Genomic DNA, 55,195 nt, shown 5'->3' on the forward strand with positions numbered 1-55,195 from the left:
GGTCGGCGAGCTCAGCCCTGGCTTGCGTCACCGGAATCTCGTAGGCCATACCCCCATCATAACGTCATGTACGTCCTGTACATTTCTTACAGATGCCGAAGGAGGGGTACCCATGACCCGACCGTTCGCCCGCCATGTCCTGCCCGAATTCACGGAGCGCACCAGCTCCGGGCACCGGACGACGGACCCGTACTCGAAGCTGCTGGAGGAGCGGATCGTCTTCCTCGGGACGCCGATCGACGACATCTCGGCGAACGATGTGATGGCCCAGTTCATGCACCTGGAGTACCTGGCGCCGGACCGGGACATCTCGCTGTACATCAACTCGCCCGGTGGCTCGTTCACCGCGATGTCGGCGATCTACGACACGCTGCGGTTCGTCACCTGTGACGTGGAGACGATCTGCCTCGGCCAGGCCGGCACCAGCGCGGCGGTGCTGCTGGCGGCGGGCTCGCCGGGCAAGCGGTCGGCGCTGCCGGGCGCGCGGGTGGTACTCCGCCAGCCCTCGCTGCCCGAGCCGGTCCAGGGTCAGGCGAGTGATCTCGCCATCCAGGCCGAGGAGTTGGCGCGCACGCGGTCCCAACTGGAGGCCGTGCTCGCCCTGCACACGGGCCGGACGGTGGAGCGGGTGAGCCAGGACATCGAGCGGGACCGGATCATGGACGCCCAACAGGCCCTGGAATACGGCCTGGTGGACCGGATCGTGTCGACCCGCAAGACCTCGCTCACCGAGTACGGCGGGGAGTGAGCCCACGATGCTGCCGCCGGAGCTGCCGCCGCTGCCCGCACTGACGCGTGCCGAGGGCGAGTTGATCGACCGTTATCTGGATGTGGCCGACCTGCTGGGTCGTATCAACCCGGCGCACCACGGGGACACGTACCGTGGACTGCGGGCCGCCCAGGCACTGGTGGCCAAGGCCACCGAACTGCGGGACGCGCTGGCGCTGATGCACCAGCGGGGCGAGACCGAGCTGCACGCTCCCACGCTCGCGCGGGCGCTGCGCGTGCTGGACGGGGAGCGCCGTACTGCTCGCGTCACGATCCCCGCGCCCTCCGACAGTTGACGGACCCGGAGTCGTGACGGCCGGTGTCGAAACGGGCCGAACGGTGTACCCCCGATCGGTGTAGTCGCCGCTCCGCCCATGCGGCCGTCCGGGTTGCGCAACACGCGTAGCCCGAGGGGCGGGTGAGGTGTTCCGGTGCTGGTCCGGGGGTCACTCGCTCTCGACACGCCTTCGAACACCGACGCGTTCAGCCGAACGGGTGAGTGGTGAGTAACCCCACAAATCCCCGATTCCGTTGGGCTTTTCGGACATTCATAGGTGAAGATCCCTGTCTGACGACAAGACCCCGCCGCAGCGGCGGGGCGATCCGGGCGGACGCCGAGTCCTGCCGCCGCCCGGATGACAGGTCGACAGGATTGCATCGGCAGGAGTGGAGGACCCAGGCACGACGGGTCGCCGGGACGGTCACGCCATGACCGGGTCGAGCAGCCCTTGGGGTGAAGCCGCGAGTGTGCGGCCGGGCAACTTCGCCAGCCCGAATCCGACAGGTCATCCTTCACAGGCGGCTGACGAAGGGTTGCGCATGACTGCGCTCAATCGTGTCCCGTCGCTGATGGTCCGGGCCGGTACGGCTTCGGCCTTCGCCATCGCCGCCGTAGGCGGTTCCGTCGTGATACCGGGCGTCGCATCCGACGCCGCGGCCGCGACACCCGCGACGAAGGCACTCCAGGTCGCGGCGTCCAAGAAGGGCGCCCCGTACAGGTACGGGGCCACCGGACCGGGCCGCTTCGACTGCTCCGGGCTCACGTTGTACTCGTACAAGAAGGCAGGCAAGAAGCTGCCCCGTACGGCGGCCCAGCAGTACAACAAGACCCACCACATCTCGGCCGGCAGCCGCAAGGCCGGGGACCTCGTCTTCTTCCACTCGGGCTCCAGCGTCTACCACGTCGGCATCTACGCCGGCGGGGGAAAGATCTGGCACGCCCCGAAGACCGGGGACGTGGTGCGGTTGCAGAAGATCTGGACCAAGAGCGTCTGGTACGGCCGGGTCAGCTGACCTGCGCTGAATACCCCGAGGGGTGGCGGTCTCCTGACGGACCGCCACCCCTCGGGTGTACCGGAATCGCTCAACACACCGCTCTACGGCTCCTGTTGGCCCGCCGCGGTCACCGGTCGGGCCGGTACCGTCCAGGGCACCTCGATGGAGACCGTCTTGCCGCCCTCCAGGGTGGGCCGGACCCGGAGTTTGCCGCCGCACTCCGCGGTCAGCCAGCGGATGATGACCATGCCCCGGCCGTTGTCCTGCTGGACGGCGGCCGGCAGGCGTTTGGGGAAGCGGGGATGGCTGTCGGTGACTCCGATGCGCAGCTGTTCGTCACGCTCCAGCTCGATGTCCACCGTGAAGGTGGGTGACTGTCCGAAGGTGTGCTGTACGGCGTTGGTGGCGAGTTCGGAGACGATGAGGCGGATGGTGTCGGCGACCTCCGTGTCCGCCGGCAGTCCCCATTCCACGAGGGTCCCGACCACGTAGGAGCGGGCGGTGGAGACCGAGGCGGGATCGCTCGGCAGAGTGACGGATGCTTCCAGATGGTCTGCCATGGCGCGGTCGTCCCTTTCCCGCGGGACCGGTGTCCGACACGGAGCGGATGGTTCGAGTACGGTCCCGGACTGGTGCTTCTTCGCCAGACTGCCATTACCGCGTCGCCAACGGTGCCGATCCACCAAGATATGCATATATCTGTCGCTCAAAGCGGTGAACTCTGCGAACCCAGACTCTATTTGGGCGGCTCGGAAGGAGTAAGGAGAAACCCATGCAGTACGGTCCCGCGGTGCGCCGCCGGAAACTGGGCGCCGAACTCCGCGCGTTGCGTGCGGAGGCGGGGCTCACCAGCGGCGAGGCGGCCCGGCTGGTCGGCTGGCACCAGTCGAAGGTGAGCCGCATCGAGACCGGCGCGAGTGGCGTGAAACCGCCCGACGTCCGGTTACTCCTGGACGCCTACGAGGTCGGCGACGCACAACTCCGGGACATGCTGCTCGTGTTGGCGGGCTCGGACGACGGAGGCGGCCGGCATCACTGGTGGCACGCGTATCGCGGTGTACTGCCGCCCGCCTACCGGGACTTCATCAGCCTGGAGTCACAGGCCAGTACGATCCGCACCCTGGAGACCTCGGTGGTCCCCGGGCTGCTGCAGACACCCGAGTACGCCCGGGCGGTGACCCGGGCCGCCGTGGGAGGCCTCGACAACGACGGGCCGGAGCGGCTCGACGCGCTGGTGCAGGTCAGGCTGGCCCGGCAGGACATCCTGCGGGCGGATCCGCCGCTGGAACTGAGCGTGGTCCTCGACGAGGCGGTGGTACGCCGGGAGGTCGGCGGGCCGGGTGTGATGGCACGGCAGCTGGAGCGGCTCGTCGAGGCGGCGCAGCTGCCCCAAGTCCGGCTTCAGGTCTTGCCGTTCGCCGCAGGAGCACACATCGGTATCACCGGGCCTTTCGTTATCTTCTCCTTTCCGAGCACTTCTGATCTGGACGTGGTTGTTCTAGACCACTTGACGAGTAGCCTCTACCTCGAACGGAAAGAAGACCTAGAGGCCTACAGCGAGGCCTTCAACACCCTTCAGTTCCACGCCCTTTCACCCGAGGACTCGTTGGACTACATCGCCGGGATAGGTGACGGCTCGTAAGGAGGCACCATGTCTGCACTGCCTCGGAACGTACCTTCCAGTACTGATCTGTCCGGAGTGCGGTGGCTGCGCAGCAGCCACAGCACGGGAGCCAACAACTGCGTCGAGGCGGCTCGTCCGCACTCCGGCCCCCGCGCGGGGCTGCTCGCCGTACGCGACTCCAAGGACCCGCAGGGACCCGCTCTGCTCTTCTCCCCCGAGAGCTGGACGGGATTCCTCGGCGCCTTCCACTGATCGGTTCCCCCGTCAGCGACGCACGACCGTGTCACGCCGACTCATGGTCGCGTTTCGCCGATCACACGTACAGCGCGTTCGATCTCGGCCCCGGAGAGGTCCGCTCGGGCGGTCAGCCTGAGCCGTGAGATGCCGTCGGGCACGGAAGGAGGACGGAAGCAGCCCACGGCCAGCCCTGCCGTACGGCAGTCGGCCGCCCATCGCACGGCCGCCTCCGGGGACGGTGCCCGCACCGACACCACCGCGGCGTCCGGACGTACCGCTTCCAGACCCGCGGCGGTGAACCGTGTGTGCAGCTCACTCGCCACGGCGCGCGCCCTGGCCGCCCGCTCGGGCTCGCGCCGCAGCAGGGTGAGCGCCGCCAGCGCCGCGCCCGCCGCCGCAGGCGCCAGCCCGGTGTCGAAGATGAAGGTCCGCGCCGCGTTGACCAGATGGTCGATCACCCGGGCCGGCCCGAGCACGGCCCCGCCCTGACTGCCCAGCGACTTGGACAGGGTGACGGTCACGACCACGTCCTCGGCCCCCGCGAGCCCCGCCGCGTACGGCGCCCCGCGCCCGCCCTCGCCCAGCACCCCGAGCCCGTGCGCGTCGTCGAGCAGCAGCCCCGCCCCGAACTCCCGGCTCGCCTCGGCGAGCGCTCCCACCGGAGCCGCGTCCCCGTCCACGGAGAACACCGAGTCGGACACGACCACAGCCTGCCCGTCGTGCGTCCGCAGCGCCTTCCGCACCCCGTCCGGATCCGCGTGTCCTACGACCTGGGTGGCGCCCCGGGCCAGCCGGCAGCCGTCGATCAGCGAGGCGTGGTTGCCCGCGTCGGAGACGATCAGCGAGCCGTGCGGCGCGAGCGTGGTGACCGCGGCGAGGTTGGCCGCGTAGCCGGAGGAGAAGACGAGGGCGGCCTCGAACCCGGTGAACTCGGCCAGCTCGCGCTCCAGTTGGACGTGCAGTTCGGTCGTACCGGTGACGAGCCGCGACCCGGTGGATCCGCCGCCCCAGGTCCGCGCCGCCGCCGCGGCCCCCTCGACGACCTCGGGATGGTGGGCCAGGCCCAGGTAGTCGTTGCTCGCGAGATCGAGGAGCGGCGAGTCGGCGGGACGCGGGCGCAGGGTCCGTACGAGCCCGGCGCGGCGGCGCAGCTCCGCCTGGTCGTCGATCCAGCCGAACGCCATGGTTCCTCCGGGGGCTTTTGTAGGCAGTGCACAGACACTAATCGGACGACCAGCCGCCCATGGTGTGGTGATACCCACACCGTCGACCCCATGTCTTGTCCAATCTCTCCTTGGCCGAGGGCGGTCCCGTAGGACAGGATCGGGACTCATGGACCTCCTGAACACGCTCGTGGACAAGGGGCTTCGGCGCGAGCTGCCGACCCGCGCCGAGGCACTCGCCGTCCTCGCCACCTCCGACGACGACCTGCTGGACGTCGTGGCCGCGGCCGGAAAGGTGCGCCGGCACTGGTTCGGCCGACGGGTGAAGCTCAACTATCTCGTCAACCTGAAGTCCGGCCTGTGCCCCGAGGACTGCTCGTACTGCTCGCAGCGGCTCGGCTCCAAGGCCGACATCCTGAAGTACACATGGCTGAAACCCGACGACGCCTCGAAGGCCGCGGCGGCCGGTGTGGCGGGTGGCGCCAAGCGGGTCTGCCTGGTGGCCTCCGGCCGGGGCCCGACCGACCGGGACGTGGACCGGGTCGCGGGCACCATCAAGGCGATCAAGGACCAGAACGAGGGCGTCGAGGTGTGCGCCTGCCTCGGCCTGCTCTCCGACGGCCAGGCCGACCGGCTGCGCGAGGCGGGCGCGGACGCCTACAACCACAACCTCAACACGTCCGAGTCGACGTACGGCGACATCACGACAACCCACACCTACGCCGACCGCGTCGACACCGTGCAGAAGGCGCACGCGGCCGGGCTGTCCGCCTGCTCCGGCCTGATCGCCGGCATGGGCGAGAGCGACGAGGACCTGGTGGACGTCGTCTTCTCGCTCCGCGACCTGGACCCGGACTCGGTGCCGGTGAACTTCCTGATCCCGATGGAGGGCACCCCGCTCGCGGCCGAGTGGCACCTCACCCCGCAGCGGTGTCTGCGCATCCTCGCGATGGTGCGGTTCGTCTGCCCGGACGTCGAGGTACGCATCGCGGGCGGCCGTGAGGTCCACCTGCGCACGATGCAGCCCCTCGCCCTGAACCTCGCCAACTCGATCTTCCTCGGCGACTACCTGACGTCCGAGGGCCAGGCCGGCCACGCCGACCTGGAGATGATCGCGGACGCGGGCTTCGAGGTGGAGGGCGCGGGCGAGGTGACGCTGCCGCAGCACCGGGCGACTGCGGGCGGCTGCGGGTCCCATGAGGAAGCCTGCGGGGGCTGCGACTCGCACGAGGGCGCCGGGGTCTGCGGCTCGGCCCCCGCTGCGACGCCCGCGCCGCAGGTCGACGAGGTCCGCCGGGACCTGGTCTCCGTCCGCCGCCGAGGTGCCGGAACGGATCTCGCGCCCAATGCCTGACCCGACCGTCCTGCCCGCTCTGCCCGCTCTGCCCGTCGCCGAGCTGCTGGAACTGGACCGGCGGCACGTCTGGCATCCGTACGGTCCGATGCCCGGCCGGGTCGAACCGCTCGTCGTGGAATCGGCGAGCGGGGTCCGGCTCCGACTGGCGGACGGATCGGGCGAACTGGTCGACGGCATGTCGTCCTGGTGGTCGGCGATCCACGGCTACAACCACCCCGTGCTCAACGAGGCCGCGCGCGAACAGCTCGGCCGGATGAGCCACGTGATGTTCGGCGGGCTCACGCACGAGCCCGCCGTACGCCTGGCGAAGCTCCTTGTCGACATGTCTCCCCAGGGCCTGGAGCACGTCTTTCTCGCCGACTCGGGCTCGGTGTCGGTCGAGGTAGCGGTGAAGATGTGCCTCCAGTACTGGCGCTCGCTGGGACGCCCCGCGAAACAGCGCCTGCTGACCTGGCGCGGCGGCTACCACGGCGACACCTGGCAGCCGATGTCGGTGTGCGACCCCGAGGGCGGGATGCACGAGCTGTGGGCAGGGGTGCTGCCCCGACAGGTCTTCGCGGACGCGCCTCCGACCGAGTACGACGAGTCCTACGCCACGCACCTCCACGAGCTGATCGAGCGGCACGCGCACGAACTGGCCGCGGTGATCGTGGAGCCGGTGGTGCAGGGCGCGGGCGGGATGCGGTTCCACTCCCCCGCGTATCTGCGGGTGCTGCGCGAGGCGTGCGACGCGCACGACGTGCTGCTGGTGTTCGACGAGATCGCGACGGGTTTCGGCCGTACGGGCGCGCTGTTCGCGGCGGAGCACGCGGCGGTGACGCCGGACGTGATGTGCGTGGGCAAGGCGCTGACCGGCGGCTACATGACGATGGCGGCGACGCTGTGCACGTCACGCGTGGCGGACGGCATCTCGCGGGGCGAGGTGCCGGTCCTGGCCCACGGCCCGACCTTCATGGGCAACCCGCTGGCGGCGGCCGTGGCCTGCGCGTCGGTCGAACTCCTCCTGAACCAGGACTGGTTGACGGAGGTCAAGCGCATCGAGGCGGGTCTGCGCGAGGGCCTGGCCCCGGCCTCGCGCATCCCCGGCGTCCGGGACGTCCGCGTCCTCGGCGCCATCGGCGTGGTCCAGCTCGACCACGACGTCGACATGAAGGCCGCCGCGGACGCGGCCGTACGCGAGGGCGTGTGGCTGCGGCCGTTCCGCGACCTCGTCTACACGATGCCGCCGTACGTCACGAACGACACCGACCTGGCACGGATCGCCCGCGCGGTGTGCGCGGCGGCGCGGGAGGGATGAGATGCCGGTACTGGTGATCACGGGCACGGGCACGGAGGTCGGAAAGACGATCACCACAGCCGCGGTGGCCGCCACGGCGCTCGCCGCCGGCCGCACAGTGGCCGTCCTCAAGCCCGCCCAGACGGGTCTACGGCCGGAGGAGCGCGGGGACGCCGACGAGGTCGCGCGGCTCGCGGGCACCGTCACGGCGGCCGAACTCGCCCGCTACCCCGAGCCGTTGGCCCCCGGCACGGCGGCACGCAGGGCCGGTATGACTCCGGTCCACCCGCGGGAAGTGGCCGAAGCCGCCCAGAAGTTGGCCACCGAGCACGATCTGGTGCTGGTCGAGGGCGCGGGCGGGCTGCTCGTCCGGTTCGACGCGGAGGGCGGCACGCTGGCGGACGTGGCACGGCTGCTGGGAGCACCGGTCCTGGTGGTGGCCTCGGCGGGTCTTGGCACCTTGAACACGACGGAACTGACGGCCCGTGAACTCCGTTCCCAGCGGCTCGACTTGCTGGGCGTGGTGATCGGCAGCTGGCCCAACAGCCCTGATCTTGCGTCGCGTTGCAATGTGGCCGATCTGCCGGAGGTTTCCGGGGCTCCGCTGCTGGGCGCGCTGCCGGAGGGGGCGGGGGTTCTCGCACCTGCCGACTTCCGTGCGGCGGCGCCGAGTTGGCTGGCGCCGCGGCTCGACGGGACGTGGGACGCGGCGGAGTTCGGGGTACGCGAGGCACCGTAACCGGACGGCGTTCAGGCCTCCAGCCGGTCCAGCCACGCGTCCTGACCGTCCGCCAAGGGGAAAGCCAGGGGCAGCGGTTCGAAACGGCAGTGGAAGGTCATGCCGTTGTCGCGGCCCGTGCCCGTCACCTGGTGGTCCCACGCGTCCGGGACCTCCGCGTCGCCGTCCACCTCCAGTTGAAAGAAGGTGGTGTGGCGTGGGAAGCGGCGAATCGGGTGCGGGGTGTGCTCCTCGGCGATCGGGCGCAGTACGCGCACGCAGGTCAGCCCGCATTCCTCCGCGACTTCGCGCAACACCGCCTCTTCCAGCGGCTCCTTGGGCGCCACGCCTCCCGCCGGGACGTGCGTGCCGGGCGGCAGATCCGCGTCGTGGTCGAAGACGAGCAGTTCCACCGGCCGTCCCGCGCGCCGGCGCAGCACATAGGCAGCCACCCGGACGCGCAACGTCAACTCCCGCATGCCCGCAGCGTAAGGGAAGTGCCGGGGGCTTCAGGATGCCTCCCCTTCCGCCAGCAGCCGGACCAGCTCGATCCGTGAGCGGATGCCCAACCGGCTGAAGACACCGCGCAGATGGTGGTCGATCGTGCGGGGGCTGAGGGCGAGGCGGACGGCGATCTCGCGGTTGGTGGCGCCGTCGGCGGCCATGCGGGCGACCATCAGTTGCTGGGCGGTCAGGCGGCCGGCAGGTGTGGGGACGGCGGTCGCGCCCACCGGTGTGCCGAGGGCGCGGAGTTCGGCCCGCGCCTGGGCGGCGCAGTGTGGGGCGCCGAAGGACTCGAAGGCCTCCAGCGAGGTGTGCAGCCGGTCGCGGGCCTCGGTACGGCGGCGCAGTCGGCGCAGCGCGCCGCCGAACAGCAGCTCGGTGCGGGCCCGTTCGAAGTCGCGGGTGCCGTGCGCGTGCAGGTCGAGGGCGGTGCGGTAGTGGTCGACGGCTTCGGCGCCGGGGGCGAGCAGGGCCCGGCAACGGGCGCTCAGCGCAAGGTCGTCGGGGCTGAGTACGGCACGTGCCCAGCGGTCGTAGTCGGCGTGCGCGGCACGGGCGATCCGGGTGTCGCCGCTGCGGGCGGCGGCCTCGACGTAGTGCGGGGTGGCGAGGTGCCGTATCGCCCGGTGGCCGTGGCCCGGGCCGAATCCGGCCAGCGCGCGCAGCCGGGCCGCGGCGGCGGCGAACCGTCCGCTGCTGAGGTCGAGGTAGGCGAGCGCCCACTGGGCGAGCGCGGCGGGCAGTCCCAGGCCGCGGCCGAGGGCGTACGAGCGGGCGGCGGCGGCGCGTTCCCGACACAGGTCCGCCTCGCCGGTGAGCGCCGCGAACATGGCGAGGGCCGCTTGCAGATGGCAGGCGCCGTTGTCCTGGCCGGTGGCGTGGGCCTGCCACAGGGCGTCCGCCGTGGCCGTCTCGGCGGCTCGCGGGTGACCGGTCCAGAACTCGGCGTAGGCCCGGAACTCCATCGCCTGCGGCACGATCACCGTCGCACCGTGCGCCCGGGCCGAGGCCGCCGCCCGCACGGTGGCGGTGGTGGCGCGGGTGTGGTCGCCGAGCATCAGGGCGGCGATCCCGGCGTGGACGAGGAGGGTGGGGTCGCCGCCGGGACCGCATCGCCCGGCGGCGGCTTTCAGCAGGTCCCGCGCGTCCTCGTAGCGCCCCTCGAAGGCGGCGGCCAGTCCCCCGAGCGTCCCGTGCGGCACGATCCCGAGCCGGGAGGCGACGGCAGCCGCCTCCCGGCAGCGTCTCAGGTCCCCGGTGTAGACGGCGGCCTCGGTGGCCCGGGCGAGGAGGTGAACCGCGTGGTCGGCGGCGGGAGTTCGGGGTGCGGCGGTGACGTGGGGGGTGTCGGTGCGGCGGAGTGCCGTCGCCGCCGGCGACTCGGCCGTTCGGGGTGCTGCCGTTCCGGGCGCGTCCACTCGGGAAGCCGCCGCTCCAGGCACACCCGCCCGGGAAGCCGCCGCTCCAGACGCCTCCACCCGGGGAGTCGCCCTTCCGAGCGCACCGGCCCGGAGAGCGCCCGTTTCAGGCACACCCGCCCCGGGAGTCGTCATTCCAGACGCACCCACTCCGGGAGTCGCGCTTCCGGGCGCACCCGCCCGGGGAGCCGCCGATCCAGACACACCCACTCCGGGAGCCGCCGTTCCAATCGCACCCGCCCGGGCAGTCGCCGCTCCAGACGCCTCCACCCTGGGAGTCGCCGTTCCAGGCGCACCCGCCCGGGGAGTCCCCGTTTCAGGCACACCCACTCCGGGAGCCGCCACTCCAGACACACCCACTCCGGGAATCGCCGTTCCAATCGCACCCGCCCGGGCAGTCGCCGCTCCAGACGCCTCCACCCTGGGAGTCGCCGTTCCAGGCGCACCCGCCCGGGGAGTCCCCGTTTCAGGCGCACCCACTCCGGGAGCCGCCGATCCAGACGCACCCACTCCGGGAATCGCCGTTCCAATCGCACCCGCCCGGGCAGTCGCCGCCGTCCAAGACGCTTCCGCTCGCGGCATCGTCGTTCCCGGCGCCTCACTCAAGTGGCCTCCGGCCAAAGGCTCCTCGGCCTCCCGTCGGGCCAAAGGCGCCTCGGCCCCTGGTCGCGCCGCAGGCTCCTCGGCGGCTCGCCGCACCACCGGCCCCTCGCCCGCTCGGCGCACCACCGCCCCGTCACCTCCTCGCCGCACCACAGACGACTCGCCCCCTGGCCCCGCCACCGATCCTTCATCCCCCCGTCGCGCCACCGCGATCAGCAGCGCGTCGAACGCCTCCGCCGCGTTGCCGGCCCGCAGCGCGAAGACCCCGTTCAACGCGTCGCTGTCCGTCGCGGCGGCGAGTCTTCGGGCGCGGTCGCCCTCGCCGGACTGCCAGGCGTCGCCGGCGGCGCGGTTGAGGAGGCGGGACTGTTCGCGGGGGTCGCGGGAGAGGGCGGCGGCGCGTTCCACCAGGGCGCAGGCGAGGGCGTGTTCGCCCGCCGCCCGTGCCTTGCCCGCCGCCGTGCGGAGTTCCGCCGTGAGCCGCACGCTGGGGCCGAGCGCGCCCGCCCCCCGGTGCCAGGAGCGTCGGGGTGTCTCGTCCTCCGCGCGCAACACCCGCGCCAGCAGCCGGTGGACGTCCCGTCGGTCCGCCGGGGACCCGGTCTCGTACGCGGCGATCCTCGTCCACGCGTCGCGGAACACGACCCCGCCCGCCGTCGCCTGCGCGACCCCTGCCGTCTCGGCGGCTTCGAGGGGCCGGGTGTCGAGCCGGCCCGCCGCGACGGCGCGCAGGAAGGCGTGAGTGGGGACCGGGTACTGGTCGGCGGCGGCGAGCAGGAGGAGCAGGCGGGTGTCGTCGGGCAGGGTACGGATCTCCCGGCGGTGCCGGCTGAGCAACTCCGGTGCCAGGGATGCCGGTTCGGTGGGGAGGGGGTCGAGGCCGGCGGCCTGGCGTGGGGTCAGGCGCGAGCGGAGTTCGGTGGCGGCGCGGGGGTCGCCGTAGGCCGCGCGGAGCAGTCGGATGCGGACACCCTCGGGGAGCGCGGGATCGGGGGTTCGCCACCCGTCGGTGCGCGACGGTGGCCAAGTGCGGTCCAGAGGTGGGGGGTTCACTGGTGTCACCACACAACTGACGTTACTGGCGAGTTAATTCACACGTAAAGACCGGCGATTTCGCCGATGCGGCGCGCGTAGACCCCGCTGACACTCCTGACAACCCCACCCGTATCAGGAGGCATCATGCAGCGCCACAAGCGTCGCATCGCCACGGCCCTGTCGGCCGTGACCACCTCGCTCCTTCTGTCACTCTCCCTGGCCTCGACGCCCGCTCACGCGGCGAGCCACGATCCCATCATCTTTGTGCACGGCCTGAGCGGTTCGGCGAGCGGCTGGGACGACTGGGTCGCGGACTTCGAGGCCGACGGCTACTCCTCGTCCGAGCTGTTCGCGTGGTCGTACGACTGGACGCAGTCGAACGTCACGACCGCCTCGCAGCTGGCCACCGAGGTCAAGAGCGTGCTCGCGCAGACCGGGGCGTCGAAGGTCGACATCGTCGGTCACTCCATGGGGACGCTCAGCGCCCGCTACTTCCTGAAGAACCTGAGCGGCACGTCGTACGTGGACCACTTCGTGTCCGTCGCCGGCGTGAACCACGGCACCTCCATCGCCTCGCTGTGCGGCTGGCTGTACACGTCCTGCAAGGAGATGCAGACCGGGAGTTCCTTCCTCACCGCGCTCAACTCCGGTGACGAGACGCCCGGCAGCGTGTCGTACGCGGCCTACTGGTCGGACTGCGACGAGGCGATCAACCCGGACACCTCGGCCGAACTGAGCGGCGCGACCAATGTCGACGTCGGGTGCATCTCGCACACGAACATGAACAACGACCACGGCGTCTACGAACAGGTGCACGACTTCATCTCCTGACCCGCCCCCGGGCGACAGCGGGGGTGGGCGCGGCCGACAAGGGGGGACAATCCCCGTAGGGACCGGTTTCGGTCCGGTCCGGGAGGTCGCCATGCCGCTACGGTCCGCAGGCTCCGGCACTGTGCCGAAGGACGCCGTCCACCACCCGCTGTTCGCCCGTTACTACGCCCGCTTCAGCGTGCGCGCCGAGTCACGGTTCGGCCTGGCCGGAATGCGGGAGAGGCTGCTCGCCGGGCTCTCCGGGCGGGTGATCGAGATCGGCGCGGGGAACGGCCTGAACTTCGCGCACTATCCGAGCGCGGTCTCGGAGATCGTCGCGATCGAGCCCGAGCGGACTCTGCGGCAGCTGGCCGTGGAGTCCGCGCTCCGCTCCGACGTGCCCGTCGACGTGGTGCCGGGCGCGGCGGAGAAGCTGCCCGTCAAGAGCGAGGCCTTCGACGCGGTCGTGCTCTCGCTGGTGCTGTGCAGTGTGCGCGATGTGCCGCGGGCGCTCGCGGAGGCACGGCGGGTACTGCGACCCGGCGGGGTCGTGCGGTTCTTCGAGCACGGCCGGGGCGGCGGACCGGCGATGGCGTTCACCCAGCGCGCCCTGGACCGCACCCTGTGGCCACCGCTGAACGGCGGCTGCCATCTGGCCCGCGACCCGGTCGCCGAGCTGCGTGACGCGGGGTTCGAACTCGGGCCGTACCGGCGGGTGTTGATCCCGGAGAAGGGGCCCGCGCTGCCGATGTCGTACTGCGTCCTGGGTACGGCCTGGCGCCCGGTCACGGACGGGTGATCACACGTCACAGGCTCCACTGGCGCAGCTCGTGCGCGATGTCGTCGACCGACGCCTCGCCGCTCTTCACCAACCGGGCCAGATCCCGGACCTGTTCGGGCGAGGTGATGACCTTCAGGCCGCTGGCGACGAGGTACGCGTAGGCGACGGCCGAGGCGAAGAGGGCGTTGGAGCGCTCCAACGCGGGGACGTGGATGAGGAGTTGGAGTAAGGCGGCGGCGCGCGCGTGCGGGCTGTCGTAGACGGGGACGTCGAATATGTCGGCCTGGTGACGGGCGACGGCGGCGACGAGCGCGCCCCAGTCGGTGACCTGGGGGTCTCCGGGTGTGTTGTGTTCGGCGAGCATCAGCAGCCAGGCGAGGTCGATCCTGAGGTTGTTCAAGGGATCAGCGGCGACCTTCGCGGGTGCTCGCCCCGTCGGCGCCGAACTCGTCGGCGAAGACGGACTCGTACTGCTTCATGAAGTCGGCCGCGGCCTCGACGAAGGTGTGGCCGACCTCCCCGGTGTCCTGTCTGACCAGCTCTTCTATGTAGCGGTTGACGCTCATGCCACGGGCCAGGGCACGTTCCCGGGCCGCGCGGGCGGTGCCCTCGTCCACGCGTACGTTCAGCTGGGTCTTCGCCATACCTCAAAGCTAGCGCCGAACTGCTAGCAGGGGCAAGGGCTCGTCCCGTGGGTGGAGAGTGCCCCTTACACCGGTATCGGGGGCCCGACCTGGGGCGGAGACCGCCTCGGTCGCACGGGGGATATCGGCTGTGCGGCGCGTCACACTAGGCTCGGCCGCGAGTACGGAGTCGGGAACGTCCACGAGCGAGGGAACTCCAGGAGGCCGTCTTGTCCACACCTGCAGCGGAGCACGCCCCGGGTCAGGCCCCGGCCGGCCGGATCGCGGCCCGTGCCCGCGGTCTGACCAAGGCGTACGGCTCGGGCGAGACGACCGTGCTCGCCCTGGACGCGGTGGACGTGGACATCGCGCGCGGCCGTTTCACCGCCGTCATGGGGCCTTCTGGCTCCGGGAAGTCCACGCTGATGCACTGCCTGGCGGGGCTCGACACCGTCTCGGCCGGGCAGGTGTGGCTCGGCGACACGGAGATAACGGGCCTGAAGGACCGCGAGCTGACCCGGCTGCGCCGGGACCGGATCGGGTTCATGTTCCAGTCGTTCAACCTCATCCCGACCCTCAACGCGGCCGAGAACATCACGCTGCCCATGGACATCGCAGGCCAGAAGCCGGACCAGAAGTGGCTGGACCAGGTCATCGACACGCTCGGGCTGCGGGACCGGCTCAAGCACCGGCCGTCGCAACTGTCCGGCGGCCAGCAGCAGCGGGTGGCCTGCGCCCGGGCGCTCGCCTCCCGGCCCGAGCTGATCTTCGCGGACGAGCCGACCGGCAACCTCGACTCACGGGCCGGCCTTGAGGTGCTCGGCTTCCTGCGTGACGCGGTCGACGGCCTGGGGCAGAGCGTGGTCATGGTCACCCACGACCCGGGCGCCGCCGCCCACTCCGACCTGGTGCTCTTCCTCGCGGACGGGCGGATCGTGGACGAGATGGAACGGCCGACGGCGGAGGGTGTGCTGGAACGCATGAAGAGGTTTGACCTGGCCAGGGGGCAGCTCGACGGGCCGCCGGCAGCCACTGGGGACACCGAGGACAAGGACTGAACCCGTGCTGAAGGCGACCCTCCGGAGCTTCCTCGCGCACAAGGGAAGGCTGCTGCTCTCGGCGCTGGCCGTAGTGCTGTCCGTCGCGTTCGTCGCGGGCAGCCTGATCTTCTCCGACACCGTGACCCGCACCTTCGACCGCCTCTTCGCGTCCACGTCCGCCGATGTGACCGTGGAGCCGAAGCAGGACCTCAAGTCCTCGGTGCCCACCGGCGCGACCGAGACCGTGCCCGCCGCGCTGGCCGGGCAGGTGGCGAAGGTGGCCGGGGTCGCCGCGACGCACGCCGACGTGTCCGTGCAGAACATCGTGGTCGTCGACAGCAAGGACAAGTCGGTCGGGCCGACCACGGGCGCGCCCACCATCGCCACCGACTGGTACCTCACCGACCGCAGCCCGGTGAAACTCACGTCCGGGCACGCCCCGCAGGGCGCCGGCCAGGCCCTCCTGGACGCGGACACCGCCGACAACAAGCACGTGAAGATCGGCGACACGCTCACCGTGCAGGCGCAGCCCGGCAGCTTCAAGGTCGAGATCGTCGGCATCGCCACCTTCACCACCACCAACCCCGGTGCCGCGCTGGTCTTCCTCGACCCCGCCACCGCGAAGTCGCAACTCCTCGGCGCGTCCGACCGTGCCACGAGCATCTCGGTGGACGCGGCCAAGGGCGTGTCCGACGCCGTGCTCAAGCAGCGGGTGGCCGCCGCGATCGGTTCGTCCGGCTCCTACGACATCAAGACCGCCGACGAGCAAGCGAAGTCGGCCGCGGCCGACCTGGGCGGTTTCCTCGACGTCATCAAGTACGTGATGCTGGGCTTCGCGGGCATCGCGGTCCTGGTCGGTGTCTTCCTGATCGTCAACACGTTCTCGATGCTGATCGCCCAACGTACCCGCGAACTGGGCCTGTTGCGTGCCCTCGGCGCCGACCGCAAGCAGGTGAGGCGCTCGGTGCTCGCCGAGGCGCTGCTGCTCGGTCTTGTCGGTTCAACTCTGGGGCTGACGGCGGGGATCGGGCTCGCGGCCGGGCTGATCAAGCTCATGACCGCGTTCGGCATGAACCTCAAGACCACCGAGATGGTGGTGAGTTGGCCGACTCCCGTGGCGTCGTACGTCGTTGGGGTCGGCGTCACCTTCGTCGCCGCGTATCTCCCGGCCCGGCGGGCCGCGACGGTCTCGCCGATGGCGGCCCTCGCGGACGCCGAAGTCGCAGGTGTGGGGCGGCCGTTGAGGGTGCGGGCGGTAGTGGGTTCGATCGTCGGCGCGATCGGCGTGGCCGCGCTCGCGGGCTGCGCCGCCGCGACGAAGACCGCCTCGGCCTCCTCCCTCCTTGGCCTCGGGATCGTACTGACCCTGATCGCGACCGTGATCGCGGGCCCGCTCCTGGTCCGCCCGATGATCCAGGTGCTGGGCGGCGCCTTCCCCGCCCTGTTCGGCTCGGTCGGCCGGATGAGCCAGCGCAACGCCCTGCGCAACCCGCGCCGTACGGGAGCCACCGCGGCGGCGCTGATGGTGGGGCTGGCCCTGGTCGGCGGGATGTCGGTGGCGAGCGCCTCCATGTCCAAGTCCTTCGACCAGCAGATCGACAAGACCCTGGGCGCCGACTTCGTGATCCAGAACGGCAGTTTCGTGCCGTTCTCGAAGGAGGTCACGGACCATGTGCGCGCCACCGGGGGCGTCGGCCTCGTCGTACGCGCCCGCTTCGCGCCCCTCGCGGTCCGGCTGCCGGACGGCAAGCGGGTGGAGACGACGGCCGCCGGCTACGACTCCCCGCTCGACAAGGTCGCCCACATCAAGTACGCGCAGGGGAACACGACTTCGGCACTCGCGGCCGGACACCTCGCCATGGACGTCGACTTCGCGAAGGACCACAAGGTACGGCTGGGCAGCGTGCTCCCCGTCGAGTTCCCGGGCGGCCGCACCACACAGCTGACGGTGGGCGCCCTCAGCGACCAGGGCACGGCCGGCGGATTCGGGACACAGGGCGGGCTGTTCTTCGGGATCGCCACGGTCGAGAAGTACGTCCCGAACGGCCAGGACTCCACGCTGTACGTGAACGCCGCCTCCGGCACCGGCGCCGACCAGCTCCGCAAGGCACTGGACACGACACTGAAGCCCTATCCGCAGGTGCAGGTCCGCGACGAGGCCGACTACAAGAAGCTGATCCACGACCAGATCGCCGTACTGCTGTATCTCGTCTACGCGTTGCTCGGGCTGGCCATCGTCATCGCGGTGCTCGGCGTGGTCAACACCCTTGCCCTGTCGGTCGTCGAGCGCACCCGGGAGATCGGCCTGCTGCGCGCGATCGGACTCGGACGGCGTCAACTGCGTCGGATGATCCGGCTGGAGTCGGTGGTGATCGCGGTGTTCGGCGCGGTGCTGGGGCTCGGTCTCGGCCTGGTGTGGGGCGTCTGCGCGCAGCAGGTCCTGGCGCTCCAGGGCATGAAGGCGCTCGCGGTTCCGTGGACCACGATCGTCGCGGTGGTGATCGGTTCGGCGGTGGTCGGCATCGTGGCGGCCCTGCTGCCCGCGTTGCGCGCCTCCCGCATGAACGTGCTGGCGGCGATCGCGCACGAGTGATGGAATCATGACGGTCGTTCTGAAGTCCCCCGCGACTCAGGAGAGTTCATGCCGCGCCCGTTCCGCTTCGGGGCCAGTCTGCTCACGTCCGCGCCCGCCGACGAGTGGCGCGCGAGATGCCGACGCGTCGAGGAACTCGGCTACGACGTGATCCTGGTCCCCGACCATCTGGGCATGGTCGCGCCGTTCCCGGCACTGGTCGCGGCGGCGGACGCGACCGAGCGGCCACAGGTGGGCACGTTCGTGCTCAACGCGGGTTTCTGGAACCCGACTCTGCTGGCCCGCGAGGTCGCGACGACCCACGACCTGACCGGCGGCCGTCTCGAACTCGGCCTGGGCACCGGCTACATCCAGGCGGAGCACGACACGGCGGGGCTGCCCTTCGGTTCGCCGGGTGAACGGGTGGACCATCTCCGGCGCACCGTCGAGGAGTTGGCGCGGCTGCTGGAGAGCTCGGAGACCCGGGTGCCACTGCTCCTGGGCGGCAACGGCGACCGCATGCTGCGCCTGACCGCCGAGCACGCGGACATCGCGGCGTTCGTGGGTGCGCGTCTCACACCGGGCGACACGGAGGGCAGGCTGACGCCGGTCGACGCTGCGGAGTTCGGCGAACGGGTCGCCCGGTACCGGGAGTTCGCGGCCGGCCGTGCGGAACCCGCCGAACTCAATCTGCTGATCCAGCTGGTGACGGTGACGGACGACCCCGCGGGCGCGCTCCGGCCACTGCTGGACCGCCGACCGGACCTCACCCTGGAGCAGGTGCTGGACCTCCCCGTGATGCTGGTCGGCACCCTGGAGGAGATCACCGCGAAGCTGCGCGCGCTGCGTGACCGGTACGGGTTCTCCTATCTCACCGTGCTGGAGCCGTACCTGGAGGCGTTCGCGCCGGTAGTCGAGGAACTGCGCCGAAATCCGCTCGCCGCACCCGCCGGCCCTCTGCTTGGCTCGTCCCATGAGTGATCTTCAGATCCGCAGCGCGGCCCTCTCCGACATCGACGGCGTGCTGGCGTTCTGGCGCGAGGCCGCCGAAGGGACCAGCATCAGCGACGACCGCGACGGCGTGGCCCGGCTCATCGACCGGGACCCGGACGCGCTGATCCTCGCGGAGCGCGACGGGCGGCTCGTCGGGTCCGTGATCGCCGGCTTCGACGGCTGGCGCTGTCACCTCTACCGGCTGGCCGTGCACCCGGAGCAGCGCCGCCGGGGCATCGGCTCGGCGCTCCTCACGGCGGCCGAGGAGCGGTTCGTGGCACTGGGCGGGCGCCGCGGCGACGCGATGGTGCTGGAACGCAACGAGACCGGGCAGCGTGCGTGGCGCGCGGCGGGGTACGTACGCGAGGACCACTGGCGGCGGTGGGTGAAGCACCTCACCACCTGATCGCTTTGCCCATCCTTTACCATTGGTGGACGACCCGGAACTTCTGCATCTCCTCGAAAGGTGTGAGCGTCCGCCCATGGGCGAGCCTCCCAGTACGCGACATCGCGCGAACCTCCCTGCCCTGTCCGATCATGGGACGGAGGTGACCCGATGACCGAAGTGCTTCTGCTGCTGGTGGCGATCCTGCTCTCGCTCCTCTGCGGCGCCTTCGTCGCGGCCGAGTTCTCGCTGACCACCGTGGAGCGCGGCGAGCTGGAGCGCGCGGTCGAGCGCGGCGAGCGGGGCGCCTCCGGTGCCCTGAAGGCCGTACGGAATCTGACCTTCCAGCTCTCCGGCGCCCAGCTCGGCATCACGGTCACCAACCTGGTCGTCGGCATGCTCTCCGAGCCGTCGATCGCCGCGCTCATCGCGGGCCCCTTGGAGTCGCTGGGCATCTCGCACTCCGCGTCGAAGTCCGTCGCGCTGGTGCTGGGCACGGCACTGTCGACGGTGTTCCTGATGGTCGTCGGCGAGCTGGTGCCGAAGAACTGGGCGATCTCCTCGCCGCTGGCCGTGGCCAAACGGGTGGGCAACGCGCAGCGCTGGTTCAGTGCCGCGTTCCGTCCCTTCATCAGCCATCTGAACAACACCGCCAACCACGTGGTGCGCGCCTTCGGCCTGGAACCGGCCGAGGAGCTGGCCTCCGCGCGCGGGCCGCAGGAGCTGGCCGCGCTGGCCCGGCACTCCGCCAAGCAGGGCGCCCTGGAGCCGGACACCGCCGAGCTGTTCGTACGGACCCTGAACCTCGCCGACCTCACCGCGGAGAACGTGATGACGCCCCGCGTCCAGGTCATCGCCCTCGACACCCAGGCGACCTGCGAGGACGTGGCCAACGCGACCCGCGCGACCGGGCTGTCCCGCTTCCCGGTCTACCGCGGCAGCCTCGACGATGTCGTCGGCACCGTGCACATCAAGGACGTCCTGGCGGTACCCGCGGACCGGCGGGCCCGCTTCCCCCTCTCCGACGTACTGCGCGAACCCCTCCTCGTCCCCGAGTCCCTGACCGTGGACCGCCTCTTGGACCGCCTGTCCGGCAAGCGCACGATGGCCGTCGTCATCGACGAGTACGGCGGTACGGCGGGGGTCGCGACCCTGGAGGACATCGTCGAGGAGGTCGTGGGCGAGGTGCGGGACGAACACGACCCGCACGAGACACCCGACCTGGCATCGGCGGGCACGGACGAAGAGGGCCGGACTCTGTACTCGGCGGACGGCGCCGCCCGCATGGACCAGCTCGCGCGCGTCGGACTGCGGGCGCCGGAGGGGCCGTACGAGACGCTGGCCGGTCTGGTCGCCACCGAGCTGGGGCGGATTCCGGAGGTCGGGGACACCGTCGCGGTCGCCCGGTGGCGGATCGACGTCGTGGACGCGTCGGGGCGGCGGGCCGCGCGGCTGCTGCTGCACGCGCCGGTCGACGGCTCCGACGCCCGTACCGACTCCGTGGAGGGGGAGCTGTGACCGCCGTACAACTGCTGATCGGGTTGGCGACGCTGGTCGTCAACGCCTTCTTCGTGGGCGCCGAGTTCGCGCTGATCTCGGTGCGCCGCAGCCAGATCGAGCCGCACGCCGAGCAGGGCGACCGGCGCGCGAAGAGCGTGCTGTGGGGTCTTGAGCACGTGTCCGTGCTGCTGGCCGCGGCCCAGCTGGGCATCACGCTGTGCACGCTGGTGCTCGGTATCGTCGCCGAGCCGGCGATCGCGCATCTGCTGGAGCCGGTGTTCCACGCGGTCGGCGTCCCGGAGAGCGCGGGCCACGCGGTGTCCTTCGTGATCGCGCTGGCCGCGGCGACCTATCTGCACATGCTGCTCGGCGAGATGGTGCCGAAGAACATCGCGCTCGCCGAACCGGTGCGCAGCGCGCTGCTCCTCGGACCGCCGCTGGTGACGCTGTCCCGGGCGCTGCGCCCGGTGATCTTCACGATCAACGCGTTCGCCAACACCCTGCTCAAGCTGCTGCGCGTCGAGGTCAAGGACGAGGTGACGGCGACCTTCTCGGACGCCGAACTCGCCCGGATCGTCCGGGACTCCGGCGAGGCGGGTCTCATCGACGAGCGCGCCCGGGAGCGGTTGAACGACGCGCTGGAACTCGGCAGCAGGCCGGTACGGGACGTCGTACTCCCCCTCGAACGCGTCGACTACGTGGTGGCGGGCATCACCCCGGCCGAGCTGGAGGTGCTGTCGGCCGAGTCCGGCTTCTCCCGCTTCCCGGTGGTGGACGCCGAGCGCCGGATCATCGGCTACCTCCACGTGAAGGACGCGCTGGACGCGTCGCCGCGCGACGAGCCGTTCAAGGTGGAAGACATGCGCTCCATCGCGAACATCCGGGAGAGCACGCCCATGGACGACGTCCTCACCGCGATGCGCAGGGGTCGTACGCACCTCGCGGCGGTCCTCGACGAGGAGGGCCGGCTGACCGGTCTGGTGACCATGGAGGACGTGCTGCGGGAGCTGTTCGGGCAGCGGGCGTAGGACCGGGCCCTGATCGGGGAGGGGGACCGACCGGCGGGTATGGACGCGGGATATCATCTTCGTCGCCATGCAGACGAATCCCACGCACACCAGCCTGGTCGCGATCGGCGACTCCTTCACCGAGGGCATGTCGGACCTGCTCCCGGACGGCACGTACCGGGGCTGGGCCGACCTCCTCGCCGGCCGGATGGCCGCCCGGACGCCCGGCTTCCGGTACGCCAACCTCGCCGTACGCGGCAAGCTCATCGCGCAGATCGTCGACGAGCAGGTCGGCCCGGCGGCGGCCATGCAGCCCGATGTGATCACGCTGGTGGGCGGCCTGAACGACACCCTTCGCCCCAAGTGCGACATGGGCCGGGTGCGCGCTCTGCTGGAGGAGGCCGTCGAGCGCCTCACGCCCGCCTGCAAGCACCTGGTGCTGATGCGCAGCCCTGGCCGCGAGGGCCCGGTCCAGCAGCGCTTCCGGCCGCGCATGGAGGAACTCTTCTCCTACGTCGACGACCTCGCCGACCGGCACGGCGCCCTGGTCGTCGACCTCTACAGCGCGCCCTCACTCGCCGACCAGCGCGCGTGGGACGTCGACCGGCTGCACCTCACGGACGATGGCCACCACCGCGTCGCCGAGGCCGTCTGGCAGACCCTCGGCTACGAGGCCGAGGACCCGGAGTGGCGCACCCCGATGCCGCCGACCCCGGCCCCGAACTGGACCGCCCGCCGCATCGAGGACGTCCGCTTCACCCGCCAGTACCTGCTCCCCTGGATAGGCCGCCGCCTCACCGGCCGCTCTTCGGGGGACGGCCGGACAGGCGCCCACTTTAGCGCTGAGCTGGGGAAAGCCTTTTGGGTCACCCCTGTGGACCACACAAACCCTGGCCCTGTGACGGACTGGCAACAGGTGGGGCCCTGACCCGGAGCCTCGCCCGGATGCCATGCACCGATCGAACGCGGAGCCGCACCCGCACCACACCTGCAGCCGACAGACCGACGTCACACCGCGAGCCGTACAGCATCCTGAGCGAGGACCTGCGTCCCGTCGACCTCAACGACCGGCCGCCTGCAGGCGAACTCATGCGGACCGAACTCGCCAAGGTCCCGGGCCTCACACTCAGCACCCCTGAGGGCGCGTTCTACCAGTTCCCCCGCTACGACCTGGATCTCCCGTCGGCCGAGGTCGTGGCGGTACTGCGCTGCGCGTACGGCGTCGCGGTCCGGCCGGGCAGCGAGTTCGGTGCCCGGGGCGAGGCCCACCTGCGGCTGTCGTACGCTGCCGACGCGGAGTCCATCACCGAGGGCGTCCGTCGTCTGGCCCACGGCCTCTCGGCCCTCCGGTGAACACCGCCGCCACGCAGACGGTGAGTCGCCCCCTGCGCAGTGACACCCAGCGCAACCGCAGGCAACTCATCAAGGCAGCAGCCGAGTTGTTCGAGAACTCGCCGACGCCGGTCAGCCTGACCGAGATCGCCAGGCGCGCCGAGGTGTCCACCGCGACCGCCTACCGGCACTTCTCCTCCGTCGAGGACGTCCTGCACGCCCTCCGCGCCCAAGTCGGGTCCGAACTGCGGGACTTCAGCGCACAGCAGACCACCCGAGGCATGCAACGCCTCGAAGCGGTCTCCCGCCACTGGGTGTCACTCGTCCTCGAACACGGCGGCGCGATGGCCCAGATGCGCTCGCACCGCGGCTACCTGGAACGGCTGCGCGAGAACACCGGCTACCTCACTCCCCAGGCCGATGCACTCACCGAACCCCTCCGGCAGACCACCGAGGACGAGGCGGCGTCCCGCCTCGTGGCCGCCCTGCGCGGCGCCCTCATCGGCCGGGCCACGGCACCGGACAGGAGGGACGACCGAAGTACCGGTCCCTTCGCAGGAGACGCCCGAATCTCCACGCCTCCACGGTGATCCGGCCCGGGCCCGCGCCAACACGAAGCGCACCACCAGCTGGGCGGGCAGCAGACGTCTGCGCTGCTCGCTCGGGCCACACACAGCCACCACCCCTGGTGCTGGTCGGGGCGGCGGAACGGGCCCCGCCGCTCGTCGGGCAATGTGCCCGCGCGCATCCAGCTCGGTCGTTCAGGGCCGGTAGACCATTCCCGGCCGGGGCTCGGCGGGGGCGAGGAGCTGGGACACCGTGACAATGGTGTAGCCACGCTGCCTGAGCGCCTTGATGATTCCCGGGACGGCGGGCACGGTCCCCTTGTGCAGGTCGTGCAGGAGGATGATGCCGTCGCGGTGGGTCTGGTTGAGCACCCTCTTGGTGATCAGGGCCGAGTCGGTCGTCTCATAGTCCTTGGCCGTGACGCTCCACAGCACCTGCGCGAGGCCCAACTCCCGGCAGATCTTGGCGACTTGGCGGTTGGTGCGACCCTCCGGCGGGCGCATCAGGACGGGTTTGGTGCCGGTGATTCTCTCGATGGCGTCCTGTGTGCGGGTCAACTCCCGGCGGGCGTCGGCCGTGTCGATCTGCGTCAGGACTTTGTGGTTCCAGGTGTGGTTGCCGATCTCGTGTCCCTCGTTCGCGATACGGCGGATGATCTCCGGGTACTTGGCGATATGACCCTTGCCCTGGAGGAAGAACGTCGCGTGCAGCCGGTCCCGCTTCAGGATGTCCAGCAGGCCGGGCGTCGTCGGGCTGGGGCCGCCGTCGAAGGTGAGTGCGACGCACTTTGCCTTGCGGCAGTCGACGGCTCCGGCGGCGACCGATCCGGACGCCTTGTTCCGGGCGGCGCGGGGCGAGGTGTGGTCGTACGTCGTGACCGTCAGGGCCAGCGTCACGGTGACCGCGAGGGCTGTGGTCACGGTTGCCGCCAGGGCGATGAGCAGGCGTGGTCGTCGTATTCGCGCGTAGAGGGGCATGGGAGTCCTCTCCCGGGTCGGGTGATGGGCAGGGGTTCAGGACGGGCGGCGGCGGAGCCACCAGAAGCACAGGCCGGCCAGCGCTCCCGCCAGCAGCAGGCACAGGCCGGTCTCCGCCCCTTGCATGGGCCACAGGTGGGATGCCGGGTGGAACTCGGCCCAGCGGCCCGTCCTGCCGTGCTGGGCAAGGCACTTCGTGTAGTCGTCGGCCGCGTAGCAACTCGTCACGTCCGGGACGTGCTTCCCGGCAGCGTCGACAGCGCCCTCGGAGAGCACCCACGCGTTCGACGGTGCGGCGGAGCCGCTCGTGTGCTGAACCGTGGTCAGGGTGGTGGGCAGCAGATGAGCCCGGACCGATTCGAGGAGATACATCGCTCCCGCGCTCAGGACCACGGTCGCGCCCATCGCCAGGACGGTGCGGCGCAGGATGAGGCCCGCGGTCACGCCGATGAGCAGGGACAGCACGGACAGGCCGACCACGACGGGGCCGATGCCGTCGTAGGGATACCACTGCCACCAGGGGAACCAGCCGCCGAGCAGGGACCCGGCCGGCTGCCACCACCAGGTCATCGCGGCGGCGATCGTGCCGCTGATCAGAATCGTCAGGACGACGGGGACGAACAGCTTGGCCGCGAACCAGCGCAGCCGGGTGACGGACTGCGTGCACACGGTCCGGTCGGTGCCGGACTCCAGCTCCTGTGCCAGTTGGGGGCCGCCGAGGAAGATGCCGAAGATCAACGGCAGCACGAGCATGGCCTGGAGGGGGCGGCGCATCGGGAACTGATACGTCTGCCCGAAGGAGTTGAGCTTGTGGGAGCAGTCGCCTGCCGGGACGGTGGTGCCCCGGCAGGCGTCGAGGTGGCCGTCGGCGATGGCGGTCGTCATCTCGTGGTGCCGCACGATCGCGTACGCCGCGACGGCGAGCGCGGCGCCGATGCCGATCCAGAACGCCAGCCGGTTCTGCCGCCAGACCAGCCAGGTCAGCCCGCGCAGCCGCGGGCCCCGACTGGTCGGTGTCGATGGGTGGTTGGAGGTCAGGGTGCCGCTCATGCGGTCACCTCGTGGTGCGTGCCGGGACGTGCGGTGGAGGTGATCAGCGGTGGTACGTCGTTCGTCCGCAGATGGGCCAGCAGTAGCTCCTCCAGGCTCGGCAAGCCCGGCTCGGTGTCCGCCGGGAGCGGGCCCCGTGGGCGGATCAGCGCCGTGGTACGCCCGGCCGTGCTGCGGGTGTCGACGGTCACCTGGCCGGGCAGCTTCGCCAGCCGGTCCGCCTCCGCGTCGGGGCCGGACACCGTCCGGTGGGCGCCGATCAGCTCGGCCACATCGCCGGCGAGCTTGACCGTGCCGTTGTCGATCAGGACCAGGAAGTCGCAGACGTCTTCGAGTTCGGAGACCAGGTGGGAGGACATCACGACGGTCGCACCGTGCTGGGCGGTCTCGGCCATCAGCGTGTCCATCATCTGCCGCCGGACCAGCGGGTCGAGATCGGCCATCGGTTCGTCGAGCAGCAACAGACGGGGCCGCTTGCCCAGGGCCAGCGCGAAGGCCACCCGGGTGCGCTGGCCGCCGGACAGGGTGCCGACTCTGGCGTCCATCGGGATGTCGCCCGCGGCGATGATGCGTTCGGCGGTCTCTTGGTGCCAGGTCGGGTTCAGCTCGCGGCCCATGCGCAGGATCTCGGAGACCCGGAAGCGCGGATAGAGTGCCTTCTCCTGGCTGAGGAAGGCGGTGTGCTGCCGGGCCTCGGCGGACCGGGCGGCGTGTCCGCCCAGCCGGATGCTGCCGGTGCTGGGTTCCAGCAGACCGGTGGCCAGCGACAGCAGGGTCGTCTTGCCGGCGCCGTTCGGGCCGACCAGCGCGCAGATCCGCCCCGTCGGCAACCGGAACGAGCAGTCCCGCAACGCCCACCCGCGTCGGTAGCGCCTGCCAAGCCCTACGGCCTCCAACGCCGGAGGTGAAGTGTCCGGGGTTCGCGGGGAGGGACCTACTCTCAACTCAGTCATGGTGCGGCTGCCCCTGCTCGGAGCGGGCACCGCGCCAGGGAGAACCGGGCAGGCGCGTCGCGAGGACCAGTGCCGCGGCGCCGGCGAGCACCAGGGCCAGCCTGATCAACGACGATCCGTAGGCGGGTACTCCGAATCCCCAGAGCGTGGCATGGGCGTAGATCCGCTCGGCCAGCGGCACTCCGCCGGAGAGTGCGAGCAGTGATCCCAACAGAAGCAGAACGTATTTCTTCAAGGCCGGGCCCTTCGTGGAAGACATGCGGAATCCATGCGGAAGCGTGTGGAAGACCTGAGGTGTGACTCCCGGAACGCTAGAAGCACCGGCCTGCGGAGGGCTTCGGCTGAAAGTCGGTGTCGGCGGCCGTTCGACCTAGACCAAAGTCTGTGGTTTCCCCGACGGGCCTCTCGGCACTGTGACCTCGTCGGCGGCCGCTCTACCTTTGCCCTTGTGAGTGGTTACCGGCGTGAAAAGATCATCGACTTCGGCGTCGTCGTACTGACCGCCGTGCTGTCGGCCGCTCTCTCCGCTGTTCAGACCAAGCAGAACCTGGCGCTGAGTCCGGCGTCCGGGGCCGGAACCTGGCCGTTCGAGACACTGAGCTTCTCGTCCCCGGTGCTGCTCGGTTTCACCTGGGTGGTGAACCCGGTCTCCCTGGTCGCCGTCGGGGCGCTGTGGTGGCGCAGGCGACGGCCGGCCACTGTCGCCGTCGTGTCCGTGGCGGCCGCGGTCGTCACCCCGGCCGTGGTGCCTCTGGTCGTCGCGCTCTTCACGGTCGCCGTCCTCAGGCCACCGCGCACCGTCCTGGCCGTCGCCCTGCTGGGACTGCTGCCGATCCCCGTCTACTTCCTGACGTACCCCTACGTCTCCGGGACGCTGATCGCGAACGCGGTGATCCTCACGGTTCTGATCGCCGCCGCGGTCGGCTGGGGACTGTTCGTACGGTCCCTGAACGACCGCACCGAACGAGCCGAGGCGGAGGCGGTGCTCCGTGCCCGGCACGCCCAGCGTGCGGCCAGGGAGGACGTCGCCCGGGAGATGCACGACGTGCTGGCCCACCGGCTCTCCCTGCTGAGCGTCCACGCGGGTGCGCTGGAGTTCAACTCCGGGGCGTCCGCGCGGGACACCGCCCGCGCCGCCGCCGTGATCAGGGAGAGCGCACACCAGGCGCTCGATGATCTGCAGGTGGTGCTGCGGGTCCTGCGTTCACCGGCCGAGGACCCCGGCACGGACGGCACGCGGCCCCGGCAGACCGGTCTCGCCGACGTACCCGGCCTGGTCAAGGAGTCACAGGACGCCGGCATGCGGGTCGACCTCGACACACGCCTCGCCGAGCCGGGCGGCCCCACGGGTATCGCCGGACTCACCGCCTACCGGATCGTCCAGGAAGGACTGACGAACGCCAGGAAGCACGCCCACGGGTCGCCGGTCACGATCACGGTGGAAGGCCGCCCCGGTGACGGGCTCAGCCTGGAGCTGGCCAATCCGGCCGGACCGAGCACGACGCGCGAGGGCATCCCCGGAGCCGGCCAGGGGCTGATCGGCCTCGCGGAACGCGTCGCACTGGCGGGCGGCAGGTTCAGCCACGGCAAGGACGGAGCGGACTACGTGCTGCGGGCCTGGCTACCCTGGCCCGCATGATCCGTGTGCTGCTCGTCGACGACGACCCGCTGGTCCGCTCAGGACTCCGGCTGATGCTCAGCGGCGCCGCCGACATCGAGGTCGTGGCCGAGGCCGCGGACGGCGGCGAGGTCCCCGCTCTGGTCGACGAGCACGCCCCCGACCTGGTGCTCATGGACATCCGGATGCCCGGCGTGGACGGCCTGGAGGCGACCGAGCTGCTGCGCGCCCGCGCCGATCCACCCGCGGTCGTGATGCTGACGACCTTCAAGGACGACGAACAGGTCCTCGGTGCCCTGCGCGCGGGCGCGGCCGGTTTCCTCCTCAAGCACACCCCGCCCGCCGAGATCGTCGCGGCGGTACGCAGGGTGAAGGCGGGCGAGCCGGTACTCTCCCCCACTGTGACCGAGCAGCTCATCGCCCAGGTCACCCAGGCTGACGGAAGGATCCCCGGACGGCCGGAGACCGCCGAGGCCCGCATCCGGCTCGACCGGCTGGGCGACCGCGAACGCGAAGTCGCCGTAGCCGTGGGACAGGGCAAGACCAACGCGGAGATCGCGGCCGAGCTGTACATGAGCCTGGCCACCGTGAAGGCCCACGTCTCGCACATCCTCACCAAGCTGGAACACACCAACCGGGTCCAGATCGCTTTGACCGTTCACCACGCCGGTCTGACCTGACGGCCCCTCGTCCGGGCCCGGAGCCCGTTGTCGTCACTCACGGCGCTCCCTCGCACTCGGCGCCGAGTGCGAGCAGGAACGGGGCAGGACGACGAGCCGGTCCCCGGCCTGCCCAAGGCTGAGTGCGTTGTGGGAGACCCACTCAGCCCGCCGGGGTGACCCGGCGGCGCAACCCGTCGAGGATGAGTGCGAGCCCGAACCCGATCTCCGCCTCGTGGTCGCAGACTGCCAGTTCGCCGGCCATTGCCGGCAACCCGCTCCGGGCGAGATCCTGCTCTCGACGTGCGGGACGCTGCCTTCCGTGATCGAAGCAATGCCTTTCGGCGAGGCGGGAGCGCCCGCCGGAAGCGTTGTCCGTCTCCCTTGTGCTGCGCCTCTGAGTAGTTGGACCGAGCCACAGCTGCCCTCTGGATACCCGATCTGGGTCTGGGATCCACGGCAGCTCCTGCGACAGGGGCGGCCCAATTTGCCGGCCGGAATTCCGTCTCCTTGTGCGCTGTACGACCGCGTGTGCCGGTCATGGCCGGGGGGGTGGCGGTGGGCCGCCGAGATCACCGAATCGCTCGCAGAGCACTCAAGGCATGACGACCGCGGGGCCGACGGCGCAGCGATCAGTGACGGTCACGGGGGCCTTCGTGGCGGAACGATGGCGGAGCTTGCCGGCTGCCCTTTCCCTACGGAGGACGTGGGGGGATACGAAAGTCGGGGGTCGGGTTCCCCGTCGAGGGCGACGATCGGCGCGGAGCGCCGGAAGAGACTGCTTGGGCGGCGTCGGAAGGACGCCGATTCCCCCCATAGCCAAGGAGTTCTTCCATGGGCGTTTTCGGAAAGATCCTGCTCGGAGTCCTGGGACTCGCCGTACTCGCCGGAGCAGGTATCTGGTTCAGCATCAGGCACGTCGCGAGTGACATCACCTCGCACACGATCACCAGGGCCCAGTACGAGGGCGTTCACGTCGGCGAGAGCCGGAGCGCCGTACTGGACCGCATCGGCAAGCCCGGCGGTCTCCAGCCGGGGGACAAGCCCAAGCCGCCGGCCGGCACCACCTGCGACTACTACCTGCAGAAGCACGTGTCCCTGGAGAAGAAGCGGACTTTTCAGATCTGCTACCGGGACGGGCAGGTCGCCGCCACCAAGGTTCTGCCGTCCGCCGCGGACGAGGCCGCCCGGGACCATGCCAAGAGCAGCGCGAGCGCCAAGCCCTGAACTGCTCGGGCTCACGCCGGCCCATCGGCGCATGCTCCGCCCCGGCGCGGCCGTCACTGCGGGCCGGCGGGTGCGGTAACCGGAACGATCAACCGAAGGATCTTCTACCGTGGCACGCGTGTCCGTTTTCTCTGCGCCCACCTCGGTGGCGGCTCTCGCTGACCGTGTCCGGTGGCCCTCCGAACCGTTCGCCTGGGTGCTGGCTGCGCTGATCGCCGCCGGCGGACTCGTGCCGACAGTCGCGGCCCGGTCCCTGCTGCCGCTTCCGTTCGCCGCCTCCGCCGTGCTGGCGTGTGCCACTGGACTCCTGCTGGCCTGGCGGCGCGACCGGCCCACTCTGGTGGCGGCCGTGGTCGCCGCGGTGAGCCTGCTGACGGTTCAGCCGGCCCTGCCGTTCGCGATGTACTCGCTGGCCAGACGTCGGGTGACGAGCCCCCTGCGGTACGGCGTCTACGCCATCGCGGTGCTCAGCCAGTTCACCACGGGCGACCCGGCCACTGGCGTCATAGCGGCAGCCCTGCTGGTCGGCGCGCCCGCCTGGCGCGGCACGGTGATCCGCTACCGGCACACCAGGCTGGACGAGCTGGCCGAGCGTGCCGAGCAGGCAGAGCGGGAGACGCTGCTGATCGCCCGCCGGGTCCGCGCGGAGGAACGGGCCGCGCTGGCGCGTGAGATGCACGACGTGGTGGCCCACGAGGTCAGCCTGATCACGCTGCACGCGGGCGCGCTGAGCGTGGACCCGCAGGAGTCGGAGCGCGCCCGCGAGACGGGCGAGCTGGTCAGGGTCACCGGCAGGCGCGCGCTGGCTCAGTTGCGCCAGATCCTCGATGTGCTGCGTGACCCGGAGACCGTCGAGAGTTCCTTCCGGCCCGGCCCGGCACTGCGGGACCTGCCCCGGTTGCTGGCCGACTCGGAGGCGGCGGGAGTGCCCGTGGACTGGGCACCGTGGTCCGCGACGGTGGCCGAAGTCGGGGGCGGGGCAAGGCCGTTGCCGCAGGCGGTGGAGCACACGGTCTTCCGTATCGTCCAGGAGGCGCTGACCAACGTCCGTAAACACGCCTCCGGTGCCCGCGTGGTGCTGGGGCTGCGGGTGAACGGGGAGCACCTGGAGTGCGAGGTGAGCAACCCGGTGACCGGCCTGCCCGGCGAGGCTGCGAGGGACGGCGCGGGCATGGGCCTGCGCGGTCTGCACGAGCGGGCCGCGCTCCTCGGCGGAACCCTGGACGCCGAGAACCGGGACGGCATCTTTCGGCTCCTGCTCCGGCTTCCCGTCGCACCGGAGCAGGAGCAGGAGCAGGAGCAGGAGCAGGAGCAGGAGACGATGAGGGCACAACCAGTTGGGGAAGTCCAGTGATCCGGGTCCTGGTCGCCGACGATGAGGCCCTGGTCCGGGCCGGGTTGCGGCTGCTGCTGCAGACCGCGCCCGACATCACTGTGGTCGGGGAGGCCGAGGACGGGCGGGCGGCGGTCGAGGCGTGCGTCCAGGTGGCCCCCGACGTGGTGCTGCTGGACGTGCAGATGCCCGGCCTGGACGGTGTGGGCGCGGCCAGGGAACTGTCCGCGTTGCCCGTACCGCCGCGGATCCTGATGCTGACCACATTCGACGCCGAGACCCATCTACTGCCGGCGCTCCGGGCCGGCGCCCACGGTTTCCTGCTCAAGGACGCCCAGCCGAGCCAGGTCCTCGACGCGGTGCGGAACACCGCGGCCGGCCACCACGCCCTCGCCCCCGAGGCGGTCAATCACCTGGTCGCCCGGGCGGCTGCCGAGCCTGCGTCGGCCGTGCCGCCCCGGCTGCCCTCGCTCACACCACGCGAGCGGGAGGTGCTGGCCGCGCTGGCGGACGGACTGAGCAACGCCCAGATCGGCAGACGGCTGGGCCTGCGCGTGCCAACCGTCAAGGCCCATGTCTCGCGGATCATGGAGAAACTGCACTGCGAAAGCCGGGTACAGGCCGGACTGCTCGCCATGCGCGCGGGGCTGAGCGGGCCGCACCCACTGAGTTCTTTCAGGGGGCCGACGTAGGAATCGGGTGTCAGGAACCGTGGCCACAACGCACAAGGCTCCCGTGCCATTGATGGAGGTGTTCGAAGTCTCAACCCATCCATCGGCGCAGGAGCATGGCTCACAGGACGTCGACTCGGCGGCGTGCGAGGGCGAGCAGTGCCTGGAGGTGGATCAGTCCTTCGGCACGTTTCTTGAGGCAGTAGTCCCGGGAGGGGCCGGGGCGCATCATGGCGGTCTGCGCGGCCATGTATGGGACGTGTCGCAGGCGGGGTTGGTAGCGCTTGGGCCGGTGGTGGTTACCGGTTCGGCGGCCGGAGTCGCGTGGAACCGGGGCCAGTCCCGCGTGGGCGGCCAGGCGGCCGGCGTCTGCGTAGCCGGACAGGTCTCCGACGATGGCGAGGAACTCGGCCCCGAGGATGGGGCCCACGCCAGGAAGGGATTCGACGACTTCTGCGCGCTCGTCGAGGTGGAAGGTTTCGCGGATCTCCCGGTCGGTGTCTTTGATCCACTCGCCGAGCATGAGGAGCTGATGGGCGAGGTCGCGGACGAGTCTGACGGCTCGCGTTTCGCCTGGCAGGGCGGTCACCTGGCGACGGCCTCTCCCCCAAGCGCCCGGACCTCCTCCCCTACGAGGGCCCGGCGGCGTAACTCCCCATGACCACGCGGGTGATCAACGTCAGGGGCCGGATTCACGAGTACGGCCCCCAGCTGGAACTCGCCCCCACGGACCTCGTCTACGTCGGCCGCCGCTGGACCCTCGGCGGCTGGGACCTCCCCCGCCACCCGCTCTACAACCCCTTCGCCTACGACACCCCCACGCGCCGCCGGGACGGCACGCGCGCGGAGGTGATGGCGAAGTACCGGGCGTATCTGCTGGCCCGCCCCGACCTGCTGGCCCTGGTACCGGAGCTGCGCGGACGGACACTGGCGTGCTGGTGCGCGCCGCTGCTGTGCCACGCGGAGGTGCTGGCCGACCTCGCGGACTCGGCGTGGTGACGGAGGTCTCGTAGCTTCCGACGAACGGGGCCATGGCGCTGGCCTGCACGAATCGCCAGTAGAATCCGTACACGTGACTTCCGCTGCCGCCAAGCCCCGCATCCCGAACGTCCTCGCCGGACGTTACGCCTCCACCGAGCTCGCCACGCTCTGGTCCCCCGAGCAGAAGGTGAAGCTGGAGCGGCAGCTCTGGCTCGCCGTGCTGCGGGCCCAGAAGGACCTCGGGATCGAGGTGCCGGACGCGGCGATCGCGGACTACGAGCGCGTCCTCGACCAGGTCGACCTGGCCTCGATCGCCGAGCGCGAGAAGGTCACGCGGCACGATGTGAAGGCGCGGATCGAGGAGTTCAACGACCTCGCCGGGCACGAGCAGGTCCACAAGGGCATGACGTCCCGGGACCTGACGGAGAACGTCGAGCAGCTGCAGATCCGGCTCTCGCTGGAGCTGATGCGCGACCGTACGGTGGCCGTGCTGGCCCGGCTCGGCAAGCTTGCCGGCGAGTACGGCGAGCTGGTCATGGCCGGCCGCTCGCACAACGTGGCCGCGCAGGCCACCACCCTGGGCAAGCGTTTCGCGACCGCGGCCGACGAGCTGCTCGTGGCCTACGGCCGGGTCGAGGAACTGCTCGGCCGCTACCCGCTGCGCGGTATCAAGGGCCCGGTGGGCACGGCCCAGGACATGCTGGACCTGCTCGGCGGTGACGCGGCGAAGCTCGCGGAGCTGGAGCAGCGGATCGCCTCCCACCTCGGTTTCTCGCAGGCGTTCACCTCGGTCGGCCAGGTGTACCCACGCTCGCTCGACTACGAGGTCGTGACCGCGCTGGTTCAGGTCGCGGCGGCGCCCTCCTCACTCGCGAAGACGATCCGGCTGATGGCCGGGCACGAGCTGGTCACCGAGGGCTTCAAGCCGGGCCAGGTCGGTTCCTCCGCGATGCCGCACAAGATGAACACCCGCTCCTGCGAGCGCGTCAACGGCCTCATGGTCATCCTGCGCGGGTACGCGTCGATGACCGGCGAGCTGGCGGGCGACCAGTGGAACGAGGGCGACGTCTCCTGCTCGGTGGTGCGCCGGGTGGCCCTCCCCGACGCGTTCTTCGCGCTCGACGGGCTGCTGGAGACGTTCCTGACCGTGCTCGACGAGTTCGGCGCGTTCCCGGCGGTCGTGGCGCGTGAGCTGGACCGCTATCTGCCGTTCCTCGCGACGACCAAGGTACTGATGGCCGCCGTCCGCGCGGGTGTCGGCCGCGAGGTCGCGCACGAGGCCATCAAGGAGAACGCGGTCGCCTCCGCGCTGGCGATGCGTGAGCAGGGCGCCGAGCGCAACGAACTGCTGGACAAGCTCGCCGCCGACGCGCGCATCCCGCTGGACCGCGGCCAGTTGGACGCCCTGATGGCCGACAAGCTGTCCTTCACCGGCGCCGCGGCCGACCAGGTCGCCGCCGTGGTCGCCCGCGTCGAGGAGATCGCGAAGCAGCACCCGGAGGCCGCGGGCTACACCCCCGGGGCGATCCTCTGACGCCTCCGACGCCTCCAACGCCTCCGAAGCGCTTCACCCAGACCGAGCTGGAGGCCGCCCGCGACCGTCTCGTACCGGACGTCGTCGCGGACGGCCTCGGTGTCCTGTTCTGCGGCATCAACCCGGGTCTGATGACGGCGGCCACGGGCCATCACTTCGCCCGTCCGGGCAACCGCTTCTGGCCGGTGCTGCATCTGTCCGGCTTCACCCCGAGGCTCATGAAGCCTTCGGAGCAGGGCGAGTTGCTGTCGTTCGGGCTCGGCATCACGAATGTGGTGGCTCGGGCGACGGCACGGGCCGACGAGCTGAGCGCGGAGGAGTACCGGGAGGGCGGACAGTGCCTCGCGTCGAAGCTGGCGGGGTGGCAGCCGCGGTGGCTGGCGGTGCTGGGCGTCACGGCCTACCGGGCCGCATTCGACGACCGTCGGGCTCAAGTGGGGCCGCAGGAGCGGGTGTTCGGGGAGACGCGGGTGTGGGTGCTGCCCAATCCGAGCGGGCTGAACGCGCATTGGACGGCGGCGACGATGGCGGAGGAGTTCGGTCGGTTGCGGGAGGCTGCGCGGGGCTAGGGCCCGTCCGGCGGGTCACGGTGGGGCTATTTCCGTGACCGCGACGAGGAGTTGGATCGCGTCCTGGTCGGCCCGGTCGGCCACGCCGAGTTCAACCGTTCCGCGATGCCCTGGTGCATGGCGTCGATGTCGTCCGCCGTCAGCTCCTGGTCGGTCTCTGACTCCACCATTCGTACGCGCGGTGCTGCGCACGGTCGAGGACCCGCCGAAGATCCTGGCCATCACGACCTTCGAGAACGACGAGTACGTGTACGAGGCGCTGCGGGCCGGTGCCGACGCGTTCCTGCTGAAGCGGGCCCGGCTGGTCGTCGGCGCCGGGACCGTGAAGTCGCATGTGAGCGCCGTACTGGCGAAGTCGGGGGCGCGGGACCGTACGCAGGCGGTGATCGCGGCGTACGAGTCGGGGTTCGTGGCGCCCGGGTGATCCGGTGGGGCTCATGAGTCCGTGGTGCCCGGCACTCGCCGGGGTCCGCCGCGCCGAGTACGATCCGCCCAACACGCGCACGAGCTGGGAGGACAGACCTTGGCGGGGCTGACCGGCGGGGACCCCTCGCTGCTGCGGAGGATCAACTCCGCGGTGGTGCTGCACGCGTTGCGTGCCACGGACTGCGCCACGCTGACGGAGATCACCCGGGTGACAGGGCTGTCCCGGCCGACCGTCGAGGGCGTCGTCGAGGGACTGATCGAGGCCGGGCTCGTCGTCGAGAAGGCGGCCGACGAGAGCGTTGTACGGCGCCAGGGGCGGCCCGCGCGGCGGTTCAGGTTCCGGGCTGAGGCCGGACACCTGCTGGGCCTGGAGATCGGCGCACACCGCGTCGCCGTGCTCCTCGCCGATCTGGACGGCCGGGTGCTCGGCGCGATCGCCAAGGACGTCGACGAGACGGCGTCGGCGGACGAGCGCCTGGAGCGGCTGCGCACGGCGGTCGCCGAGCTGCTGCGCCGGGCCGGAGTGGCACGCGGCTCGCTGCGGGCGGTCGGCGTCGCCACACCGGGCATCGTCGAGGCGGACGGCACGGTACGGCTGGGCACCGCGCTGCCCCAGTGGACGGGACTGCACCTGGGCGAGCGGCTGAGCCGCTCCTTCAAGTGCCCGGTCCTGGTCGAGAACGACGCGAACGCGGCGGCGGTCGCCGAGCACTGGAAGGGCGCCGCGACCGAGTCCGACGACATGGTGATGGTGCTCGCGGGGCTGAGCCCGGGCGCCGGTTCACTGATCGGGGGGCGGCTGCACCGGGGGTATCGCGGGGCGGCCGGCGAGATCGGTGCGCTGCATCTGCTGGGCCGGGACGTGACTCCGGAGACGCTGCTGTCGACGACGGACGAACCGCTGCACCCCTTGGACGAACAGGCGGTCGCGCAGGTCTTCGCGCTGGCCCGCGACGGCGACCTGCGGGCCCGCGCGGCCGTCGACCGCTTCATACAGCGCCTTGTGCACGACGTCGCCGCGCTGGTCCTGGCCCTCGATCCGGAACTGGTCGTCGTGGGCGGCTGGGCGGCTGGCCTGGACGGCGTACTGGAGCCGCTGCGGCGGGAGTTGGCGCGGTATTGCCTGCGTCCGCCGAAGGTGGCCCTGTCGTTGCTCGGCGAGGCGGCTGCGGCTACGGGGGCGCTACGGCTCGCTCTCGACCATGTCGAGGAGCAACTGTTCGCGGTCGAGGGCACCGTGACGCGGCGCTAGCTTTGCGGTGGGGTTGAGTTTCGGGTGCGGCAGCGTTGTGGCTGGGCGCGCCCACGCGGCGGAGCCGCAAATCGACATAGCCCCGCGCCCCTTTGGGGCGCTGCCCTGACCGGTGCTGAGAAGAAAATGCGTCGCGCCCCGGCGGAGTGCCGGGCCGCTACGGGTGAGCTGTGACCGTCGTCAGGAAGCCTGGCGTTCCGGGCCGTGGTGTATTTCCACGCCTCCGGAGTCGGCGAAGGTCAGGCGGCAGGTGTCCGCGCGGTAGGTCGCGACGGAGACCGCTGCGGTGCGGCCCGCGGCGAAGAAGCGGGTCGTGACGACGAGTACCGGTGCCCCGGGAAGGCGGTCCAGCTCCTTGGCGTCGTCCGCGCGGGCCGAGCCGAGCTCGACGGCGCGGTCCTGGCCCTCCAGTTCGAGGCGCTGCAACTCGCGCAGCACGGCACGCGCGCGTGCCGCAGCGGACGGAGTGTCTATCGCGGAGAGGTCGGGCACCGACGACTCCGGGATGTAGAGCAGCTCGGCGGCGACCGGCTGGCCGTGGCTCACCCGGGAGCGCCGTACGGTGTGCACCGGTTCGTCGGAAGCGGTCTCCAGGACCTCGGCCACGGCCGCCGGTGGAGCCGCCAGGACGCAGTCGACGGACTGCCAGGCGTCCTCCGCGGCGCCCGGCCAGGCGTGCTGTTCGGTGCCGACGGCGACGCCCACGCGCGGCGGCGCGACGGTCGTGCCGACGCCGCGGCGGCGCTGCAGCCGGCCTTCGAGTTCGAGTTGTTCCAGAGCCTGCCGGAGTGTGGCCCGGGCAACGCCGAAGCGGGCTGCCAGGTCTCGCTCGTTGGGCAGGATCTCGCCCACGGAGAACTCGGAGTCCAGTGCCTCACTCAGCACTGTCTTGAGATGCCAGTACTTCGGCTCCGGCACCGATTCCAACTGCGTGGTCCCCACCCTGTCCTCCGCAATCGCCGTGGTCCGGCCGCGTTTTAGCGCCCTTGTTTATTAAAGGTTGTTTCACTTATCAGTGACCATAGGACGGCCCACACCCTTGGTCAAGACCAATCCTCGATCCCACAGGCAACACAGAGAGCGGTTGCCATAGAGCGTTCACGAGGCGTTCGTAAAGGGCGCGTTTCGTGACACGACGGCAAAGCCCCCGTCGCGAAACGGGGGCCCTGTCGGTGGCTCGGCTAAGCGGAAGCCAGCGACCGGAGCTTGTCGGGGTTGCGGACGATATACACGGATCGGATACGTCCGGCGGATACGTCCACCTGGAAGACGCTGTCGGGCTTGTCACCCGAAAGGACCAGCACCGCGGGCCCGCCGTTCAGCTCAAGGAAGCGGAACGAGATCTCCGGGATGCCCTTGCCCGCGACGGCGACCAGGAAGCGGCCCACATTGTCTGCAGTCTCCAGGATTCGCAGCGGCGCCTTGGTCTTGCCGCCGCTGTCGCCCACCAGTCGGACATCCGGTGCGAGCAGCTCCATCAGGCCCGCCAGGTCGCCCTCCGCCGCCGCGGTGAGGAACCGCTCGGTCAGATCGCGGCGTTGGGCCGGGTCGACGTCATAGCGCGGGCGCCCTTCGTCGACGTGCTTGCGGGCCCGTCCGGCGAGTTGGCGCACCGCGGGCTCACCGCGGTCCAGCATGGCCGCGATCTCGGCGTACGGGTAGCCGAAGGCCTCCCTGAGGACGAACACCGCGCGCTCCAGCGGCGACAGCGACTCCAGGACGACGAGTACGGCGAGGGACACGGAGTCGGCGAGGACGGCCCGTTCGGCGGCGTCCGGGACGGTGTCCCCGAAGTCGGTGGCGTACGGCTCGGGCAGCCAGGGGCCGACGTAGGTCTCGCCGCGCGCCTTGATCTGGCGCAGTCGGTCGATCGCGAGGCGGGTGGTGACGCGCACCAGGTAGGCGCGCGGTTCGCGGACCGCGCGGTGGTCGGCTCCGGACCAGCGCAGCCAGGCCTCCTGGACCACGTCCTCGGCGTCGGCCACCCGCCCCAGCATGCGGTAGGCGACTCCCATGAGGACGGGTCGGTGGTCTTCGAAGACGTCGGTCGGCGTGTCGGTGGTCACGGTCCTATCCCATGCGACGCGTGCGGCCCTGTCCAGGAGATAAACGTGTGTCCGGGAGCAGAATTGGCCACGGGCCGACGGGCGTTCGGCGGCCCCTTCCGGAGGTGGCGATGCGGTACGCGGTGCTGGGTACGGGCGAGGTCGGCCAGGCCCTGGGCGGCAAGTTGGTCGAGTTGGGGCACCAGGTGACCCTGGGCTCGCGCACGAAGGACAATCCGGCCGCTCTGAAGTGGGCCGAGAGCGCGGGTGCCGGAGCGGGTGCCGGTACGTTCGCGGAGGCCGCCGCGGCGGGCGAGGTGATCGTGAACGCGGTGGGCGGCCGGGTGGCGCTCGCCGCGCTGCAGGCGGCCGGTGCGGAGCATCTCGACGGCAAGGTCGTCCTCGATGTCTCCAATCCCCTGGCGTTCGAGGACGGCCGGCTCAGGCTGTCGCCGGTGGAGTCGGACAGTGTGGGTGAGCAGATCCAGCGCGCTTTCCCGCACGCACGCGTGGTGAAGTCCCTCAACACCGTGAACTGCCAGGTGATGGTGGACCCTTCACTGGTACCGGGCGAGCACCAGGTGTTCGTGTGCGGTGAGGACGCGGAGGCCAAGGCGCGGGTGACGGCCCTGCTCGGGGAGTTCGGCTGGCCCGCCCACCGGGTGCTGGACCTGGGCGGCATCGAGTCGGCGCGCGCCGTGGAGATGATGCTGCCGCTGTGGGTGAACCTGTTCCGGACCCTCGGGCACGGCGAGTTCAACCTTGAGGTACGCAGCGCGCGTTGAGGTCCTCCGGAACAGGGGCTACCGGTCGGTAGCTTTTGCTGACAAGCTGTCTACACGGCCTGTACGGCGTCTGTCAGCGAGTCCAGACGAGGAGCATCCCAATGTCCGCCACCGTCTCCTTCCCGGTCCCCTCTCCGCACGGCCCGCGGACCGTGACGCTGTCCTACGCGCGCGTGGGCAGCGGCGAACCGCTGCTCCTGCTGCACGGCATCGGTCATCACCGGCAGGCCTGGGACCCGGTGGTGGACATCCTGGCGACCGAGCGGGACGTGATCGCCGTGGACCTCCCCGGGTTCGGTGCCTCTCCCGCGCTGCCTGAGGGACTGGCGTACGACTTGTCCACGACTGCCGCCGTCTTCAGCGCGTTCTGCGAGGCGCTGGGGCTCGACCGTCCGCACATCGCGGGCAACTCGCTCGGTGGCCTGATGGCCCTGGAGCTGGGCCGCGAGAAGGTCGTGCGGTCCGTCACCGCCCTCTCCCCGGCCGGGTTCTGGTCCGAGGCCGAGCGCCGCTACGCCTTCGGGGTGCTGCTCACCATGCGGCAGATCGCCCGGCGGATGCCGCTCCCGATGGTCGAGCGGCTGTCGCGCACGGTGGCCGGCCGCACCGCCCTGACGAGCACCATCTACGCCCGCCCCGGCCGCCGTTCACCCGAGGCCGTGGTCGCCGAGACGCTCGCGCTGGTCAACGCCCCCGGGTTCGACGACACCCTCCGGGCCGGTACGACCGTCCAGTTCACCGACGACCTCCCCGGCCTGCCGGTCACCGTGGCCTGGGGCACCCAGGACCGGCTGCTGCTGCGCCGCCAGGGCGTGCGGGCCAAGCACCTGATCCCGCGGGCGCGGCTCGTGCGGCTGCCCGGCTGCGGGCACTGCCCGATGAGCGACGACCCGGCGCTGGTCGCGCGCGTCATCCTCGACGGCAGCCGCTGACCGACACGGGAGCCGAGTCGACGCACCTGATCCCAGGGCCACTCCGGCCCCGACGAGGGCGCTGCCGACGGCCTGGGCGGCCCCGTAGGCGCCCGTTCCGACGAGCGGCGCGGTTCCGGCCGCCGCGACCGGGATGAGGCCGGAGAAGAGCGTGGCGCGCTCCGCGCCGATCCGCTGCAGGCCCATGTACCAGCACACGAAGCCGACGACCGTGACGACCGCCGCCTGCCACAGCAGCGCGGCGGCCTCGGTGGCGTCGGGGCGCCGCAGCCAGGCGCTCCCGTCGAGGAACAGCCCGGCCGTCGCCGCCTCGATCGCGGCCACACCGCAGACCGTGGCCGACAACAACCGTGGTCCCAGGGGGCGCAGCACGGGCACCGCGAGCACCGCGAAGCCCACCTCCCCCGCAAGTGCGCACCCGGAGAAGGCGATTCCGGCGGCGTCCGTACGGCCCCACCCCTGGACGGTGAACGCGCCGACGGCGACGAGCGACGCCCCGTAGAGCACGATCCTGCGCGGACGGCGTCCCTCCAGAAGCGGGACGAGGGTCGCGACGACCACGGGTGCGCAGCCCACGAAGACACCCGGTACGGCCGGCTCGGCGCTGTGTTCGGCAGCGATCACAGCCAAGTTGAAGCCGACCATGCCGATGGCAGCGAGCAGTGCGAGTCGGGCCCACTGACGTGGCGTGACCGCGCGCAGTCGGGCCGTCGCATCCCTGCCCGTGAAGGGGAGCAGCAGCAGGCAGGCGAGGCCGTAGCGCAGGAACTGGCCACCCGCGTACGGGTAGTGGCCCAGAACGCTGTTGGCGGTGAAGGACGCGCCGACAAGGACGCAGGCGAAGGCGGCGAACGGGGCGCCGCGGGCGGCGGTTGCGGTCATGGCGGCGACGCTAGGGAGCGTGGCGGTCCGGTTTAAGGTCCACTTCCATGACGTCATCGCGGACCAATCCGGAAGGGCCGACCGAACCGGAGGGTCTGACAGGTTCCGCCGCGTGGGAACTGCTGCTGCCCGCCGTCTCGGCACCGGCACGCACGCGTGGCCGTTCGCTTCAGGCCGCGTTGCGCGAGGCGGTGCGCTCGGGGCGGCTGGCGCCGGGCACGCGGTTGCCGTCGAGCCGGGACCTGGCGGCCGACCTCGGGGTGTCGCGGGGCCTGGTCACGGAGGCGTACGAGCAGTTGACGGCGGAGGGGTATCTGCGCAGCGGCCAGGGTGCGGGCACCTGGGTGGGCGGTGCCGTGCGGGCGGCGCGGCCACGCGCGCGTGACCTCGCACCGCGCTCCCCCGGCGCCCGGGTCGACTTCGTACCCGGCACACCCGACCTGTCACTGTTCCCGCGCGCGGCCTGGGCCGCCGCGCAGCGCGGTGTGCTGGCGGAGTCGCCGCACGACCTGCTCGGCTATCCCGATCCGCGCGGGCTGCCCCGGTTGCGTACCGCGCTCGCTGAACTGTTGGCGCGCCGCCGGGGTGTGGTCGCCGATCCGGAGCGGCTGATCGTGGTCTCCGGAGTGGCGCAAGCGACGTCGCTGCTCGGATTCGTGCTCCACGCGCGCGGGGTGCGCACCGTCGGCGTCGAGGACCCGGGCAGCCCGCAGCACGACGCCCTGTACGCGTCGGCGGGCGTCGGCACCGTACCGCTGCCCCTGGACGGCGAAGGCCTGGCCATCGGGCCGCTACGGACGTCCGACGTGCGGGCCGTGGTGGCGACGCCCGCCCATCAGTTCCCGACCGGTATCGCCTACTCCGCGCGGCGGCGGGCCCAACTCCTCGACTGGGCGCGGTCGGTGGACGGTCTGGTCTTCGAGGACGACTACGACGGCGACTTCCGCTACGACCGCGCACCCGTGGGTGCCCTCCAGGGCCTCGACCCGGAGCATGTCGCCTACGCGGGCTCGGTCAGCAAATCGCTCGCCCCGGGGCTGCGGCTCGGCTGGCTGCTGGTGCCCGAGTCGCTGGCCGACGAGGTCGTCGAGCGCAAGCGGACCATGGATCTCGGCCACCCGACCCTCGACCAGGCGCTGTTCGCCCGCTTCCTGGAACGCGGCGTCTACGACCGCCAGTTGCGCCGCTGCCAGCGCGCCTACCGCCAGCGGCGTGACGCCCTCGTCGCCGCTCTGGAGGAGCACTTCCCCGGAGCGGCAGTCACCGGGATCGCCGCGGGACTGCACGTCATCGCCGAACTCCCGGAGAAGTACGGCCCCCAGGACGACTTCCTGGAACGCGCGTCCTCCGCCGGTGTCGCCGTGCGCCCGCTCACCGCCTACGCACACGCGCGTGCCGACGACGCGGTCGTACGGCTGGTCCTCGGGTACGCGCATCTGTCTCCGGGGCGGATCCGCGCGGGTGTACGTCTGATGGCCGGTGCCCGGCACCCGGACGGCCTCTGATGTCACGCGTTCCGTTGTTCACCCGTGGTTTCCGTGCGCGCTGCGGCGCACCAGTAGTTGTGGCGGTGCACCCTGACCGCATCCCGTCCGTGGAGGCGCAACCCCATGTCGCATCGTCCGTTCCCCGCCCGCCGCAGCGTCCTGCGCGGCTCCCTGGCCGCGTCGGCGGCCCTGACCGTGCCCGCCGCCCTCGGCGCCGCGCCGGCCTTCGCCCTGTCCGGACGTCCGAAGGCGGGCTGGGGTGTGCAGGCGGGGGACGTGACCTCCGACTCCGGTCTGGTGTGGGTGCGTTCGGACCGCCCGGCCCGGATGATCGTGGAGACCTCGGCCACCGAGTCGTTCCGCGATCCGCACCGTTGGCACGGTCCGCTGCTCGGCCCGGACACCGACTTCACCGGCACCACCCGGCTGCGCGGACTGCCCTCGGGGCAGCAGATCCACTACCGGGTCCTGCTCGCCGACCCCGACGACCCGCGCCGCACCGGCGAGCCGGTCGCCGGCACGTTCCGTACGGTGCCGACCGGGCGGCGCGGTGTGCGCTTCCTGTGGTCCGGTGACCTGGCGGGCCAGGGCTGGGGCATCAACCCGGACCTCGGCGGCTACCGCATCTACAACGCGATGGCCAAGCTGGACCCGGACTTCTTCGTGTGCAGCGGCGACAACATCTACGCCGACGGTCCGATCACGGCGACGCAGGCCCTGCCCGACGGCAGTCTGTACCGGAACGTCACCACGGAGGAGAAGTCGAAGGTCGCCGAGACGCTGGCCGAGTTCCGCGGCAACTTCCGCTACAACCTGCTCGACGAGAACCTCAAACGGTTCAACGCCCAGGTGCCGTCGATCATCCAGTGGGACGACCACGAGGTCCGCAACAACTGGTACCCGGGCGAGGTCATCGCCGCCACCGACACCCGCTACACGGAGAAGAGCGTCGACGCCCTGGCGGTGCGCGCCCGGCGCGCGTTCAGCGAGTACTTCCCGGTCTCGACGCTGCGGCCGGGCGCGAAGGAGGGCCGGGTGCAGCGCGTGATGCGGCACGGTCCGCTGCTCGACGTGTTCGTCCTGGACATGCGGACCTACCGCAACGCCAACTCGCCCGACGACCAGACCGTGGACCCGCAGGGCATCCTCGGCCGTGAGCAACTGGAGTGGCTCAAGCGGGAGTTGTCGCAGTCGCGCGCGGTGTGGAAGGTGATCGCCGCCGACATGCCCCTCGGCCTGGTCGTGCCCGACGCCACCGAGGGCAAGGCGAACATCGAGGCGGTCGCGCAGGGCGACCCGGGCGCACCGCTGGGGCGTGAGCTGCAGATCGCGGAGCTGCTGCGGTACATCAAGCACCGGCGGATCACCGGCACCGTATGGCTGACGGCGGACGTGCACCACACCTCCGCCCAGCACTACCAGCCCTCGCGGGCCGCGTTCACCGACTTCGAGCCGTTCTGGGAGTTCGTCTCCGGCCCGCTGAACGCGGGCGCCTTCCCGGCCAGCGCGCTCGACAACACCTTCGGTCCGGAGCGGGTGTTCGTGAAGGCGCCGACCGTGGCGAACGTGTCGCCGGCCGAGGGCTACCAGTTCTTCGGCGAGGTCGACATCGACGGCCACAGCGGGGAACTGACGGTGCGTCTGCGGGAGTCGGACGGCACCGTGCTGTTCACGCAGACCCTGCAGCCGGGACGGGTCGGCCAGTAACTCCACTACCCTCGGACCTGTGCCGCGCACCGGCGTCATCCCCCGGTGCGCGGTGCGTTCCGCGGCGCGCCGAACTTCCGCGCACAGATCGCGTTTTCGCAGGTCAGACCGATTGTCAGTGGCGGCCTCTACGGTTTTTCCATGACGCGATCTTTGCAGGCCGTGACCTATCGCCGACCCTCCGTGCTGGAGTCGTCGGCAGGTGAACGGCGCCTCGGGCTGGAGACCTCGCAGGGGGCCACTCCTTCGGGTGTCACCGACCATCCGCGCTTCTTCGCGGGCTTCCTGACCTCGCCCCAGGTGGCCTCGGCGGCGCTGCTGGCGGTGGCCGACGTGGCGGGCGCGCGGTACTACCAGCGCCAACTGGCCGCCTCACTCGACCCGGTGGTGACGGCGGGCGGTGACCGGCTGCGCTTCGAGTCCTTCTCCGGCTGCGGCGGGGTGTACGCGCGACTGGACGTCCTCAGCTCCGGCCTCGACGGCGGTGAGGTGGGACACGGCACGACGAACGTCGACGTGAACAACCCCCTGCGCGAGGCCCTGTCCCGGATCGGCTCGGACGATCCGCTCCATCTGCGCGTCGGCCCCGAGGAGTTGGCCGTGACCACGCTGGACGGCCCGGTGCTGGAGAAGAAGGTGCCGCTCCCGGACCGCTGGCTGCGCGGTTTCGCGGAGGCCCAGGTCATAGCGGCAGGCTTCGACCTGCGGGCCGAACTGCCCGCGGCGGAGACGGTCCGCTTCCTGCGCTCGCTCCCGAAGGCCGGCGCGCGCGGCACCACGAGCGGCCCCCGCTGGGTCGTGCCGGCGGGCCGCGGTCTGCGCCCCACCACCCGCCCCGTCCCGGGCGCGGTGTGCCTGCCGGGCCCGGAGCGGCTGATCGCCCTGCAGCGGGTCCTGCGCCACGCGACGGCCCTGCGGATCTACGGCCCCTCCGTCGTCGGCGCCGCCGCCACGGCCGGTGCGTGGGAGGCCGTCCTGCCGGGGATGCGGCTGACTCTCACGCTGTCGCCGGACGCGTCGCGCGGCTTCTCCGGCGAGGGCGGGGTCCTGGACGCGCTCGCGACCGACGAGGCCGGAGAGGACGCGGAGTTGATCGCCGTGCTGCTGGCCTGGGAGCCCAGGATCGACGTCGCCGTCCTGGCGGCCTCCTCGGGACTCACCCCCGAGCGGGTCCGCGCCGCGCTGATCCGCCTGGGCACTTCAGGGCGAGTCGGGTACGACACGGCGGAGGCCGCCTACTTCCACCGTGAACTGCCGTACGACGCACAGCGCGTGGAGCGCCACAATCCGCGGCTGCGCTCGGCCCTCGCGCTGGTGGCCGCGGGCGCGGTGCGGCTGGAGGGCGCGATCGGCACGGTGACCGCCGAGGACGGTCATGTGCACCGGGTGCGGGACAAAGCGGGGGTGCTGAGTTGCAGCTGTGTGTGGTGGGCGAAGTACCGGGGCGGGCGCGGGCCGTGCAAACACGCGCTGGCGGTACGGATGGTGCGGCGGGGTGCCGCGGTGGAGCGGGACATGGTGCGGGTCGACGGGGGTGTGCGATGAGTGCGCTGATGGAAGCGGTGCGGGCGGGGCGGACCGCCGAGGTCGTGGGGTTGCTCGACGGGATGACGGATACCGAACGCCGGGCGTTCCTGCCGGAGTTGAAGGATCTCCGCAAGGAGCTGCGCACGGCACCGTGGGGGCATCCGTCCCGCCATGCCTATCCCACGCTGCACGCGACCGGTGCCGCCTGTGAGACGGGGGCGGCCGCCACGGTGAGCTGGATCGCCGGCAGCGACATGCGCTGGTCGCAGTCGTCGGCGGCCCTGCTGATCCACGTCCTGGGCGACCGCGACGCCTCCTGGCTGGCCGACGTGACGCACCGCCTCGCCGGGCGTCCGGCCTCCGCCGATGTGTCGTACGAGCTGATGGCCGGTCTGGTCCGGCTCTCCGGTTGTCCGGTGCCGACGACGGAGACCTATGTGCAGGCCTGGGTGGCACACACCGGTCAGCTGTGGCAGCGCGGGGACACCCTGTTCGACCGGCTGCGCAGGGATCCTCACCTCGCGGAACTGATGGCCGCGCTCTTCGAGACGAACGACGTCGCCGGTCCCATGGAGTGGTCCTCGGCGGAGGGCATGGACGGCTGGGTCGACGCGATCGCCCGGCTCACCGTCGAGGGCGCCCTGGACCGGAAGCGGACGGTGGACGCCTGTGTGGCCCGGCTGCTGCGGGGCGGTTCGACTGTCGATCACCGGGCGTTCCTGCGTGTATTGAAGGGGCTCGCCCTCACCCGCGAGGAGGAGCGGGAGCACACCGCCGACTGGCTGGCCCTGGCCTCGGACGCGGTGCCCACCGTGGCCTCGCACGCCCAGACGGTGCTCGGATCCCTGGCGCTGGACAGGGAGTTGACGCCACGTCGGCTGGCGGAGATGTCGGACGCGGTGCTGTTCAGGTCCGAGAAGAAGCTCGTCCGGGCACAACTCGTGCTGCTGGGGAAGGTGTTGGCACGGGACGCGTCGGCCGCCGCCGAGGTGCTGCCCGCCCTCGCCCTCGCCTTCGGGCATCAGGACACGGAAGTGCAGGAGCGGGCGCTGAAACTGGTCGAGCGACACCTCAAGAAGGTCGACTCCCCCGAGGTTCTGGCCGAACTCGCCGCGGCTGCAGAGCAGTTGGCCCTCGGGCTGCGCGCACGTGCGGTCGAGTCGCTGGGGGCGGCGCCGGTCACAGCGGGGGCGGCGGACCACGAGGAAGTACTACCGCCGCCCCCGGTGCCGGTCCGCCTCGCACCGGCTCCCGAATCGGCGGTCGAACTCGCCGAGGAAGTCGGGGCGTTGCTGGTGTCCGACGGCGATGTGGCGGCTTTCGAGCGCGCGTTGGACGGACTCGTCCGCCATGCCTACAAGGACCGGGACGCTCTGGTGGAGGCATTGGGACCGGTGTGCGCGCGCCTCTGGTGGGGCGGCTCCGATCCGGACGACGTCCGTGTGGACAACCGCTTCAGCAAGAATCACCACGGATTCAACAGCGTGGCGGAGACCCTCGACCTCCTGCTGGCCACCCTCCGGGGCAAGGTGCACACCGCCACACTCCACGGCGCCGTCCAGCACGGCGGCTCCCGGTCACGGGTGTGCGGACACAGCCCGCTGTCCCGGGCCTTCGAGGCACGCGTCTGGGAGGTGGCGTACCGCATCCGCGCGGAGCCGCTGCCGTTCCTGCTGTCGACGCCCAGCTGGAGTAGCGGCCTGCTGGAGCCGGACGAGCTGGTGGCCAGGCTCGACACCTATCGGCGTCTGGGCGCGCGGGTCTCGGCGGCGGACTTCGCACAGGCGCTGCTGCGGGTGCGCCGTGGGGACCGGGCGTCGGCAGCGGCGGCCGAGCGCGCGGCGGCGCTCGGTACGGCCGAGGGCGTCCGGCTCGCCCGATGGCTGTCGTCCGGGGAACCCGTGCTGCCCACCAGCCGACGACGGTCCACCGGGGCCCGCGTCCAGCTCGAATTCGGTGAACTCGTGTCGCTGCAGGCCGACTTCCCGGCGGGGTACCGGGAGCTGGGGCAGCCTACGACGGTCTACGGCGAGCGCTGGCACTGCTACCACTGGAACCGGACCATGCAGCAGCACTGGCTCGCGATACTCCCCGAGCTGCGCGAGCTGGTGGCGGTGCGGATCGTGCGGGAGGTGTCCTCCGCGGCCGTGGACGACGCCCGGGGCGCGGCCGGCGTGCTCCCGGCGCTGGCCGAGTCCGGCGGCGCGGCCGGTGAGGCGACGCATCTGTGTCTGGCGTACGGGCTCGGCGCCCGACACCCCGGGGACCGGCTCGGCGCGGTGGACGCGCTGCTGGTGCTCGCGGCACGGGGACAGCTGGACGGGGATCGGCTGGGCACGGATCTCGGGCAGCTGGTGCGGAGCGGGGCGGTGAAACCCTCGCGGCTCGCCGAGTCGATGCGGACGGCGGCCGCCACCGGGGCGAACACGAGCATATGGGGGATCCTCCGCCACACCCTGACCGCGCTGCTCGCCGACCTGGACGGCGACATCAAGCCCGCGCTCGCGCGGGGGCTCGGGGACCTGCTCGCCGTGGCCGCCGAGTGCGCGGAGCGGTCCGGGGCGCGGGGCGAGCTGCCACATCTGGCGCAGACGGCGGACCGGACAGGTTCGTCCCGACTGGTCACTCAGGCACGTCGGCTGCGCAGCACGCTGGTGGCGGGGGTGGCCGCATGACGTAGGACGCCGGGGCTGACCTTCAGGGCAGCACACTCGTAAAAAGAACTGCAAAAGGTACAGAACCATGCTTTTACCGGTCGGTCACAGAGCGTTCGTGATCACGCAACACCCTTCCTTCACAGTGGTTGCATGAATCGAGACATGTCTGATGTGACGCGCGCAAGGCACGGGCGTCCGGTGCACCACTGGCGGCGCGACCTGGTGGAGCTGGCGGCGCTGTTCACCGCGGTCGCGGTGGCGGACGTCGTGGCGAATCTGGTGGGGCATGGTCCCGAGGGCCCGGCACTGCTGGCGATCTCCGCGCTGGCGCTGATCGCCACGGCGGGGTTCCACACATGGTGGTCGCGCCGCCACGGTCACGCACCTCCTACGGGCGATACCGGCGCCCGGTCGGCCGCCCAGTCGCGGCAGGCCGGGCCCTCCGAATCGGAGTCCCAGTACGCGTCCGAGTCGGAGTCCCAGCAGTCGTCCGTGGCGCCGCCCGACGGTGTCGCCGAGCCGGCCACGCTGTGGCGCATGCGGACCACGGTGCGGGACGCGCCCGGATCGCTCGCCGCGTTGTGCACGGCGCTGGCCGGACGGCAGGTCGACATCCTGAGCCTGCAGACGCATCCGCTGGCCGAGGGCACAGTGGACGAGTTCCTGCTGCGGGCGCCGGGCGAGGTCGCGGCCTCCGAGATCACCCGGGTGGTGGCGTCGGCCGGCGGTTCGAGCACCTGGATCGAGCGGGCCGACGCCCACGATCTGGTGGACGCGCCGACCCGCGTCCTGGGCCTGGCCACCCGCACGGCCCTGGACGCGGCAGAACTGCCGCTGGCGCTGCGGCAGTTGCTGGGCCGGTGCACCATCCGTTCGCTGCCCGCGGCCACTTCGGGCAAGGGACGCGAGCCGGAGTCGGTGCCGACGGAGGGTTCGTTGGAGGACACGGTCATGCGCCTGCGGGCGCCGGAAGGCGGAGTGATCACCGTGGAGCGGCCGTATCTGCCGTTCACGCCCACCGAGTTCGCGCGGGCGCGGGCGCTGGTGGAGCTGGACGCCCGGCTCGGTCCGCGCATCCCCCGCAGCCAGGACGTACTGACGCTGCCCGAGGGCAACGCGATCACCGTCCGGCGTGCGGACATCGGCGATCTGGAGGCGGCGCGGGAGATGCACGAGCGCTGCTCGGCGCGGACGCTCGGTATGCGGTACCACGGGCCGGTCGGTGACGCCGACCGCTATCTCAACCACCTGCTCTCCCCGCGCTTCGGCCGCACGCTCGCCGTGCAGACGGCCTCGGGGCGGATCGTCGGACTCGGGCACCTGTTGTGGGACGGGGACGAGACGGAGGTCGCACTGCTCGTCGAGGACGACTGGCAACGGCGGGGGATCGGGAGCGAGTTGTTGGGCCGGCTGGTGGGGATGGCTGTCGAGGCGGGGTGCGAGAGCGTGTATGCCGTGACGCAGGCGTCCAACACGGGGATGGTGGCGGCGATGCGGGGACTTGAGCTGCCGCTCGACTATCAGATCGAGGAGGGGACGTTGGTGGTCACGGCGCGGTTGGAGACAGCGGTGGCTTCCGTGGACGTCACGGAGTTCGGGAGGGCCGAAGCGCCGTAGGGGTTGCGGATTCGTCGGCGGGTGCGGGTGCGTTGTGGCTGGTCGCGCCCCGCGGCGGAGCCGCAAATGAATGCAGCCCCGCGCCCCTGAGGGACGGCGCTAGCGCGCCGTCCAGATCTGCCCACAGGTCCTCGACATCCTCCAAGCCCACCGACAACCGAAGCAGACGTTCGCTCACACCGGCACCCCGCCGATCCGCCTCGCCCACCACCCGATGGCTGATCGACGCCGGATGTTGGATCAGGCTGTCCACGCTGCCCAGGCTCACCGCAGGGGTGATGAGGCTGACCCCTGCGATGACCTCGTGGGGGTCGCCGTGGGTCTCGAAGGCGATCATCGCGCCGCCGATGCGCGGGTAGTGGACGTGGGCGACGCGTGGGTCGGCAGAGAGGCGGCGGGCGAGTTCGGCGGCGGTGGCGGATGCGGCCCGTACGCGGATCGGGAGGGTCGCGAGGCCGCGCAGCAGCAGATAGCCGGCCAGGGGATGCAGTACGCCGCCGGTCGCGAAGCGGATCTGGCGCAGTCGCCCGGCGAACTCCTCGTCGCAGGCCACCACGCCCGCCATCACGTCGCCGTGCCCGCCCAAGTACTTGGTGGCGCTGTGCAGGACGAGGCGTGCGCCGTGTTCGGCGGGGCGTTGCAGGACGGGCGTGGCGAAGGTGTTGTCCACGAGGAGGGGCACCGAGCCGCAGGAGTGGGCGATCGCGCGCAGGTCGAGTTCGGCGAGGGTCGGGTTGGCCGGTGACTCGACGACGACAAGACCGGTGTCGGGGCGCAGCGCGTCGGCGATGCCGGCCGGGTCGGTCCAGGTCACCTCGGAGCCGAGCAGTCCGGCGGTGAGCAGGTGGTCGCTGCAGCCGTAGAGGGGTCGTACCGCCACCACATGGCGCAGCCCCGTCGAGGCGCGTGCCAGCAGGACGGCGGTCAGGGCCGCCATGCCGCTGGCGAAGGCGACCGCGCTGTCGGTGCCTTCGAGGCGGGCGAGGGCGGTTTCGAAGCGGGCGACGGTCGGGTTGCCGAGGCGGCCGTAGACGGGCGGGCCTTCGGGTTCGGCGCCGGTGGTGGCGAAGGCGTCGATGCGGGCGGCCTCGCCACGGCTGTCGTACGAGGGGTAGGTGGTCGACAGGTCGATGGGCGGGGCGTGCAGGCCCTGCCGGGCGAGGTCGTCACGGCCGGCGTGCACGGCTTCGGTGTCCAGTGCTCTCCGGGCCGGAGAGGAGGGGTGCAGGCTCGTTTGGTCCATGGAGAGAAGGGTGAACATCAGCCGGGACAACAGGACGAATCTCCGTGTTACGTTCGATGGATGACCGACTCTGTCGTACTTGATCCGGTGGATCTTCATCTGTTGCGGTTGCTGCAGAACGACGCCCGGGCGACGTACCGCGATCTGGCCGCGCAGGTCGGGGTCGCGCCGTCGACGTGTCTGGACCGGGTGGCGCGGTTGCGCCGGGCCGGGGTGATCCTCGGGCATCAACTGCGGCTCGATCCGGCGAAGTTGGGGCGCGGTCTGGAGGCGCTGCTGTCGGTGCAGGTCAGGCCGCACCGGCGGGAGCTGGTGGGGCCGTTCGTGGAGCGGGTGCGGGCGTTGCCGGAGTCGCGGACCGTGTTCCATCTGACCGGGCCGGACGACTATCTCGTCCATGTGGCCGTCGCGGACATGGCGGACCTGCAGCGGCTGGTTCTGGACGAGTTCACGTCACAGCGGGAAGTGGCGCGCGTGGAGACCCGGTTGATCTTCCAGCAGTGGGACTGCGGGCCCTTGCTGCCCCTTGCCACGCCCGTAGCTGAATCGGGGTGACGGGGAGAAGTCCCAGGTACGAGGATGGTCCCCATGTCGCAGACCAATACTCCGCTGCCCCGGCAGGTCGCCGATGCCTACGTCGACGATCTCATCGCCCTCGACCCGGTCATCGGTACGTATCTCGGCGTGAAGGAGAGTTCGAGCAAGCTGCCGGACCTCTCCCCCGCAGGCCAGGAACGACTCGCGGAGCTTCGGCGGGAGACCCTCGCCAAGCTCGACGAGGCAGAGCGCCGGCCCGGCGCGGACAGTGGTGTCGAGCGCCGGTGCGCGCGCCTGCTGCGCGAGCGGCTGACCGCCGCACTCGGTGTGCACGACACCGACGAGGGGCTGCGCGAGGTGGGCAATATGCACACCCCCGCGCACACGGTGCGTGATGTGTTCACGCTGACGCCAGCGGAGTCCGACGAGGACTGGGCGGCGATCGCCGAGCGGCTGCGCGCGGTGCCCACCGCGCTGGCCGGCTACCGCGAGTCCCTCCAACTGGGCCTGGACCGCAAGCTTTTCGCGGGTCCGCGCCCGACGGCCACCTTCATCGACCAGCTCACCGAGTGGTCCGACCCGGACGGCGAGGGTCGCGGCTGGTACGAGGACTTCGCCTCGGCCGGACCCGAGTCCCTGCGCGCCGAACTGGACGAGGCGGCCCGCGGGGCGACCGCGGCCCTGGTGGGGCTGCGGGACTGGCTGCGGGACGTGTACGCGCCGGCGATCGAGGGCGCGCCGAACACGGTGGGCCGTGAGCGGTACGCGCGCTGGGCGCGCTACTTCAACGGTACGGAGCTGAACCTCGACGAGGCGTACGCGTACGGCTGGTCCGAGTACCACCGGCTGCTCACGGAGATGAAGCGGGAGGCCGAGAAGATCCTGCCCGGCGCCGCGACCCCGTGGGTGGCCCTCGCGCACCTCGACGAGCACGGGCGCCACATCGAGGGTGTCGACGAGGTCCGCGAGTGGCTCCAGGGTGTGATGGACCGGGCGATCGAGGAGCTGGACGGCACCCACTTCGAACTCGCCGAGCGGGTACGGCGGGTGGAGTCGCGGATCGCGCCCGCGGGCAGTGCGGCGGCGCCGTACTACACGTCTCCCTCGCAGGACTTCTCGCGGCCGGGCCGCACCTGGCTGCCGACGATGGGGCAGACCCGGTTCCCGGTCTACGACCTCGTCTCGACCTGGTACCACGAGGGCGTGCCGGGGCATCACCTCCAGCTCGCCCAGTGGGCGCATGTCGCCGAGGACCTGTCCCGCTACCAGGCGTCCGTCGGCATGGTCAGCGCCAACGCCGAGGGCTGGGCGCTGTACGCGGAGCAACTGATGGACGAGCTGGGCTACTTGGCCGACGCGGAGGAGCGACTCGGCTTCCTGGACGGGCAGATGATGCGGGCCACCCGGATCATCGTCGACATCGGCATGCATCTGGAGCTGGAGATCCCGGCGGACTCGCCGTTCCACCCCGGTGAGCGGTGGACGCCGGAGCTGGCGCAGGAGTTCTTCGGCGCGCACAGCAGCCGTCCGGCGGACTTCGTGGAGAGCGAGCTGACCCGCTATCTCACGATCCCGGGCCAGGCCATCGGCTACAAACTCGGCCAGCGGGCCTGGCTGTTGGGCCGGGAGAACGCGCGGCAGCGGCACGGCGACGACTTCGACCTGAAGGCGTGGCACATGGCCGCGCTGTCGCAGGGTTCGCTGGGCCTGGACGACCTGGTGGACGAGCTGTCACAGCTCTGACGCCGGCGCCTGGGGCCGAAGTCCCGTCGCCCCCAGGTCAGTCGGGAAGTCGCCGTAGGTGCACAAGGCCCAGCCAGGTCTCCGGGCCCGGCTGGGCACGGCCCGCGCGGACGGCGTAGCGTCCCGGTTCCAGGTCGACCTTCAGATGCTCGGTGCCCTCGGAGTCCCGCCCGGGCCACGCCGAGTCGAAGAGCACCAGCGGTCCGGGGACGTCCCACCGCACCTCGTTCTCCCAGGTCGCGCCGGCGAGCGCGGCGGGCACTCCGGCCAGCACCTCGTCCTCGGAGTCCGCGGCACACCACCGTACGAACGTGCCGTGCTCCGGCAGGAAGGCCGTCGAGGCGGGTTCGTCGCCCAGGACCAGGGCCGCGCTGTCCCCCACCGGCAGCAGGCCGACGTATCCGCCGACCTCGCACGCCCGGTCGTAGTCCGAGGCCAGTTCATCGCCGTCGGCTCCCGTCCAGAACGGCAGCACCGTCTCCGGTACCGCTATGAGCGGCCCGCCGCCCGACTCCACCCACTGCACCGCCGTGCCCGGCTCCGCGTATAGCGCCATGGTCAGAACCTAACGCACAGCGAGTCCACATGTTCATGGTTCGAGCCGCCGCGCGCGCCGCCAACTCGCTTGCGGGTGGAGCCCGTTCGCGGCTTCAGCAGCCGCAGTCGGCCGCGTCCACGGGCGCCGTCAGCGGGTCGGCCGGGCGCCGTTCCCGCCCCTGCCAGGTCTCGAACTCGAAGCCCTCGCGCACCCAGTACTCGAAGCCGCCGAGCATCTCCCGTACCTGGTGACCGAGTTCGGCGAGGGCGAGGGCCGCGCGGGTGGCGCCGTTGCAGCCGGGGCCCCAGCAGTAGGTCACCACCGGCACCGATCTGTCGAGGAGTTGCCCGGCCTGTTCGGGGATGAGCGCGGTGGGGAGGTGGACCGCTCCGGGGATGTGCCCCTGGTCCCAGGACTCGGTGGAGCGTGAGTCCACGAGGACGAAGGCGGGGTCGCCGGAAGCGAGCGCGGCGGCGACGTCGGAGACATCGGTGTGGAAGGCGAGGCTCGCACGGAAGTGTGCGGCGGCTGCCGCGGGGGTGGCGCTGCTCATGGATGACCGGCCTTTCACGAGGTGTCCTGACACCCGGAAATCTACGGTCGGCGGCCTGCCCCCTGAAGTGATGATTCCCGGCGTCCGGCTTGATCCGCCGGGCA

The 55,195-nt window shown here is 71.3% G+C and carries 53 protein-coding genes, 3 pseudogenes and 1 riboswitch (1 of these 57 running past the window's edge); of the genes and pseudogenes, 38 read left to right on the plus strand and 18 right to left on the minus strand.

Annotated elements, in window-relative coordinates; all coding sequences use genetic code 11:
* Positions 1-49: the beginning of a type II toxin-antitoxin system Phd/YefM family antitoxin gene (locus ACIBJH_RS28550; protein ID WP_019070944.1), read on the minus strand. Its footprint begins 239 nt before the window's first position; only the first 49 of its 288 coding nucleotides appear in the window; its start codon is at positions 47-49; the stop codon falls past the left edge of the window.
* A gap of 63 nt (positions 50-112) precedes the next feature.
* Here ACIBJH_RS28550 and ACIBJH_RS28555 point away from each other — a divergent pair, with 63 nt between their 5' ends.
* From ACIBJH_RS28555 to ACIBJH_RS28565, 3 genes are all read left to right on the plus strand, one after another.
* On the plus strand, positions 113-748 hold the full coding sequence (locus ACIBJH_RS28555) for an ATP-dependent Clp protease proteolytic subunit (protein WP_399119737.1): 636 nt from the start codon (positions 113-115) through the stop codon (positions 746-748).
* Positions 749-755: 7 nt separating this feature from the next.
* Positions 756-1,064: a hypothetical protein gene (locus tag ACIBJH_RS28560; RefSeq protein WP_200716610.1), complete on the plus strand. Its 309-nt coding sequence runs from the start codon at positions 756-758 to the stop codon at positions 1,062-1,064.
* 338 nt (positions 1,065-1,402) lie between these two features.
* Positions 1,403-1,584, plus strand: a riboswitch (cyclic di-AMP (ydaO/yuaA leader).
* Positions 1,585-1,587: 3 nt separating this feature from the next.
* Positions 1,588-2,061 carry a C40 family peptidase gene (locus ACIBJH_RS28565; RefSeq protein WP_200716611.1) on the plus strand — a complete coding sequence of 158 codons (474 nt, stop codon included), beginning with the start codon at positions 1,588-1,590 and terminating at the stop codon, positions 2,059-2,061.
* Positions 2,062-2,144: 83 nt separating this feature from the next.
* Here the strand turns inward: ACIBJH_RS28565 and ACIBJH_RS28570 are convergent, their stop codons facing one another.
* Positions 2,145-2,603: an ATP-binding protein gene (locus ACIBJH_RS28570; protein ID WP_019070948.1), complete on the minus strand. Its 459-nt coding sequence runs from the start codon at positions 2,601-2,603 to the stop codon at positions 2,145-2,147.
* A 212-nt stretch (positions 2,604-2,815) separates the two neighbouring features.
* Here ACIBJH_RS28570 and ACIBJH_RS28575 point away from each other — a divergent pair, with 212 nt between their 5' ends.
* Together ACIBJH_RS28575 and ACIBJH_RS28580 are read left to right on the plus strand one after the other, a co-directional pair.
* Positions 2,816-3,685, plus strand: coding sequence for a helix-turn-helix domain-containing protein (locus ACIBJH_RS28575; RefSeq protein ID WP_399119738.1), 870 nt, complete (start codon positions 2,816-2,818; stop codon positions 3,683-3,685).
* Positions 3,686-3,694: 9 nt separating this feature from the next.
* A complete protein-coding gene (locus tag ACIBJH_RS28580; protein WP_399119739.1) occupies positions 3,695-3,919 on the plus strand; it encodes a DUF397 domain-containing protein in 225 nt (74 codons plus the stop codon).
* 41 nt (positions 3,920-3,960) lie between these two features.
* On the opposite strand, the gene ACIBJH_RS28585 is transcribed toward ACIBJH_RS28580, so the two are convergent.
* Entirely contained in the window at positions 3,961-5,088 is a 1,128-nt protein-coding gene (locus ACIBJH_RS28585; protein WP_399119740.1) for an 8-amino-7-oxononanoate synthase, read from the minus strand.
* Between the two features lie 148 nt (positions 5,089-5,236).
* On the opposite strand from ACIBJH_RS28585, the gene bioB reads away from it, so the two are divergent.
* The 3 genes from bioB to bioD are packed head-to-tail and all read left to right on the plus strand — an operon-like array spanning position 5,237 to position 8,439.
* On the plus strand, positions 5,237-6,421 hold the full coding sequence (bioB, locus tag ACIBJH_RS28590; protein ID WP_399119741.1) for a biotin synthase BioB: 1,185 nt from the start codon (positions 5,237-5,239) through the stop codon (positions 6,419-6,421).
* Positions 6,414-7,721: an adenosylmethionine--8-amino-7-oxononanoate transaminase gene (locus ACIBJH_RS28595; protein ID WP_399119742.1), complete on the plus strand. Its 1,308-nt coding sequence runs from the start codon at positions 6,414-6,416 to the stop codon at positions 7,719-7,721. Before bioB ends, ACIBJH_RS28595 begins: the two co-directional genes overlap by 8 nt.
* A gap of 1 nt (position 7,722) precedes the next feature.
* Complete coding sequence (gene bioD, locus ACIBJH_RS28600; RefSeq protein WP_399119743.1) at positions 7,723-8,439, plus strand: dethiobiotin synthase; 717 nt, start codon at positions 7,723-7,725, stop codon at positions 8,437-8,439.
* An 11-nt stretch (positions 8,440-8,450) separates the two neighbouring features.
* Here the strand turns inward: bioD and ACIBJH_RS28605 are convergent, their stop codons facing one another.
* Together ACIBJH_RS28605 and ACIBJH_RS28610 are read right to left on the minus strand one after the other, a co-directional pair.
* Positions 8,451-8,897, minus strand: a complete 447-nt coding sequence (locus tag ACIBJH_RS28605) for an NUDIX domain-containing protein (RefSeq protein ID WP_399119744.1) — start codon at positions 8,895-8,897, stop codon at positions 8,451-8,453.
* Positions 8,898-8,927: 30 nt separating this feature from the next.
* Positions 8,928-11,996 carry a LuxR C-terminal-related transcriptional regulator gene (locus tag ACIBJH_RS28610; protein WP_399119745.1) on the minus strand — a complete coding sequence of 1,023 codons (3,069 nt, stop codon included), beginning with the start codon at positions 11,994-11,996 and terminating at the stop codon, positions 8,928-8,930.
* 126 nt (positions 11,997-12,122) lie between these two features.
* Here ACIBJH_RS28610 and ACIBJH_RS28615 point away from each other — a divergent pair, with 126 nt between their 5' ends.
* The gene (locus ACIBJH_RS28615) at positions 12,123-12,809 is read left to right on the plus strand and encodes an esterase/lipase family protein (protein WP_399119746.1); all 687 of its coding nucleotides are present in this window, start codon (positions 12,123-12,125) and stop codon (positions 12,807-12,809) included.
* Between the two features lie 91 nt (positions 12,810-12,900).
* Complete coding sequence (locus ACIBJH_RS28620) at positions 12,901-13,587, plus strand: class I SAM-dependent methyltransferase (RefSeq protein ID WP_399119747.1); 687 nt, start codon at positions 12,901-12,903, stop codon at positions 13,585-13,587.
* Positions 13,588-13,594: 7 nt separating this feature from the next.
* Here ACIBJH_RS28620 and ACIBJH_RS28625 read toward each other — a convergent pair whose 3' ends face one another.
* On the minus strand, positions 13,595-13,969 hold the full coding sequence (locus ACIBJH_RS28625; RefSeq protein ID WP_019070960.1) for a hypothetical protein: 375 nt from the start codon (positions 13,967-13,969) through the stop codon (positions 13,595-13,597).
* Positions 13,970-13,973: 4 nt separating this feature from the next.
* The gene (locus tag ACIBJH_RS28630; RefSeq protein ID WP_366094160.1) at positions 13,974-14,213 is read right to left on the minus strand and encodes a toxin-antitoxin system HicB family antitoxin; all 240 of its coding nucleotides are present in this window, start codon (positions 14,211-14,213) and stop codon (positions 13,974-13,976) included.
* A gap of 209 nt (positions 14,214-14,422) precedes the next feature.
* On the opposite strand from ACIBJH_RS28630, the gene ACIBJH_RS28635 reads away from it, so the two are divergent.
* From ACIBJH_RS28635 to ACIBJH_RS28675, 9 genes are all read left to right on the plus strand, one after another.
* On the plus strand, positions 14,423-15,250 hold the full coding sequence (locus ACIBJH_RS28635; RefSeq protein ID WP_019070962.1) for an ABC transporter ATP-binding protein: 828 nt from the start codon (positions 14,423-14,425) through the stop codon (positions 15,248-15,250).
* 4 nt (positions 15,251-15,254) lie between these two features.
* Positions 15,255-17,825 (plus strand): ABC transporter permease, encoded by a 2,571-nt coding sequence (locus ACIBJH_RS28640; protein ID WP_399119748.1) that lies wholly within the window; start codon positions 15,255-15,257, stop codon positions 17,823-17,825.
* A 48-nt stretch (positions 17,826-17,873) separates the two neighbouring features.
* The gene (locus tag ACIBJH_RS28645) at positions 17,874-18,785 is read left to right on the plus strand and encodes an LLM class F420-dependent oxidoreductase (protein WP_399119749.1); all 912 of its coding nucleotides are present in this window, start codon (positions 17,874-17,876) and stop codon (positions 18,783-18,785) included.
* Positions 18,778-19,203, plus strand: coding sequence for a GNAT family N-acetyltransferase (locus tag ACIBJH_RS28650; RefSeq protein WP_399119750.1), 426 nt, complete (start codon positions 18,778-18,780; stop codon positions 19,201-19,203). Before ACIBJH_RS28645 ends, ACIBJH_RS28650 begins: the two co-directional genes overlap by 8 nt.
* 150 nt (positions 19,204-19,353) lie before the next feature.
* The gene (locus ACIBJH_RS28655; protein WP_399119751.1) at positions 19,354-20,700 is read left to right on the plus strand and encodes a hemolysin family protein; all 1,347 of its coding nucleotides are present in this window, start codon (positions 19,354-19,356) and stop codon (positions 20,698-20,700) included.
* Positions 20,697-21,710 (plus strand): hemolysin family protein, encoded by a 1,014-nt coding sequence (locus ACIBJH_RS28660; protein ID WP_388110167.1) that lies wholly within the window; start codon positions 20,697-20,699, stop codon positions 21,708-21,710. The genes ACIBJH_RS28655 and ACIBJH_RS28660 overlap by 4 nt, the downstream gene beginning before the upstream one ends.
* A gap of 67 nt (positions 21,711-21,777) precedes the next feature.
* A complete protein-coding gene (locus ACIBJH_RS28665) occupies positions 21,778-22,617 on the plus strand; it encodes an SGNH/GDSL hydrolase family protein (protein ID WP_399119752.1) in 840 nt (279 codons plus the stop codon).
* A gap of 161 nt (positions 22,618-22,778) precedes the next feature.
* The gene (locus ACIBJH_RS28670; RefSeq protein ID WP_399119753.1) at positions 22,779-23,042 is read left to right on the plus strand and encodes an aminotransferase class I/II-fold pyridoxal phosphate-dependent enzyme; all 264 of its coding nucleotides are present in this window, start codon (positions 22,779-22,781) and stop codon (positions 23,040-23,042) included.
* Positions 23,039-23,611, plus strand: a complete 573-nt coding sequence (locus ACIBJH_RS28675; protein WP_399119754.1) for a TetR/AcrR family transcriptional regulator — start codon at positions 23,039-23,041, stop codon at positions 23,609-23,611. Before ACIBJH_RS28670 ends, ACIBJH_RS28675 begins: the two co-directional genes overlap by 4 nt.
* Before the next feature lie 171 nt (positions 23,612-23,782).
* On the opposite strand, the gene ACIBJH_RS28680 is transcribed toward ACIBJH_RS28675, so the two are convergent.
* From ACIBJH_RS28680 to ACIBJH_RS28695, 4 genes are read right to left on the minus strand one after another with little or no spacing between them, the layout of a single operon-like run.
* Positions 23,783-24,565 carry a polysaccharide deacetylase family protein gene (locus tag ACIBJH_RS28680; protein WP_399119755.1) on the minus strand — a complete coding sequence of 261 codons (783 nt, stop codon included), beginning with the start codon at positions 24,563-24,565 and terminating at the stop codon, positions 23,783-23,785.
* Positions 24,566-24,601: 36 nt separating this feature from the next.
* A complete protein-coding gene (locus ACIBJH_RS28685; protein WP_399119756.1) occupies positions 24,602-25,615 on the minus strand; it encodes an ABC transporter permease in 1,014 nt (337 codons plus the stop codon).
* A complete protein-coding gene (locus tag ACIBJH_RS28690; RefSeq protein WP_399119757.1) occupies positions 25,612-26,568 on the minus strand; it encodes an ABC transporter ATP-binding protein in 957 nt (318 codons plus the stop codon). Before ACIBJH_RS28690 ends, ACIBJH_RS28685 begins: the two co-directional genes overlap by 4 nt.
* A complete protein-coding gene (locus ACIBJH_RS28695; RefSeq protein ID WP_399119758.1) occupies positions 26,561-26,827 on the minus strand; it encodes a hypothetical protein in 267 nt (88 codons plus the stop codon). The genes ACIBJH_RS28690 and ACIBJH_RS28695 overlap by 8 nt, the downstream gene beginning before the upstream one ends.
* 189 nt (positions 26,828-27,016) lie before the next feature.
* Here ACIBJH_RS28695 and ACIBJH_RS28700 point away from each other — a divergent pair, with 189 nt between their 5' ends.
* The 5 genes from ACIBJH_RS28700 to ACIBJH_RS28720 all read left to right on the plus strand — a co-directional run bounded on the left by ACIBJH_RS28700 (position 27,017) and on the right by ACIBJH_RS28720 (position 32,097).
* Positions 27,017-28,207, plus strand: coding sequence for a sensor histidine kinase (locus ACIBJH_RS28700; RefSeq protein WP_399119759.1), 1,191 nt, complete (start codon positions 27,017-27,019; stop codon positions 28,205-28,207).
* Positions 28,204-28,866 (plus strand): response regulator, encoded by a 663-nt coding sequence (locus ACIBJH_RS28705; protein ID WP_399119760.1) that lies wholly within the window; start codon positions 28,204-28,206, stop codon positions 28,864-28,866. Before ACIBJH_RS28700 ends, ACIBJH_RS28705 begins: the two co-directional genes overlap by 4 nt.
* An 813-nt stretch (positions 28,867-29,679) precedes the next feature.
* The gene (locus ACIBJH_RS28710; RefSeq protein ID WP_399119761.1) at positions 29,680-30,072 is read left to right on the plus strand and encodes a hypothetical protein; all 393 of its coding nucleotides are present in this window, start codon (positions 29,680-29,682) and stop codon (positions 30,070-30,072) included.
* Between the two features lie 118 nt (positions 30,073-30,190).
* Positions 30,191-31,426, plus strand: coding sequence for a sensor histidine kinase (locus ACIBJH_RS28715; protein ID WP_399119762.1), 1,236 nt, complete (start codon positions 30,191-30,193; stop codon positions 31,424-31,426).
* Complete coding sequence (locus ACIBJH_RS28720; protein ID WP_399119763.1) at positions 31,423-32,097, plus strand: response regulator; 675 nt, start codon at positions 31,423-31,425, stop codon at positions 32,095-32,097. The genes ACIBJH_RS28715 and ACIBJH_RS28720 overlap by 4 nt, the downstream gene beginning before the upstream one ends.
* A 100-nt stretch (positions 32,098-32,197) precedes the next feature.
* Here ACIBJH_RS28720 and ACIBJH_RS28725 read toward each other — a convergent pair.
* A pseudogene (locus ACIBJH_RS28725) lies at positions 32,198-32,674 on the minus strand (transposase); the annotation flags it as partial.
* A 59-nt stretch (positions 32,675-32,733) separates the two neighbouring features.
* On the opposite strand from ACIBJH_RS28725, the gene ACIBJH_RS28730 reads away from it, so the two are divergent.
* The 5 genes and pseudogenes from ACIBJH_RS28730 (at position 32,734) to ACIBJH_RS28750 (ending at position 36,838) form a co-directional block, all read left to right on the plus strand.
* Positions 32,734-33,075, plus strand: coding sequence for a DUF4326 domain-containing protein (locus ACIBJH_RS28730; RefSeq protein WP_399119764.1), 342 nt, complete (start codon positions 32,734-32,736; stop codon positions 33,073-33,075).
* Positions 33,076-33,148: 73 nt separating this feature from the next.
* A complete protein-coding gene (purB, locus tag ACIBJH_RS28735) occupies positions 33,149-34,591 on the plus strand; it encodes an adenylosuccinate lyase (RefSeq protein WP_399119765.1) in 1,443 nt (480 codons plus the stop codon).
* Between the two features lie 47 nt (positions 34,592-34,638).
* The gene (gene mug, locus ACIBJH_RS28740; RefSeq protein ID WP_399119902.1) at positions 34,639-35,160 is read left to right on the plus strand and encodes a G/U mismatch-specific DNA glycosylase; all 522 of its coding nucleotides are present in this window, start codon (positions 34,639-34,641) and stop codon (positions 35,158-35,160) included.
* Between the two features lie 175 nt (positions 35,161-35,335).
* Positions 35,336-35,584 (plus strand): annotated as a pseudogene (locus ACIBJH_RS28745) (DNA-binding response regulator); the annotation flags it as partial.
* Between the two features lie 99 nt (positions 35,585-35,683).
* Complete coding sequence (locus tag ACIBJH_RS28750; protein WP_200711069.1) at positions 35,684-36,838, plus strand: ROK family transcriptional regulator; 1,155 nt, start codon at positions 35,684-35,686, stop codon at positions 36,836-36,838.
* 180 nt (positions 36,839-37,018) lie between these two features.
* Here the strand turns inward: ACIBJH_RS28750 and ACIBJH_RS28755 are convergent, their stop codons facing one another.
* Together ACIBJH_RS28755 and ACIBJH_RS28760 are read right to left on the minus strand one after the other, a co-directional pair.
* The gene (locus tag ACIBJH_RS28755; protein WP_399119766.1) at positions 37,019-37,780 is read right to left on the minus strand and encodes a GntR family transcriptional regulator; all 762 of its coding nucleotides are present in this window, start codon (positions 37,778-37,780) and stop codon (positions 37,019-37,021) included.
* Between the two features lie 239 nt (positions 37,781-38,019).
* Positions 38,020-38,904 carry an RNA polymerase sigma-70 factor gene (locus tag ACIBJH_RS28760; protein WP_399119767.1) on the minus strand — a complete coding sequence of 295 codons (885 nt, stop codon included), beginning with the start codon at positions 38,902-38,904 and terminating at the stop codon, positions 38,020-38,022.
* Positions 38,905-39,014: 110 nt separating this feature from the next.
* Between ACIBJH_RS28760 and ACIBJH_RS28765 the strand changes: the two genes are divergently transcribed.
* Positions 39,015-39,668 carry an NADPH-dependent F420 reductase gene (locus ACIBJH_RS28765; RefSeq protein WP_399119768.1) on the plus strand — a complete coding sequence of 218 codons (654 nt, stop codon included), beginning with the start codon at positions 39,015-39,017 and terminating at the stop codon, positions 39,666-39,668.
* Between the two features lie 101 nt (positions 39,669-39,769).
* Entirely contained in the window at positions 39,770-40,600 is an 831-nt protein-coding gene (locus ACIBJH_RS28770; RefSeq protein WP_399119769.1) for an alpha/beta fold hydrolase, read from the plus strand.
* 45 nt (positions 40,601-40,645) lie between these two features.
* Here ACIBJH_RS28770 and ACIBJH_RS28775 read toward each other — a convergent pair.
* A pseudogene (locus ACIBJH_RS28775) lies at positions 40,646-41,539 on the minus strand (DMT family transporter); the annotation flags it as partial.
* Between ACIBJH_RS28775 and ACIBJH_RS28780 the strand changes: the two are divergent.
* From ACIBJH_RS28780 to ACIBJH_RS28800, 5 genes are all read left to right on the plus strand, one after another.
* Entirely contained in the window at positions 41,530-42,987 is a 1,458-nt protein-coding gene (locus tag ACIBJH_RS28780; protein WP_399119770.1) for a PLP-dependent aminotransferase family protein, read from the plus strand. The pseudogene ACIBJH_RS28775 and the gene ACIBJH_RS28780 overlap by 10 nt on opposite strands.
* A gap of 105 nt (positions 42,988-43,092) precedes the next feature.
* Positions 43,093-44,676, plus strand: a complete 1,584-nt coding sequence (locus tag ACIBJH_RS28785) for an alkaline phosphatase D family protein (protein ID WP_399119771.1) — start codon at positions 43,093-43,095, stop codon at positions 44,674-44,676.
* Between the two features lie 141 nt (positions 44,677-44,817).
* Positions 44,818-46,221: an SWIM zinc finger family protein gene (locus tag ACIBJH_RS28790; RefSeq protein WP_399119773.1), complete on the plus strand. Its 1,404-nt coding sequence runs from the start codon at positions 44,818-44,820 to the stop codon at positions 46,219-46,221.
* Positions 46,218-48,878, plus strand: coding sequence for a DUF6493 family protein (locus tag ACIBJH_RS28795; protein ID WP_399119774.1), 2,661 nt, complete (start codon positions 46,218-46,220; stop codon positions 48,876-48,878). The genes ACIBJH_RS28790 and ACIBJH_RS28795 overlap by 4 nt, the downstream gene beginning before the upstream one ends.
* Positions 48,879-49,022: 144 nt before the next feature.
* Entirely contained in the window at positions 49,023-50,477 is a 1,455-nt protein-coding gene (locus ACIBJH_RS28800; RefSeq protein ID WP_399119776.1) for a GNAT family N-acetyltransferase, read from the plus strand.
* Here ACIBJH_RS28800 and ACIBJH_RS28805 read toward each other — a convergent pair.
* A complete protein-coding gene (locus ACIBJH_RS28805) occupies positions 50,446-51,720 on the minus strand; it encodes a trans-sulfuration enzyme family protein (RefSeq protein ID WP_399119777.1) in 1,275 nt (424 codons plus the stop codon). The genes ACIBJH_RS28800 and ACIBJH_RS28805 overlap by 32 nt on opposite strands.
* Before the next feature lie 60 nt (positions 51,721-51,780).
* On the opposite strand from ACIBJH_RS28805, the gene ACIBJH_RS28810 reads away from it, so the two are divergent.
* On the plus strand, positions 51,781-52,275 hold the full coding sequence (locus ACIBJH_RS28810; RefSeq protein WP_262061824.1) for an Lrp/AsnC family transcriptional regulator: 495 nt from the start codon (positions 51,781-51,783) through the stop codon (positions 52,273-52,275).
* Positions 52,276-52,308: 33 nt separating this feature from the next.
* A complete protein-coding gene (locus tag ACIBJH_RS28815; RefSeq protein WP_399119778.1) occupies positions 52,309-54,000 on the plus strand; it encodes a DUF885 domain-containing protein in 1,692 nt (563 codons plus the stop codon).
* A gap of 37 nt (positions 54,001-54,037) precedes the next feature.
* On the opposite strand, the gene ACIBJH_RS28820 is transcribed toward ACIBJH_RS28815, so the two are convergent.
* Positions 54,038-54,556 (minus strand): immunity 21 family protein, encoded by a 519-nt coding sequence (locus ACIBJH_RS28820; RefSeq protein ID WP_399119779.1) that lies wholly within the window; start codon positions 54,554-54,556, stop codon positions 54,038-54,040.
* A gap of 94 nt (positions 54,557-54,650) precedes the next feature.
* A complete protein-coding gene (locus ACIBJH_RS28825) occupies positions 54,651-55,091 on the minus strand; it encodes a rhodanese-like domain-containing protein (protein ID WP_399119780.1) in 441 nt (146 codons plus the stop codon).
* Positions 55,092-55,195: the final 104 nt, after the last annotated feature.

This window comes from Streptomyces sp. NPDC050548, from assembly GCF_044457385.1.
In the GTDB taxonomy this organism is placed as follows: domain Bacteria; phylum Actinomycetota; class Actinomycetes; order Streptomycetales; family Streptomycetaceae; genus Streptomyces.

Excerpts from the sequence above, each read along its gene's own strand:
- ACIBJH_RS28555 (WP_399119737.1), top strand. The coding sequence starts at position 113 with ATGACCCGACCGTTCGCCCGCCATGTCCTGCCCGAATTCACGGAGCGC.
- ACIBJH_RS28560 (WP_200716610.1), top strand. The coding sequence starts at position 756 with ATGCTGCCGCCGGAGCTGCCGCCGCTGCCCGCACTGACGCGTGCCGAG.
- ACIBJH_RS28565 (WP_200716611.1), top strand. The coding sequence starts at position 1,588 with ATGACTGCGCTCAATCGTGTCCCGTCGCTGATGGTCCGGGCCGGTACG.
- ACIBJH_RS28570 (WP_019070948.1), bottom strand. The coding sequence starts at position 2,603 with ATGGCAGACCATCTGGAAGCATCCGTCACTCTGCCGAGCGATCCCGCC.
- ACIBJH_RS28575 (WP_399119738.1), top strand. The coding sequence starts at position 2,816 with ATGCAGTACGGTCCCGCGGTGCGCCGCCGGAAACTGGGCGCCGAACTC.
- ACIBJH_RS28580 (WP_399119739.1), top strand. The coding sequence starts at position 3,695 with ATGTCTGCACTGCCTCGGAACGTACCTTCCAGTACTGATCTGTCCGGA.
- ACIBJH_RS28585 (WP_399119740.1), bottom strand. The coding sequence starts at position 5,088 with ATGGCGTTCGGCTGGATCGACGACCAGGCGGAGCTGCGCCGCCGCGCC.
- bioB (WP_399119741.1), top strand. The coding sequence starts at position 5,237 with ATGGACCTCCTGAACACGCTCGTGGACAAGGGGCTTCGGCGCGAGCTG.
- ACIBJH_RS28595 (WP_399119742.1), top strand. The coding sequence starts at position 6,414 with ATGCCTGACCCGACCGTCCTGCCCGCTCTGCCCGCTCTGCCCGTCGCC.
- bioD (WP_399119743.1), top strand. The coding sequence starts at position 7,723 with ATGCCGGTACTGGTGATCACGGGCACGGGCACGGAGGTCGGAAAGACG.
- ACIBJH_RS28605 (WP_399119744.1), bottom strand. The coding sequence starts at position 8,897 with ATGCGGGAGTTGACGTTGCGCGTCCGGGTGGCTGCCTATGTGCTGCGC.
- ACIBJH_RS28615 (WP_399119746.1), top strand. The coding sequence starts at position 12,123 with ATGCAGCGCCACAAGCGTCGCATCGCCACGGCCCTGTCGGCCGTGACC.
- ACIBJH_RS28620 (WP_399119747.1), top strand. The coding sequence starts at position 12,901 with ATGCCGCTACGGTCCGCAGGCTCCGGCACTGTGCCGAAGGACGCCGTC.
- ACIBJH_RS28630 (WP_366094160.1), bottom strand. The coding sequence starts at position 14,213 with ATGGCGAAGACCCAGCTGAACGTACGCGTGGACGAGGGCACCGCCCGC.
- ACIBJH_RS28645 (WP_399119749.1), top strand. The coding sequence starts at position 17,874 with ATGCCGCGCCCGTTCCGCTTCGGGGCCAGTCTGCTCACGTCCGCGCCC.
- ACIBJH_RS28650 (WP_399119750.1), top strand. The coding sequence starts at position 18,778 with ATGAGTGATCTTCAGATCCGCAGCGCGGCCCTCTCCGACATCGACGGC.
- ACIBJH_RS28655 (WP_399119751.1), top strand. The coding sequence starts at position 19,354 with ATGACCGAAGTGCTTCTGCTGCTGGTGGCGATCCTGCTCTCGCTCCTC.
- ACIBJH_RS28665 (WP_399119752.1), top strand. The coding sequence starts at position 21,778 with ATGCAGACGAATCCCACGCACACCAGCCTGGTCGCGATCGGCGACTCC.
- ACIBJH_RS28670 (WP_399119753.1), top strand. The coding sequence starts at position 22,779 with ATGCGGACCGAACTCGCCAAGGTCCCGGGCCTCACACTCAGCACCCCT.
- ACIBJH_RS28680 (WP_399119755.1), bottom strand. The coding sequence starts at position 24,565 with ATGCCCCTCTACGCGCGAATACGACGACCACGCCTGCTCATCGCCCTG.
- ACIBJH_RS28685 (WP_399119756.1), bottom strand. The coding sequence starts at position 25,615 with ATGAGCGGCACCCTGACCTCCAACCACCCATCGACACCGACCAGTCGG.
- ACIBJH_RS28690 (WP_399119757.1), bottom strand. The coding sequence starts at position 26,568 with ATGACTGAGTTGAGAGTAGGTCCCTCCCCGCGAACCCCGGACACTTCA.
- ACIBJH_RS28695 (WP_399119758.1), bottom strand. The coding sequence starts at position 26,827 with ATGTCTTCCACGAAGGGCCCGGCCTTGAAGAAATACGTTCTGCTTCTG.
- ACIBJH_RS28705 (WP_399119760.1), top strand. The coding sequence starts at position 28,204 with ATGATCCGTGTGCTGCTCGTCGACGACGACCCGCTGGTCCGCTCAGGA.
- ACIBJH_RS28710 (WP_399119761.1), top strand. The coding sequence starts at position 29,680 with ATGGGCGTTTTCGGAAAGATCCTGCTCGGAGTCCTGGGACTCGCCGTA.
- ACIBJH_RS28730 (WP_399119764.1), top strand. The coding sequence starts at position 32,734 with ATGACCACGCGGGTGATCAACGTCAGGGGCCGGATTCACGAGTACGGC.
- ACIBJH_RS28765 (WP_399119768.1), top strand. The coding sequence starts at position 39,015 with ATGCGGTACGCGGTGCTGGGTACGGGCGAGGTCGGCCAGGCCCTGGGC.
- ACIBJH_RS28770 (WP_399119769.1), top strand. The coding sequence starts at position 39,770 with ATGTCCGCCACCGTCTCCTTCCCGGTCCCCTCTCCGCACGGCCCGCGG.
- ACIBJH_RS28780 (WP_399119770.1), top strand. The coding sequence starts at position 41,530 with ATGACGTCATCGCGGACCAATCCGGAAGGGCCGACCGAACCGGAGGGT.
- ACIBJH_RS28785 (WP_399119771.1), top strand. The coding sequence starts at position 43,093 with ATGTCGCATCGTCCGTTCCCCGCCCGCCGCAGCGTCCTGCGCGGCTCC.
- ACIBJH_RS28790 (WP_399119773.1), top strand. The coding sequence starts at position 44,818 with ATGACGCGATCTTTGCAGGCCGTGACCTATCGCCGACCCTCCGTGCTG.
- ACIBJH_RS28795 (WP_399119774.1), top strand. The coding sequence starts at position 46,218 with ATGAGTGCGCTGATGGAAGCGGTGCGGGCGGGGCGGACCGCCGAGGTC.
- ACIBJH_RS28800 (WP_399119776.1), top strand. The coding sequence starts at position 49,023 with ATGTCTGATGTGACGCGCGCAAGGCACGGGCGTCCGGTGCACCACTGG.
- ACIBJH_RS28805 (WP_399119777.1), bottom strand. The coding sequence starts at position 51,720 with ATGGACCAAACGAGCCTGCACCCCTCCTCTCCGGCCCGGAGAGCACTG.
- ACIBJH_RS28810 (WP_262061824.1), top strand. The coding sequence starts at position 51,781 with ATGACCGACTCTGTCGTACTTGATCCGGTGGATCTTCATCTGTTGCGG.
- ACIBJH_RS28815 (WP_399119778.1), top strand. The coding sequence starts at position 52,309 with ATGTCGCAGACCAATACTCCGCTGCCCCGGCAGGTCGCCGATGCCTAC.
- ACIBJH_RS28820 (WP_399119779.1), bottom strand. The coding sequence starts at position 54,556 with ATGGCGCTATACGCGGAGCCGGGCACGGCGGTGCAGTGGGTGGAGTCG.
- ACIBJH_RS28825 (WP_399119780.1), bottom strand. The coding sequence starts at position 55,091 with ATGAGCAGCGCCACCCCCGCGGCAGCCGCCGCACACTTCCGTGCGAGC.